Source organism: Sphingomonas sp. CFBP8993 (assembly GCF_034044895.1).
Classification (GTDB): Bacteria; Pseudomonadota; Alphaproteobacteria; order Sphingomonadales; family Sphingomonadaceae; genus Sphingomonas.
Genome location: NZ_JAXCWU010000008.1, coordinates 57,672 through 115,342, shown reverse-complemented (window position 1 = coordinate 115,342; position 57,671 = coordinate 57,672). Strand labels below are relative to the sequence as shown.

The window sequence follows — 57,671 nt, the reverse complement described above, 5'->3', positions numbered from 1 at the left end:
ATCCCGCAGGAAGCCTTTATCGCCGCGCTCCGCATGGGTGACGAGGCGTAAAGCCATCTGTTCCTCCCCTGCAAGGGGAGGGGGACCATGCGCAGCATGGTGGAGGGGTGTCCCGCTCTCGATAGGGTGATACCCCTCCGTCAGGCCTGACGGCCTGCCACCTATCCTTGCAGGGGAGGATTTTCGGTGGAGATCAACGGGATAAAATCATTCCTTGTGCGTTACAGCCGTCTGACGCCATCAGGGCGAAAAGGGGGATGTCGATGAAGGGGTTTCGGTTTGTCGCGCTGGTCGGCGCACTCGGCTTGCCGACGCCCGCAATGGCCCAGGATCGTGCCCCGCTGGTCCTTGCCGCCGCCAGCCTTCAGGAATCGATGACCGCCGCCGCCGATGCCTGGGCGAAGAAGGGGCACCCGCGCCCCGTCATCTCCTTCGCCGCATCCTCTGCGCTGGCGCGGCAGGTGCAGGCGGGCGGCAAGGCGGACCTTTTCGCCTCCGCTGACGAGGAATGGATGGACGTCCTGCAAAAGGACGGCCTGCTCGCAGACCGCACCCGCAGCGCGTTTCTGGGCAACCGCCTGGTCGTGATCGCGCCTGCGGGCAAGGGCGGGCAGGTGACGACGCGCACATTGGGCAAGGCGCTCTCCGCCGGGCCGCTCGCCATGGCCGATACCGACAGCGTCCCTGCAGGCAAATACGGCAAGGCGGCGCTCGAGAAGCTGGGCGCCTGGCCGATGGTCGCAGCGCATGTCGTGCGCGCCGAGAATGTGCGCGCGGCGCTCGCCCTCGTCGAGCGGGGGGCGGCCCCCTATGGCATCGTCTACGCCACCGACGCCAAGGCCTCGTCGCGGGTCCGGGTGGCGGGCCTATTCCCGGCCGCCAGCCATCCGCCGATCACCTATCCGCTGGCCCGGCTAAAGGCCTCGACCAATCCCGAAGGGGAGGGGTTCCGCCGCTTCCTGCTGTCGGGTGAAGGCAAGGCGATCTTCCGCCGTTACGGTTTCGCGACGCGATGAGATCGTGATCCTGTCGGCCGAGGAATGGGGGATCGTTCGCTTGTCGCTGCTGGTCGGCGGCACGGCGATGCTCGTGACCTTGCCTGTCGCCTTCGTGCTTGCCTGGGCATTGGCGCGCGGCCGGTTTCCGGGCCGGGTGCTGCTCGACGGCATCGTCCACCTGCCGCTGGTCGTGCCGCCGGTCGTCACCGGCTGGGTCTTGCTGCTGGCCTTCGGGCCGGAGGGACCGGTCGGCCGCTGGCTGGCGACGTGGTTCGGGATCAGCGTGCTGTTCCGCTGGACGGGTGCGGCGATCGCGGCGGCGGTGATGGCGCTGCCCTTGGTCGTCCGCGCCATCCGCCTGTCGATCGAGGCGGTCGATCCCCGGCTGGAACAGGCCGCCCGGACGCTGGGCGCGGGGCGGATGCGGGTGTTCGCCACCATCACCCTGCCGCTGTGCGCACCCGGCATATTGGCCGGGCTGGTGCTGGGCTTTGCGCGGTCGATCGGCGAGTTCGGTGCGACCATCACCTTCGTCTCCAACGTGCCAGGCGAGACGGCGACCCTGCCGCTCGCCATCTATTCCGCGCTCCAGCGGCCGGGCGGCGAGGATATGGTCTGGCGGTTGGCCAGCGTGTCGGTGGTGTTGTCGCTGATCGCGCTGGTCGCATCCGAATGGCTGGCGCGCCGGATGGGTCGGGGGCTGCATGTCCTTTGACGTCGATGTGGCGGTCCGGCGTGGCGACAGCCGGATCGCGGCGCGCTTCACGACGGGCCCCGGCGCGACGATCCTGTTCGGCCCGTCCGGCGTCGGCAAGACCAGCATATTGCAGATGGTTGCCGGGCTTTTAAGGCCGGAGACCGGGCATGTTCGCGTGGGCGGCGAGACGCTGTTCGACGCTGCGACCGGGACGGATCAGAAGCCCGAGGATCGCCGTCTAGGTTATGTCTTTCAGGAGCCACGCCTCTTTCCGCATATGCGGGTCGCGGCCAATCTCCGTTACGGGATGGTGCGTGGCGGTGGTGACTGGGACGGCGTCATCGCGATGCTGGGTATCGGCCATCTGCTCGATCGCTGGACACGCGGTTTGTCAGGGGGCGAGGCACGCCGGGTGGCGATCGGCCGCGCGCTGCTCAGCGACCCGCGCGTGCTGCTGCTGGACGAGCCCTTGTCGTCGCTCGATCGGGCCCGGCGTGGCGAGATCCTGGAGGCGCTGGTTGCGGTGCGTGATACGACCGGCATCCCGATCCTGATGGTCACCCACGACCCCGACGAAGCCGAACGGATCGCGACTGATATCGTCCGCTTATGACCGCGTGACTTGTTCCGGCGGGGTGCACCACAGCGCCTTGTTGATCAAATGCGGTCGGGGACAGGGGCGGTCGGGCAGGGGGATCGCTTCCCCCGCCCGCCAAAGCTTCAGACGGCGAAGCATCTCGGGCATGTCGGAATCGATCACCGGCAGGTCATTGCCGTCGCCATAGCGCGTGACGCTGCGATAGCGCAGCACGGGCGTGTAGCGACCCCCCGGTCCCGGCCGATCGACGGTGATCCAGAAGCCAAAGGGCGCGTCCCGTGTCGGTTCGGCCGAGACGATCGCGCCGCGCAGCTTGCCAGCGGTGATGAAGCGGACGTCCTGATTGTTGTTGCGGCCGGTGACGCGCCGATAGACGGCAACGAAACGCTGGCTGGCCCGGTCATAGCGCAGCGCTGCCCGGCCCACGAGCTGATCGCCATTGCCGCCATGCAAGCTCGCGACCTGCACCCATAATAGCGGGCGGTCGGGCGCTGCGCGGACGATCCGCGCCGCCTCAAGATAATGGATGGTATCGAACGCGCTGCTGGTGCCCGTCCGGTGCAGCAGGTCGTCCAGCGCGGGGCGGCAGGTCCTGCCGCCATCGGACGTGATACAAAGGTGCAGTTGGCCGGGCGCGGGATTGCCGCCCGCATCTTCGGTCGGCGGCCCCTGGTGGCTCAGCAACTGCCAGCCGGGGGGCAGTCCGAAGGCGCTAAACAGGTCCAGGGGGGCGGGTGCCGCGGCGCAGAGCCCGACCAGTGCTACCCCGGCGGCCGTCATGTATCGGGTCAGGGGCCCCAAGGACCGAATGTCGCAGGCCACCGGCATCCCCTTTCGGATAACAGACCGTCGGAAATGATGCCGGGTCTCGCGTGATCGCGCGGTGAACACCGCATGACGTTTCGTCTAAACGTGCGTGGGCGGCCTAGAACAGCGTCGTCAGCAGAACCCCGCCGACGATCGCGATCCCCGACAGGATCTGGCGCAGGCCCAGCGTCTCGCGGAACAGCCGGTGCCCCGCCATGGCGGCGATCGGCGCCTCGATGATGCCCAGGGCGCGCACCGGGGCGGCGGGCGACAGGGCCAGGGCGATGAACCAGCCTGCCGAGGCGCAGGCGCCGCACAAGCCAGCCCCCAGCGACGGGCGCCACCGGCGCACGACCTCGACCAAAGTCGCGGGGTCGCGCCAGGCCAGGATCAGGCCCAGCGCGGCGGTCTGCATCGCCTGAACGACCGCAACGCAAACCAGCGCGGCAAAGACGGGATGGGCGGGATCGAGCGCCAGGGAAGCATGGCGAAAGGCGTTGAGCGAAAAACCGAAGAACAGCCCCGAGGCCAGCCCCATCGCCGCCCCGATCAACGAGGCGCGGCGTTGATCGGCCGGGGGCCAGGACAGGGCGACCAGACCGATGGTGGTGATACCGACGCCGACCCAGGCCACGCCGCTGATCCGGTCATGATAGACGATCAGACCGAGCAGCGCCGCCAATGGCAGCGAGCTTTGCTGGAGCGCCGTGCCGACGGCAAATCCCGAGCGGCGCATGGCATCGAGCAAGGCGGCCGTCGCCAGCACCTGCGCAGTGGCCCCGACGATCGCTGAAAGCCAGAACGCCCCACTCCAGTGGAGATTGGCGCCGGGCATGACGAAACGGGCCAGCGTGACGAACAGGATCGAGAAGGGCAGGCCGAACAGGAACCGGACCAGCGTCGCACCCCATGGCCCGGACGACGACATGACGCCGCGTTGCAGGGCGTTGCGGCCGACCTGAAAGGTTGCGGCTGCGATGGTAGCGGGGATCCACAAGGGGTTCGTCATGAAGGGGCCATACCCCGTCATGCTGCATTCGCGAAGTGCACCTGCGCGGCGGATACGCCGTCAACCGGCGAGGATTTTGCTCGCCATGTCGTGATAGACGGTCACCTGCTCAAGCAGGTGCATCTCGCCCGACCAGATTTCCATATGGTGGACCATGTGCCGATCGAAATATATGCGAGCCTCATATCCGGCGGCGGCATCGCCACCCGACAGGGTCAGTCGATATCGTTCGGGTGCGATGCGGATGACACTGGCCGTCGAGACATCGGCGAGGAGCAGGGGCAGCCGGTCGGGTATCGGCACGCGCTTGCCATGGACCCGAATAGACATCGCATCGACCAGCGAACAGGCCGTCCAACCGCCGGTGCAGCGCGTCGCGCGGTTCGGCGCGTTCTCGGCGGGCGTGGCGGCCCTGGTGGTCAGGTCGATGGCGACGGTCCCGACGGTGATATGCGTTTCACCCTGCGGCGCGACCGGGTGCCTCGCAGGCGCGTCGCTGGCCTTGCCGGGGCTGCTCGCCACAAAACCGCCTGCCAGGGCCAGGCCGATCATCGTCCGTCGCATCCGACTTCCCCCGTTGGTGCGGCGGTCAGTATCGATGGGTTTCCGTGAGGCCATGCTGACGAAGGAATGACATTTGCGCCCAAACGAAAAGGGCGGCCCGTTGCCGGACCGCCCCTTCGTGCTTCGTGGCTTGCCCCCGATGGTTCGCACCATCCGAGGCCGCCCGCGTCTTAGCGCTTCGAGAACTGGAAGCTGCGACGCGCCTTGGCGCGGCCATACTTCTTACGCTCGACGGTACGGCTGTCGCGGGTCAGGAAGCCAGCGGCCTTGACCGGAGCGCGCAGAACCGGCTCGAACTTGGTCAGCGCCTGGCTGATGCCGTGCTTGACCGCACCGGCCTGGCCCGACAGACCGCCGCCCTTGACGGTGCAGATCACGTCATACTGACCTTCGCGCTCGGTGATGCCGAACACCTGGTTGATGACGAGACGCAGCGTCGGACGCGCGAAATAGACTTCCTGGTCACGACCGTTGATCGTGATCTTGCCCGAACCCGGCTTCAGCCAGACGCGAGCCACGGCGTCCTTGCGACGGCCGGTGGCATAGGCGCGGCCGAACTTGTCCAGTTCCTGCTGACGCAGCGGGGTGGTGCTGACGCGCTCGACGGGAGCGGCGGGGGCTTCGCCCTCGGCGGTCGGCTGCGCGGTGGCGACGGCGGCCTGCTGGTTCAGCGTGGCGCCCAGATCGGCGAGCGACTGGCGGTTATCGGACATTATGCGCCCACCTTGTTCTTGCGGTTCATCGACGCGATGTCGAGGACTTCGGGGTTCTGCGCGGCGTGCGGATGCTCGGTGCCGGCGAAGATACGCAGGTTGCGCATCTGCTCACGACCCAGCGGACCACGCGGGATCATACGCTCGACGGCCTTTTCCAGGACGCGCTCCGGGAAGCGGCCTTCCAGGACCTTGGCGGCGGTGATGCCCTTGATACCACCAGCGTAACCGGTGTGCTTGTAGTACACCTTCTGGCCCAGCTTGTTGCCGGTGAAGCGAACCTTGTCCGCGTTGATGACGATGACATTGTCACCGCAATCGACGTGCGGGGTGAACGACGTCTTGTGCTTACCGCGCAGGATGTTCGCGATGATGGTGGCGGCACGACCGACGACCAGACCATCGGCATCGACGATATGCCACTTCTTTTCCACTTCGTGCGGCTTGGCCGACTTGGTGGTCTTCATGAGCGCCTTCATGGGCGTGAGACCTTTCGGTTTGAAATGCAACACGCCGCCCGTTGGATCGGACAGCGCGAACGAGGGCCCAATGCTGGAATGCCCCCGAATTGTCAAGCAAAGCGCGGGTTTGCTGACGGGTACTATAATACCTTGGCGGTTTGGCGAGGGGTGCCGAGCCGGTGTGCGCAGGCGGTCGCGGCGATCAGGAGCAGCGCGGCATTGGCCTGGTGCGCGACCGCGATGTCGATCTGCACCCCCGACAATAAGGTGGCGATGCCCAGGCCGATCTGGACGACGACCAGCATGATCACCAGCCACCCCGCACGTAGGCCGCCGCCCTTGATCGTGCGCGCCGCCATCCACACCAGCAGCCCCGCCGCGGCAAAGGCGAACCAGCGGTGGATGAACTGCACCACGACGGGATTGTCGAAGACGTTGGCGATGGCAGGCGACATCATCGGCGTGCCCGCCGGGAACCAGGCATCGCCCATTAGCGGCCAGCTGGAAAAGGCATAGCCCGCGTCGAGCCCGGCGGTCAGCGCGCCGAACATCAGCTGGACGAACAGGGCCAGCACGGCCGCGCCACCGATCCAGGTCGGCCGGGCAGGGGCCGACAGGCGGTTGCGCTCCAGCGCGCTCAGGTCCAGCGCGGTCCAGACGATGCCCGCCAGGATGAACAGCGCGGTCAGGAGGTGGACGGTCAGCCGGATATGGCTGACATCGGTCCGCTCGACGAGGCCCGAGGCGACCATCCACCATCCGATCGCGCCCTGCATCCCGCCCAGCGCGAGCAGCGCGACGAGGCGCGGCTTGTAGCCGACCGGAATGGCCTTCCTCGCCCAGAACCAGATCAGCGGCAGGGCAAAGGCCATGCCGATCACCCGGCCGAGCACCCGGTGGAGATATTCCCAGAAGAAGATAGCCTTGAACCCGGCCAACGTCATGTCGCGGTTGAAGGTCCAATATTCGGGAATGCGCTTGTAGTTGGCGAACTCGGCTTGCCACTGCGCGTCGGTCAGGGGCGGTACGATGCCGGTGATCGGCTTCCATTCGGTGATCGACAAGCCGCTGTTCGTCAGGCGGGTGATCCCGCCGACCACGACCATGGCGACGATCAGCCCGGCGACGATGAACAGCCAGCGGGCAACGGCACGGGGACGGGCGGTGACCATGAAGGCAGGGCTCGGTTGCAGCATGTGCGCGAACATAGGATATCGCGCCCGCGCGCGATAGTGGACCGAATGCCCCGCCAGCCGGACCTTGCCGCAGGATGCGCCACCGCCTAGATCATTGGAATGGCCCATGCTCATACTCATCAGGAGCCCCAAGGGGCGGATCTCGCCCACGCGGCCAAGACCACGCTGGAGCGCGCGGGCGAGCAATGGACCGCCATGCGCGCCAGCGTGTTCGACGCGCTGGCCGGGTTCGACAAGCCCGCCTCTGCCTATGACATCGCCGATGTCATGTCGAAGGCGCAGGGCCGCCGGGTCGCCGCCAACAGTGTCTATCGCATCCTGGACCTGTTCGTCGGCGCCAATCTGGCGCGACGGGTGGAGAGCGCCAACGCCTATGTCGCCAATGCGCATCCCGATTGTATGCACGACTGTATCTTCCTGGTGTGCGACGGATGCGGACAGACCACGCATATCGACGACGATCGGCTGACCAACGCGGTCCGCGACGCCGCACGCGGGGCAGGGTTCAGCCCCGAACGTCCGGTGATCGAGGTTCGCGGACGTTGCGCGGTGTGCGCAAAGGCCTGATCGACATTCGGTAGCGAATTCCTCATTCCTGCCCCGCAAGGGGAGGATGGCGGTTGCGGGTCTTGCCGCACCTTCCAACCGGGGACACCCCTCCGTCAGGCCTTCGGCCTGCCACCTCTCCTTGCAGGGGAGGAATTGAATGAATGTCGATGGGGCTTGGTTGGGGCCGGGTTAGCCTCGCCCAAGCTGCGCTAGCCAGAAAGCATGGCAGGCTCGACCAATCCTCTCTCGTGGCCAGGGGAGAAGGAAAAGGCGGGGCGCAATATCAATATGTTGTATTTCGGCGTCACCTCGGGCTGCGTCGACTAGCTGTGTCATTTTCAGACATTGACACCCGTCCCGAAACAGGAAATGAAGCTGGTAACGTTACCAGAAAACAAGAATCAAGGGGATGAGGATCATGATGATGAAGGGTATGCACGCCCGGCGTTCGCGCTGCCGCGTCCTGGGCGCCGTCAGCCTGATGGTGCTGGCCGGTGGCATCGCCGCCACGCCAGCCTGGGCGCAGGTTCCGCCCAACGAGGCCGTTCAGGCCGACCCTGCCACTCCAGCCAATGGCCAGAACGTGACCGCCGCCCCCGCGACGGCGGCCGATCAGGTCGACGACGGTGCGGCGCGCGACATCATCGTGACCGGATCGCGCATCACCACCGGCGGCTTCACCGCGCCGACCCCGACGACGGTGATCGGCGAGGAACAGATCGCCGCCAACGCACAGCCCAACATCTTCACCACCGTCGCCCAGCTTCCCTCGCTCCAGGGTTCGACCGGCACCGCGACCAACACCTTCAGCACCTCGAGCGGGCAGCAGGGGCTCAGTTCGTTTTCGCTGCGCGGCGTCGGTGCGATCCGCACCCTGACGCTGCTCGACGGACAGCGCGTCGTCGGCGCGAACGTCACCGGCGTTCCCGACATCAGCCTGTTCCCGCAGCTGTTGATCAAGCGCGTCGATGTGGTGAACGGCGGTGCCTCGGCCTCCTACGGCTCGGATGCGGTCGGCGGTGTGGTCAACTTCATCACCGATACCCGGTTCAAGGGGATCAAGGGCAATGTCCAGGGCGGCCTGACCACCTATGGCGACGATGGCCAGGTGCTGGTCCAGCTGGCCGGGGGTACCAGCCTGCTGAACGACACGCTGCACGTCATCGCCAGCACCGAATATGCGCATGAGGACGGTGTCGGCGGTGGCGACTTCGGCATCGGCCTGGCGGGCGGGCGCGACTGGTTCCGCCAGTCGACGCTGATCAACCGCAACGTGCTGAACGACGGAGCGCCGCAATATCTGTTCCGCGACTTTGCCCAGTCCTATAATTACACCAAATACGGCCTGATCACCGCCGGGCCGCTCCAGGGCACCGCCTTCGACCAGTCGGGCAATCCGTTCCAGTTCCAGTACGGCTCGAACGGCGTGCCGGCACGCGACGCGGCGGGTAATGTCCGTGGCTGTCTGCCCGGCTTCTGCCAAGGCGGCGACCTGTCGGGCAATGTCGATGCCGGACGCTCGCTCCAGTCGAAGATCCAGCGGGTGAACAGCTATGGCCGGATCGGCTATGACTTCGCGCCCAATGGCGAGATCTACGGCACGATCAATATCGGCCAGGTGAAGACCAACAACCAGCCGGTCGGCGGGCAGAACCGCCCCAACCTGACCATCCAGTGCGCCAATCCGTACGTCCCCGCGCTGGTCAAGGCGGCTTGCACGACGGCTGGCATCACCAATTTCCAGTACGGCACCAGCAACGCGGCGCTGGGCAACAGTCAGGTCTATACCGATCGCCGCCAGTTCCGCTTCGTCGCGGGTGCCAAGGGGCGTGAGGCGGTGCTCGGGTCCGACTGGTCGTACGACATGTATTACGAGCACGGGACCAACTATACCGATGTCGACGTCAGCAACATCATGCTGTCGCGTCGCTTCAACCAGGCGATCAACGCGACGACGCTGAACGGCGCGATCGTCTGCGCCGATGCCACCGCGCGCGCCAACGGGTGCCAGCCGCTCAACATCTTCGGCGGCAATCCTTCCGCCGCCGCGCTCAGCTACATCATGCCGCAGGCGGGCCCGTACCAGCGGACGCGCCAGACGCAGGACGTCATCAGCCTGAACTTCTCGGGCTCGCCCTTTTCCTCCTGGGCAGGACCGGTGTCGATCGCGTTCGGCGGCGAGTTCCGCCACGAATTCTACCGTGTGCGCGCCGATCCATACGGCGCTGGCTTCGCCAACACCCCGGCCAATGCCGCCTATCCGGCGGACCCCGCGCTGCTGGATGCGGGCAACAACTGGTATGCGGGCAACTACAAGAACGGGTCGGGCGCCTACAGCGTCAAGGAAGCCTTTGTTGAGGCCAACCTGCCGATCATCAATTCGGATGCGGGCGGCCGGGCCAATATCAACGGCGCGGTGCGCGTCACCGACTACAGCACCTCGGGCACCGTCTGGGCGTGGAAGGTCGGCGGCACCTGGGACCTGCCGGTCGATGGCCTGCGCATCCGTGGCGTGACCTCGCGCGACGTTCGCGCGCCCAACCTGTCGGAACTGTTCGCCGCCCCCGTGACGACGACGCTGCCGGGCTTCTTCGACCCGTTCCGCAACGTCAACGTGCTGGCGCTTCAGAACACCATCGGCAACGTCAACCTGACGCCCGAAATCGCGCGCAACACGACGCTGGGCATCGCCTTCTCCAACTCCCAGGCGATCCCGGGCCTCAGCCTGTCGGTCGACTATTACAAGATCAAGATCACCGACGTGATCTCCAGCCTGGGCGCACAGGATATCGTCAACCTGTGCTATCTGAACGTGGCGCCGGAGACGTGCGGCGTGTTCAACCTGAACAATCCGAACGGGCCGAACTTCATCAACGTCCAGTCGTTCAACCTGGCGTCGATCCTGACCGACGGCTTCGATATCGAAGCGAGCTATCGCTGGCGCAATCCGATGGGCCTGCCGGGCAGCCTGACGCTACGTGCGCTGGCGACCAATATCCGGCGCTTCATCACCGATACCGGCCTGCCGAACACGATCCCGAACGACACGGCGGGCGTGAATATCGGCAATACGCCGAAGTGGAAGTGGCTGGCGGTGCAGACCTATGCCACCGACGACTGGTCGCTGCTGCTCCAGGAGCGCTGGTTCAGCGACGGCAAGCTGGGCAATCAGTATATCCAGTGCACGACCGGCTGCCCCGCCTCGACAGCCAACCGGCCGACGATCGACAATAATTTCATCCCCGGCGCCTTCTATTTCGACATTGGCGGCACGTATAACCTGAACAAGGCGGCCACCGCCTATTTCAAAGTCGACAATGTGTTCAATCGCGACCCGGCCCGGTCGCCCTATTTCGTGAACCCGGCGCTGTATGACGTGCTCGGCCGGGTGTTCCGGGTCGGCGTCCGGTTCAGCTTTTAAGAGGGGATGACATGAAGAAGTCGCGGATGATGGCACCCCTGTTGCTGGCGGTGCTGATGGGGACGGCGGCGGCGGATACGCCGCCTTCCACCCCAGGCTCCAACCCGATCATCCGCGACCGCTTCACCGCGGACCCCGCGCCCCTGGTCGTGGGCGACCGGCTGTACCTCTATGTCGGGCATGACGAGGCGCAGCGCGACGAGATGTTCAACATGAAGGAATGGCTGGTCTATTCCACCACCGACATGCGCCACTGGACGCCGCACGGGCCCATCATGAACGTGAAGGACTTCAAATGGGCCAAGAAGGATGCCTGGGCCAGCCAGGTCGTCCGCAAGAACGGCAAATACTGGTTCTACGCCGCGGTCGAGCATGACGACACCCATCCGGGCAAGGCGATCGCGGTCGCCGTCTCGGACAAGCCGACCGGCCCGTTCGTCGATGCCAAGGGATCGGCCCTGATCACGAACGAGATGACGCCCAAGGGCACGCATAGCTGGGAGGATATCGATCCGACCGTGCTGACCGATGACGACGGCACGACCTGGATCGCATGGGGCAACCGGCAATGCTATATCGCCAAGCTGAAGCCCAACATGATCGAGATCGACGGCCCGATCACTGAGATCACGCCGCCGCATTTCGAGGAGGGGCCCTGGCTGCACAAGCGGGGCAAGCTCTATTACCTGACCTATGCCTCGCTCGACCGGACGACGCAGCGCGACGAGCATATCTCCTATGCCACCGCGCCGTCGTTGAAGGGGCCCTGGACCTATCGCGGGCTGCTGACCGGCTCGGGCAAGTACAGCTTTACGATCCATCCCGGCATCGCCGAGTTCAAGGGCAAGTCCTACCTGTTCCTGCACAATGCGAACCTGGCGATCGGCGACCAGAGCGGCGCGATCGGACGGCGCGCGGTGACGGTCGAGCGGCTTTATTACAATCCCGACGGGACGATGAAGCCGGTGGTCCAGAGCGAGGCCGGCGTGACGGCGTCGGCACGGTAGGGGGAGGTGGGTCTTTTCGTCATTTGCTGTCCCCTCATTCCTGCCACTGGGGACCATGCGCAGCATGGTGGAGGGGTGTCCCGCTGTCGAGAGGACGACACCCCTCCGTCAGGGCTACGCTCTGCCACCTCCCCTTGCGGGAGAGGAACAGGTTTACGAGCGCGGTGGGGCGGTGGATTGGCGCTCGACCAACTGATGCTCCAGCATCGTGATACGCGGCTCGCTATCGACCTTCGACGCACCGCCACGGATTTCCTGGATCAGCCTTTGCAACGCCTCGGTCGCCAGCGCGCGGACCGGCTGGTGAATGGTGGTGAGCGGCGGCCAGAGCGTCGTCGCCGCCGTGCTGTCGTCGAAGCCCACCACGGTCAGGTCGCCCGGCACGTCCAGATGCCGCCGATGCGCGACCGAGACGATCGCGGCGGCCATGTCGTCGTTGCTGGCGAAGATGGCGGTCGGCGGCCGCTCGCCGTTCAGCAGCGCCTCGCCTGCGGTCAGGCCCGAGGCATAGCTGAAGTCGCCCTGCACGATCCGTGTCTCCAGGCCCTCGACTTCGGCGACCGCTCGGCGAAAACCCGCCAGGCGCGCGATACTGGCCGACTGGTCGGGATTGCCGTGGACGAAGCCGATGCGACGATGGCCCAGGCCTATCAGGTGACGGGTCATGTCATAGGCGGCACGGTCATTGTCGATCCAGACGCAGATCGCATCCGGGGCGACGCCGCCGACCACCGCGACGGGCAGACCCGCCCCGCGCACGATCTCGCGCAGGAAGGGGGATTCGCCGAGCGGCGGCGCCAGGAGCAGACCGGCGATGCGCTGCGCGATCAGGCCCTGGATCGCCTCGCGGGTGGGTGGTCGCCCCTGTTCGCCCTTCAGCAGGAACAGCTGCACCGCGCGGGTCGAGGCTTCCTCGAACACGCCGACCAGCAACTCGCTCATGAACGCGGCGCTGGGGTTGGAATAGATCACGCCGATGCGGATCTCGCTGGATGTCACCAGGCTGCGCGCCATCAGGTTGGGGGTGTAGTTCAGCCGGGTGATCACCGCGCGGACATGCACGCGCACCTCGTCGCGCACACCGGCATCGCCGTTGATGACGCGCGAGACGGTCATGGGCGAGACACCGGCTTCCTTGGCCACGTCGATGATGGTGACACCGCGTGGGCGCCGTCGGCTGTTCGTCACGATCGTCCTGTCCCGCGATCGGCATGGGGATCGTGCCGATGCTCGGGACATGCCGTGCCTCGGCACGGGGCGGATGGTCAATGGGGGCCGGAGTGATGCGTGGAATTGAAGGGCGGGGTGTGAAGCGGTTTCCCTATATTCGCTGGACGATCATCGCGCTGTTCGTGGTTGCGATGGTCATCAACTATCTGACGCGCAGCATCCTGGGCGTCGCCGCGCCCGCGATCATGACCGAACAGCATATCAGCTCGCAGCAATATAGCTGGATCACTGGCGCGTTTCAGTTCGGCATCATGTTCCAACCTGTGGCGGGCTATCTGCTCGACCTGATCGGGCTGAAGATCGGTTTCTCGCTGTTCGTCGCGGTCTGGTCGCTGATCACGCTGGGCCATGGTTTCGCCAATGGCTGGCTCGGCTTTGCGGGGCTTCGCGGCGCGCTGGGGCTGGTCGAGGGATCGGCACAACCTGCGGGCATGAAGGTCGTCGCCGAGTGGTTTCCGGCACGCGAGCGTGGGCTGGCGGGCGGCATCTATCAGATCGGCGCGTCGTTCGGCGCGGTGTTCGCGCCGCCGCTCGTCGCCTGGGCGGTGTTCCATCACAGCTGGCGGGCGGCGTTCTTTGTGGCGGGCGGCCTGGGGCTGCTCTGGGTCGTGGCCTGGCTGTTCTGGTATGCGCCGCCCGGCCGTCACCGTGCCTTGTCCGAGGGCGAGCATAGGCTGATCGTCGAGGGGCAGGAGGCCTCGCTCGCCAGGCAGCGCCGCCGTCCGCCGCTGGGCGAGCTGCTGCGTCGTCGCAACCTCTGGGCGATCGCGGCGGCGCGGTTCCTGGCCGATCCGGTATGGGGCATGTTGTCGCTCTGGATGCCGCTCTATCTGGTGCAGGCACGCCATTTCGACCTGACCCAGATCGCGCTGTTCGCCTGGCTGCCGTTCCTCGCCGCCGACCTCGGCTGCCTGTTCGGACCCGCCGTCGTCGCCTTTCTGCAGCGGCGCGGGATCAACCTGATCGACGCGCGGCGCGGTGCCTTTACGCTGGGTGCGGTGCTGATGACCGGGATGATGTTCGTGGGCAGCGTGAACAGCCCGGTCGCCGCCGTTGCCCTTCTCTGCCTGGGTGGTTTTGCGCATCAGACGCTGTCGGTGACCGTCATCACGCTATGCTCCGACCTGTTCCCGCAGGACCAGGTGGCGACCGCGACCGGGGTGTCGGGGACGGCAGCCAATCTGGGCGTGCTGCTCTTCACCCTGACGCTCGGCTCGCTGGTCGATCAGGTCGGCTATCAGCCATTCTTCATCCTTCTCGGCCTGCTCGATCTGGCCGGAGCTGCTCTCCTCTGGACCCTGGTGCGCAAACCCGCATGACCCCGACCAATCCCATCCTGCGGGGCTTCAACCCCGATCCCTCGATCGTGCGCGTCGGCGAGGATTACTACATCGCGACCTCGACCTTCGAATGGTATCCCGGCGTCCAGATCCACCATAGCCGCGACCTGGCGAACTGGACGCTGGTGGCCCGGCCGCTCCACCGGGCGGACCAGCTCGACATGCGGGGCAATCCCGATGGCTGCGGCGTCTGGGCGCCGGACCTCAGCTACAAGGACGGGCGCTTCCACCTGATCTTCACCGATGTGAAGCGTTACGGCCGCACGACCGTCGACGGCGCCAAGGGGGCGTCGCTGCGCGACTTCCACAATTACTGGGTGTCGTGCGACCGGATCGACGGCGAATGGTCGGATGCCATCCATCTGAACAGTAGCGGCTTTGACCCGGCGCTCTTCCATGACGAGGACGGACGCAGCTGGCTGCTCAACATGCTGTGGGACCATCGCCCGGATCGCAAGCGCTTCGCCGGGATCGTCATCCAGGAGATGGACATGACCACCGGCCGCCTGCTGGGCGAGCGGCGGCGCATCTTCGACGGCACGGCGCTGGGCTTTACCGAGGGGCCGCATCTGTACCGGCGCGACGGCTGGTATCATTTGCTGGTCGCCGAGGGGGGGACCGAGCGCGGTCATGCCGTGACGATGGCACGCTCGCGCGACCTGTTCGGCCCCTATGAGGTGCATCCCGACGGGCCGGTGCTGAGTGCGCGCGATACCCCCGACGCGCCGTTGCAGCGGACCGGCCATGGCGATCTGGTCGAGACGCCGGGGGGTGAAACCTGGATGGCCTATCTGTGCGGGCGACCGCTCCCCGCCAGCGGCCGGTGTGTGATGGGGCGCGAGACGGCGATCCAGCGCATGACCTGGGGCGCGGACGGCTGGCTGCGCTGTGCCGAGCCGACGCCGGTCGGAGTGCCGGCCGAACGGGTCGATGAACGGGATGTGTTCGACGGCCCGACCCTGCCGCCCGCCTTCCAATGGCTGCGCACGCCCCGGCCCGAACGGCTGTTCAGCCTGACCAAGCGGCCGGGTGTCCTTCGCCTGTTCGGGCGCGACACGATCGGCAGCCATTTCGACCAGGCGCTGGTCGCCCGCCGCCAGACCGCCTTCGCCTATGACGCGCGCACGCTGGTGGAGTTCGAACCCGCGCATTTCCAGCAGGCCGCCGGGCTCGTCTGCTATTACAACAGCACCAAATATCACTTCCTGCACATCACGGCGGGCGACGCGGGCGAGCGGTTGGTCCAAGTTCTGTCGGTGCTGCCGATCGGGGAGGGGCAGAGCCTGATCTCCAACCCATTGCCGCTTCCCGCCGGGCCGATCGAGCTCCGCGCGGCGGTCGATCACGAGGTGTTGCGCTTCGCCTTCCGTCGCCAGGGGGAGGGCGAGTGGACTTGGCTGCCGGACAAGTTCGACGCCAGCATCCTGTCCGACGAGGCGACGTTGCCCGGATTGCCCAACTTCACTGGCGCGTTCGTCGGCATGGCGTGTCAGGATATGAGCGGCAGCGGCCACCCGGCCGATTTCCATTACTTCCATTATGCCGAGTAAGGGGGAAGCACGGACCGGTTCGTCGGGGCGGTGCCGCCAAAGCTGGTCGAACATAATGAGCGGCGGGCTGTGCGCATCGCGATCCGGGGGATAAGATCGCCCTCGTACGCCCGAAGGGGCGGCGACGAATAGGGGAGACGGGATGATGGCAAAGCGCTGTTACGGGGTGATGGCCGCCCTGCTGGGGGTAATGGCGACGCCGCTTGCGGCACAGGCGCTGCCGCCGGGAACGCCACCATCACCCGGTCCGGTTCTGGCCTCGGCCGATCTGCGTGACGGCACCGACCTGTCGGGTCCGTGGCATTATTCGATCGACCCCTTCCGATCGGGGATCGCGGGGTTTCACGGCGGCATGCCCGATGCGGGCCAGCAGCGCTGGCGCGATGTCGATATCCGTGCCGCCATGGCGAAGGACAGCCGCGTCCTCTATGAGTTCGACCTCGCGCATTCGCCGCTGACGTCGCTGCCATCCTCCTGGCTGACCCATGCGCCCGAGCTTCGCCATTATGACGGGCTGATGTGGTATCAGCGGACCTTTGCCGTGCCCGGGGCCCGCAAGGGCCGGTATTTCCTGCGCTTCGGTGCCGCCAATTATGCGACCATCGTCTATGTGAACGGCCGGCAGGTGGGGCGGCACGAGGGCGGCTTCACCCCCTTCGCCTTCGACGTGACCGGGGTGCTGCGTGACGGTGAGAACCAGATCACGGTCGGCGTCGACAGCCAAGCGACCGAGGCGACCGTGCCGCCGCCCGTCACCGACTGGGAGAATTATGGCGGCATCACCCGGCCGGTCCGCCTGATCGCCACGCCCGATACCTATGTCGACGATGCCTGGGTCCGGCTGACCCGCGATGGTCGTATGGCGGTTGACGTGCATCTCGACGGGCCGCAGGCGGCGAACCGTGCGGTGCGGCTGCGCATCGCCGAGCTGGGTTTGGATCGTGCCGGCACCACCGATGCCAACGGGAACTGGCGCGCGACGATGGCGGCACCGCGCGCGTTCGTCCGCTGGTCGCCCGATCGGCCCAGGCTCTACGACGTCACGATCGTATCGGGCGAGGATCAGTGGCGCGACCGGATCGGCTTTCGCACGATAGAGCGGCGCGGGGCGGACATCCTGTTGAACGGCAAGCCCATTTTCCTGCGCGGCATTTCGATGCACGAGGAGGAACTGGGCGTCCAACCCACCCGTGCCATTACACCCGCGGCGGCACGGGCGTTGCTGGCCGAGATCAAGGACGGGCTGCATGGCAATTTCGTCCGGCTGGCGCATTATCCGCATTCCGACGTCACCGTACGGCTGGCCGACGAACTCGGCCTGATCGTATGGAGCGAGGTGCCCGTCTATTGGCGCGTCGCCTGGTCCAATCCCGACACGCTGGCCCGCGCCCGAACCATGCTGGCGGAGAATATCCTGCGCGACCGCAACCGCGCCGCGATCGCGATATGGAGCGTCGCGAACGAGACGCCGGTGACCGATGCCCGCAACGTCTTCCTGCGCACGCTGGTCGGCGATGTCCGGCGGCTGGATGATACCCGGCTCGTCAGCGCGGCCCTGCTGGTCGAGCGGGCGGAGGGGGCCGACCATCCCGTCATGACGCTGGCCGACCCGCTGGCCGACATGCTCGATGTCATGGCGATCAACACCTATAATGGCTGGTACTCGCAGGACCGGCTGGCCGATCTGGCGCGCAGCGAGTGGCGGGTGCCCGCCGACAAGCCGTTGATCTTTTCCGAATTCGGCGCCGATGCGCGGGCAGGCTTTCACGATCCCGCCAACAAGCAGAAATTCTCCGAGGATTATCAGGCCGATTATTACCGCGCGACGCTGGGCATGGCGGACGGTGTCCTAACCTTGCGCGGCATGTCGCCCTGGATATTGAAGGATTTCCGCTCACCGCGCCGTCAGAATCCTGACTTCCAGCAGGGATGGAACCGCAAGGGCCTGATCTCCGAGACGGGGCAGCGCAAGGAAGCCTTCGGCGTGCTCAGCGACTATTATGCCCGCAAGGGGGCGGTGCGGCGCTAGGCGGACGTCCATCATGTGCGCGGGGAGCCTGGAACCGGTCGGACAGGACCGGATAGCTCGCCGCCGCCTGCTGGTCCTGCGAAAGATGCCGTTCCATCGGCGTAGGATCACGCGCCGCCTGGTGCCAGAACGGTAGGCGGACGGGATCGGTCGGGGGCTGTTTCGACTGTAAAGCGCTGGCCTTCTCAACATGTTGGGCCCGAAATCGTCGATACGGCGTTGACCGGGCATGACCCAGGAAGATGAACATTGGATGCGCATGGCCATCGCGGTCGCCCGGTCGAAGGGATCCGATCCCTCGACCTCGCCGCTCGGCTCGGTGATCGTCCGTAACGGTCGGGTCATCGCCGCCGAGCGAAATCAGACCGAGGAACTGCCCGACGCGACCGCTCATGCCGAAATGATGGCGATCCGGCGCGGCTGCGAAGGGGAGGGGGAACTCGAACTTCGCGACGCCACGCTTTATTCGACGCTGCAACCCTGCGGCATGTGCACGATGGCTGCGATCTGGTCGAAGGTCGGCCGCGTGGTCTACGGAGCGGAGCGCGAGGACGTCCATGCGATGTATTTCGAGGCGCGCCACATCGATACCCTGTCCTTCATCGCCGACGCGTATCGCGACGACATCAGCATCGAAGGCGGCTGCCTGCGCGAGGAATGCGCCAGCCTCTACTACCCCCCGGACGCGAAGCTGCCGCGCGAAGAACAAGCCAACCTGTAGCATATTCGGGATTTAGCGCTTGCACCACGATCCCTGCTTCCCCTAAGGGCAACCGCCTGTCGGGGAGTGGCGCAGTCTGGTAGCGCGCCTGCTTTGGGAGCAGGATGTCGCAGGTTCGAATCCTGTCTCCCCGACCATCCGCTTGCAAGTCTTTGATTTCGCGTCTTAACGGCGGCGATCAGGGACGGTTGTACCCCCGACTGTACCCCTCGCTGTACCCCTTGGGGTGGCGGAATGGGCTTTTCGAACGTGGCGCTGCGGGGCAGTCGCTATTGGTGGCGCAAGAAAATGACGGTCGCTGGCGTGCGGTTAACGCTGGCGTTACCCATCGGTGCGATGAGCTTTACGGACGCGCGGGTCATCGCCTTGCGCCTCGGTTCGGCGGCGGAAACATTGCGCATGGGGTATGGCGAGCGGTCGACGGGTGTTAGCCCGGATCAACTCAAGAAGGTGTTCAGCGACGCACTGCGCTGGCAGTTGAAGCGCATTCTCGAGGACCAGGTCGCCAGCAGCACTCCCGCCGTCGATCACGCCAGCCTCAACTCCCGCTATGCCGAGGCCTGGACCTTCCTGTCCAAGCGCGGACTCGACGCGAAATGGACGCTCGACGACCTTGATCGCCTGACCGCCAACGGTTGGAACCTGTCCGACGCCAAGGTCGTCGCCGACACGGTCTTCGACCTTCAGGGTGGGAGCCCCGTCTCGGGCGAGCAGATCGGCACTTATATCGAAAATTTCGGGATCGCGCCGACGGCGGCAAATCTGGACAAGATGCGCCGTACCATCTGCGCCGCCAAGGCCGTTGCGTGTCGGAAGGCGACGGCGAACCTGTCCCTGGACGAGGATGTGCCCGCTGAATGGATCGACGACGCGCTTGCGGACGATACGCCATTCGCATGGGAAACGACGTCGGTCCCGCCACCTCAGCCGTCCAAGCCGCAACCGACCAGCCCGGTCGAGCAGGTGGCAGTCCAGCCGGTGCCGGCCAAGGCGAAGCAACGCCTCGTCGACGCCGCCGACGCCTGCATCGCAGTCCATGAACGCCAGCGCGCATGGGATGCCGTCACGATCCAGCAGGTTCGGACCGCCATTCGCCTGCTCGACTATGCTTGCGGCGGCGACGTCTTCATAGAGGATATCACGCAGGAGCATGTGACTGACTTCACTGACCTGTGCAGCACCCTGCCCAACCGCTGGGGCCGTACAACCGAGGAACGCGTGGGCGGGATTGCGGCGAGCTTGGCACGGGCCAAGACCATGCCGGAGAAGATGCGCGGCATTTCCCAAGTTACGATCAACAAGCATATCAGTTGGATCATGGCCGTCCTTCATCACGCCGCAGGTGCGAACAGGGAGAAAGGCCATCGTCCCGCCGAAGCGATCGACTTCAAGACGGCCCGGAAAGGCGTCGGCAAAAAGGCACGTCAACAGCAAAAGCGTGATCGGGAGAGGCGCGCGAACTGGACGAAGCAGGAAGTTCGCCGGCTGCTGTCGGCCCCGATCTGGACCGGGGCGGCCGGGATCGATCGCCGCCTGACGCCCGGAAGCGAGATCCTGCACGATGCTTGGTACTGGCTGCCGCTCATGCTGCCGCTCTATGGCGGTCGCAGCTCGGAGCTGGCCGGGTTGCCGCTTAGCGATGTGCATGAAGACGAACTGATTCCATATCTGCAGATCGATTTCACGGAAGACCGTGGGCTGAAGAATGTTCAGTCCATCCGCAAGCTGCCGATCCATCCGGAGCTGATCCGGCTGGGCTTCATCGAATATGTCCACGCGATCCGTGCGGCGGGCTGCACCATGCTGTTTCCAGACATGGCATCGCCGGGCAGTTCCAGCTTCGCCAGCACCTTCTACAAGAGCATCTTCAATCCGTGGAGAAAATGGGCGTTCCCCAACGGAACGCCCTGGCGGCATCAGGCGGGCGGCGCTTGGAAGGACAAGGACGTCCACAGCTTCCGCGGTACGGCCACGTCGATCCTGAAGGGCGTCGTGCCGGACAGCGTCCGCTGCGACATCTTCGGCCATGAAGGCGAGACCGAGACAGCCCGAACCTATGACGACGAGGCGGATCTATCGATCAAACTGGAGGCGCTCAAGCACCTGACGCCGCTGACCGCGCATATCCAACCGTGTAGACCGATCCGCATTCGCCCGGTGAACCGTTTGAAATTCGGGGTCCGTACGCCTGGCCGATTGGGGCGACCGAAAGTGGACAAGACGAAGTGAACCGCGTTCAGCACACGATTTTAGCGGCCGCACCGATCACCGCTTGAGATTGTTAACCTGGCTGACGTAGAGTCGGTGCGTTCGCCAGCAGGCGAACCGAGGCGTGGAAACCTCGTGATGGGTAGCCGTATGCCCGGTCGAACCAGTTTCGGCCGGGAGGCGGACGCGTATGTCCAGGGCTCTCGGGCCTAAAGTCTCTAGCTGCTGCCCCTCGGTGTGAGGGATATCCCGACTTCTTAACGCTACCTCATGATCTGCTCCTTCGCGGATCTTTGCAAGATCACCTGTCATCACTCCCGGAGTGCAACAGTCTCTTCGCGGTCGGGCGCGTGGCATGGCCGTTGGGCCTGTCGCCTGCCGCAATATGGGCATTCACGTGCAAAGGGTGGAGCTTCAACAAGCGTCACGAGGTTGTCGCCACCTCACCTTTAGGCCCGAAGTCTCCTGTCCCTCCGCCTCCCGGGAGGACGGTTTCGCCGCATTTGCGCGGACGAACCTAGTGTGAACCTGGAATTGTCTATGCGGTCGCGCGCGCCTGCATCAGGTCGCGGTGCGGCCCCACATCGGCGGCCTTCGCCATGAAATGGGTGCCGTCCCGCCATAGGCTGAACATCACGATCGCCAGTTTGCGGGCAAGCGCGACCTTGGCCTTGTTGAAGCCGACGCGCTTGCTGAGCTTCATCCCCCAGTCCTTCAGCGTGCTGAACGACTTGGTGTTCGCCAGCATGACGGTCGCCGCTCCGACCAGATGCGTGCGGGTCAGTTGGTTGCCCATCTTGCTGATCCCGCCATGCGTCAGGCTCTCACCCGACTGATAGACACGCGGGGTCAGGCCCAGATAGGCCGCGACATCGTCGACATGCCGGAACCGTGTCGGGTCCTCGATCGCGCTGTAGAAGGACAGCGCCGTGATCGTGCCGATGCCGGGGATTTCCATGAACCGCTTGCACACCGGATTGGACGCAGCGAGCAGGTCCAGTTCGCGCTCGATCCGTCCGGCCTCGATGTAAAAACGCTCGCACAGATCGAGGAGCGGGATGACACGCGGCCGCAGGTCGACGCCTTCGGTGTCGGCGATGAGGCACAACTGGTCGATGGACCGTTCGCGGAACGTCGCCGGGCTGTCGCTGCCGGGTTCGATCCGCCCGCCATAGACCCGCACCAGCCCGCGGATCATCGCCTCCGTCTCACGCCGCTGCTTGACCAGGCGGTCGCGCATGATCAGGGACGCCCTAACCTCGAAGCACAGGTTCGACTTGACGTAGACCTCGGTCAGATAGTCCCGGCCGCTGCGCGTGATCTCGGCGATGCCGCGCGCGTCGTTGGTGTCGGTCTTGTTGCGCTTCACCGACAGCACCCGGTGGACCTGCAGCGCGTCGAGCACCGCCACCTGGAAACCCTGCTCGCGCAGTTTGCCCGCCAGGTGCGGCGACAGGCCGCCCGTCTCCATGCCGATCAGCGTCACGTGCGACTTGAAGTTGCGCCGCAGATAGCGGCCGATCTCCGTCGCATGGCTCTTCATCGACACCTGGTGGACCACCGCACCATCGACATCCACCACGCACACCGCCGTGCTCTTGAACCCGATGTCCAGCCCGACCCAGAACCGCGCTGCCGCCGGATCCGCCTCCGCCCGCGCCATCGCCGCAACATAGGCCGGTGCCACGATCTTCTTCGACATGACCTGCTCCTTTCCCGTCACCGTTGACCGAAAAAGAATACGCCTCCCGCCGTCGCCTGGGCAGCAGCTAACCCACAAGCGTTCGCGCCTGTCTCATCACAGGTTTCCAACTTCCGGCTTTTTGGGCCGGCACCGCCTCGTTTCTACAGGGCGGTGCCGCCGGCTGGGGAAGCCGATCGGCACCACGCGGACGGGGGTTCGGGCGTGGGTGCACTTATTGGAAGCCGCAATAGACGGCTTACCATGATCAGGAATTCAACGGCCGCGTCGGTGGCGCTGCTACTCACCGCATGCGGTGGAGGCGGTGGCATCAACTCGTCCGGGACGGTGCCTGCGCCCGGTCCGACACCGTCGCCGACACCCACTCCACCGCCGACGGCAGCGGACAGTGCGGAGTACAAGGCTTCGGCTGGCGTCGCGGCAATGAAGGCGGCTTATGCCTATGACAAAGGCATCACCGGCAAGGGCGTCACCATCGCCGTCATCGACACCGGCATCAACGTCGACGAACCGGAGTTCAAGGGCCGCATCTCGGCGGACAGCACCTCGTTCGACCAGAAGATCGCCCGCTGCGCCACCTGCGACGCCGAGATCGTCCGCTACGACCTGAAGGACAACAACGGTCACGGCAGCGGGACCGCATCGGTCGCCTTGGCGGCCCGTGACGCCAAGGGCATTCAGGGCGTGGCGCCGGAAGCGACCCTGCTCGCGCTCAAGATCGCAGGCCCGGACATGTCGAACGTCAGTCCGACGTCCGGCCCGGTGCCCGAGGGCGGCGGTCCGAACGCGGCGCTCATCGCTCCCGCGATCACCTACGCGGTCGAGAAGGGCGCGTTCGTCATCAGCATGAGCCTGAACGGCTTCGCGGGCGGCCAGATCGCTGTTGAGCAGCGCAAGGCGATGGATCTGGTGCGCACCAGCGACCGTCTGTTCGTTAACTCCGTCTCGAACGACGTCGGCCTCGACAGTTTCGCGGGGCAGATCGCCGAGAACCTGGTCGGTATCGATCTGGCCAACAAGGACTGGTTCCTGTTCGGCATCCGCGTCGACCGGAACCTACAGGCTCCGAGCGGCAACGGCACCCCCGGCGCGCTGGCGGATCGTACCCTCGCGGTCGTCGCATCGAACATCGACGTCGTGGGCAAGGATGGTACCATCGCGGCCGTCACCGGCAACAGCTTCGCGGCACCTGCGATCGCCGGTGCGGCGGCCCTGCTCAAGCAGTACTGGCCGCAGCTCGGCGGCAAGGCGATCAGCCGAATCCTGCTCGACACGGCCACCGATCTCGGAACCCCCGGCGTCGACCAGCTCTACGGCGTGGGACTGCTCGACGTCGGGAAGGCGATGCAGGCGCAGGCGCCGGCCAGTTCCTTCGTAGCTGCGCAGACGGCGCTGGCGGAGTTCTCCTCGGTGACCATGTCGGGGCCGTTCGGCGGCGCCTCCGTGATCGGCCGTACCGTCGGCGGCATGACCGTGTTGGACCGCTACGGCCGCGACTACCGAATGACGGCGGCGACCGGCGTCCGCACGCGCGGCACCGGTCTGCTGGCCGGCGGCATGCTAGCGCCGATCGACCCGCCGTGGCTGACGTCCGCCTCCACGAGCACCGACGCCCGTCTCGGCTTCACTTCCACCGTTCCGGACTATTGGCGGCAGGCCCGCCCGAACCGACCGGCTATGGTCTCGTTCTCACCCGCCCCCGGCCAGTCGGTTACGCTGGGCGCGAACGTCGTCGTCGGCGGAAGCGGCGGCGTTGCCGGATCTCCGCTGCGCGCGGTCGTCGCGGCCCCGGTCGGTATATCCTCGGCATGGTCCGGCAACGGCTGGTCCGCCGGCTTCTCGTCCGGTTCGTCGCGCGACGGACGTGCATCGTTGCGCTCCGCCTCCTTCGCCATGCCGTCCGGTTTCGGCTTCGAACTATCCGATCTCGCCGAACGCAGTCGCGTGTTGGGCATGAGCCAGGACGTCGGTGTTGGACAGCGTGGGGCGAGGACCACCATGGCCTCGCTTACGGTGCGACGCATGGTCGTCGGCATCCCCGTCTCTGCACGCGTCACCGCCGCCACCACCAGGGTTGAGGGGGGATCGGACACGATGCGCTTCACCGGTCCGGTCATCGGCACTGCCTTCGCGGTCGAGGGTGGGCACGGCCTGTTCGGCGGCACGGCGACATTCGGCCTGTCCTCGCCGCTCCGCGTCGAACGCGCCCGCGTCATGATGCTAATGCCGGTGTCGTACGACCTCGTCTCCGGCACGCTGACGACCAGGACCGGTACCATCGATCTGACCCCGGACGCGAGGGAGCTTGACCTTGAATTCGGGTGGTCCCATGCGCTGACGCCGACCTCCTCGGTGCGGTTCGGTGTCGCCCATGCCTTCGATGCCGGACATGTCGCGGGTGCGACCGACACGGCGGGATACGTGACGCTGGTGCTGCGATGACCTGGCACCTCGCCGCACGCGCACCGCCTTCGGGCTGACGCGCCCACTCGCGCATAAGCCGAACACCATCAGGACTTGCGACGCCGGGAAGGCTTCCCGGCGATCGACGTCGCGTGTCCATCGCAGAAGGAAGACGAAAATGATCAGAACGATGACGATCGCCACGATGCTGCTGCTGGCGGTACCCGCATCCGCCAAGCCCGCACCGGCCGGCATGAGCCCGTTGCGGATGGACGTTGCCGGGGTTCGGCTGGCTATGCCGATCGGGCAGGTTCGCACTGCGCTCGCCGCCGCATCTTATAGTTGCAAGCCGTTCGGCAACGAGTCCGATTTTGCCGCGAGGGTGGCGGCCGAGGTGAAGGACCGCACCGGTGCCCGCGGCCCTGTTCCCTACACCACCGGGACGATGCAGTTCGACTGCCATGGGCCGAACGGCGAAGGCCTGACGATCCGTTTCGCGCAAGTACAGGCAGGAAGCATCGTCGACAATTTCTCGCTTCGCATCGACGGCAGGACGGTCGATCTGCCCGCGCTACGTAAGCAGCTGGCGGCGAAGTATGGACGACCGACCGTGGGTACCGAGTTGCGGGGATCCTGGTGTGACGCGGGCTACCGCTGCGGCGAGGGCATGGTCTTCAGCGAGGGGCCGACGATCATCATCGATACTTCAAACGGCGTCACCATCGACGCAACCCGTGGCACCCGCGCCAGCAAGGCAGACGATGCCGCCATCATGGCCGAGGCTGACCGGCTGGTGCCAAAGAAATCCCGTGCGGCATTCTGAGCGGAGGCGGACATGCCCTATCTGATCGGCATGATTCTCGGTGACACCCTCGCCAGGATCGGCTTCTTTCGTGCCGCGGGGGCGATCATCGTGCTGGCCGCTACCGGCTTTCTCGCCCATCGCCTGGTCGCAGCCAACTTGGATCCCGACCATGCCTATATCGCCGCTGCCGCAGCACCCCTGGTGCTATTCGGCTGGGCCTTCTGGCGTCCGGCGGCGTCGCGGCTGCGGCTGTGGATCGTCGACGGCGTCTATCTTGCCGCGCGGCTGGCGATGTGGTGGGCCGCAGCCGCATTCGCCATCGGCCTTGTTGTGGCCGAGTTTCGCGTCGACCGCTGGCTGAGCCAAGAATGGCCGCAAGCAGCGACCGCGGGGATCTTCTGGTTGGTGCAGCGGGCGCTCGGCGCACAGGTCGGCCGCTCCCACCGGATCATGGGCGAGCGCAGCGTCATCAAGGTCGACGCATGAGGGGCGCGCTGACGCTGCGGATCGCTGCGGCGCTCGTGCCGGTGCTGACGTCCACCGCCACAGTGGATGCGGCACCTCGACCCGCAGTGCTGGAGGCAACGACGAGGGCGGATTGGTGGGCGGCTGGCCTCGACGGTACCGGCTGCTACTGGTCGCCCCGCCGGGGCGGGCCAATCGTGTTCGTCGCTGCTGGGGACAAGGCGTTGACCAAGGTCAATGGACGCGTCGTCATCCTCAACCCCCGACGCGATGCGCGCGACTTGTTCCCGTTCACCCATGACGCCTGGCGATCCGGCGACCTGACCATCCGGGTCGTCGATACCGCGCGCATTAGGGCTATGGGCTACGAGACGGTCACGACCGACGCGGCGCTGATCATCACCCGCCGCGACGTCACGACCCGACTGCGCGGATCGATGATCTGCGGGTCGTAACCTCGCCGCATGGGCGCTCCGAAGGGTTAGTGGCCATGCGGCCGAAGAGCAGGAAAGCGAAGAAGAGCCCGGGCAAAAAGGAGGTAAAACAGGGCAGAAAGAGAGGCGCAAAAGCGCAAAAGGGTGGGAAGTCCACCCTTTTGCGGGATGCGGGACACATTTGCGTCCGGTCCTCCACACGGGCGAGCCCGCGTTCCGGAAGGCGTAGTGGTCGCCTATACGTTAACGACTGAGCCAGTCGAAGCGCGCTGGCTGCGACCGTCCCCAGAGGGATCGAGAAATGAGATTTGGTTGATCTGCTCTAAAACCATATTCGGAAGGCAATAAGAAAGCTGCTCTGCGATTTTGCCCGACAGGATGGGCGGATCGGTACTGAGACTATCGACAGCATTTACGAAGTGCCAGGACGGAAAAGGCGGGTCGATGCTCGACGTACAACTGACCGCCCTTTCCGCATCAGAACTGCTTCCGAACTTGTACCCCGGTGGTTGCGGCGCGTTCGCCGTTGGCGACCCGAACGCCCACATCCAGCCCGACATCCCACCCCGACGGTAGCGTCAGGCCGATGCCGGGTGCGAACATGAATTGTTCGCGCGACCACCCGGACGCGAGCAGGCTGTAATAGGACGGCCCGGCAACATCGGCATAGTCCAGCCCTTGGCGGGTGCCACCGGTGAACTCGTGCAGCCACTCGGTCCGCAACCGTCCGGTCAATACCCCGAAGGGCACGGGCCGCTGCCACGCAAGGCGAACGCCGAGCGCACCGGTTACGGATTGCAGGTCGCGATCATCGAAGCGCAGATTGTAGATGCCGGCACCTTCCTCGATGTAGCGGTTCAGGCGACCGTTCAGATATTCTGCCCGGCCATAGACCGACCAGCGCAGCGCGCCGGTAGTACGGTCGATCCCCGACGACAGCGCACCGGTCGTGAAGCTGCCCGACCGGTCCGCGGTCGCCAACGCTCCCGCACCCTCGTCAAGCCGTCGCATCGAGTAATCAAGCCAACCATGTGCGACCATGCCGTCAACGAACCAGCCCTGCAGCGGCGCCGCGCTGCCGTAGATGGTCACCACCTGGCTGTCGCTGTTAACCTGACCGGCGCCACCAGCAATCGTGCTGCGATCATGGCCAAGCCCGCCGCCGATGCCGAGGGTAATCCCCTTGGCGATGTGGAGATCGACACCTGCACTCACGCCCGAAGTCGTGGCAGTGACCTTCGACCGACCGGTGATCGCATCGCGCGTACCGATGTCGATGGTACCGCCGGACCACAGCCCGACCCGTCCACCGCATCCGGCGGGCGCGACGTCCCGACCTTCATCTCGGCGTTCGTCCTGCTCCGACGGATCGCCGGTGCGTGCGCCACGACGGTCACGTTCGGACAAGCTACGCTCGATCGGCTGCCCCGGCATGTGCGAGCTGCCCGGCATGTCCGTCGACCCCAGGCGCAGGCCATTGATCGAACGACCGCATTCGGCTCCGTGCAGAGCTTCGGCATGGCTCATGAAGTTGGCAACCTGCGCCCGTGAGAAGCGGCGTGCCGCCTCGGCCTGCGCATCGCTCATCGCGCGTACCTTGGCATCCTGCGACGGGTCGGGGCGTGCCGTGACGTTGATCGTCACCACGGCCGGTGCCGACGTACCGAACACGTTGGCGAGCGTGTACCCGACCTCGATCGTCCCGTTGAAGCGAGCCTTGGGCGTCACTTGCAGGCGGAAGGTCCGCGCCTCGGCCGTGCCGTTGGAGACGATCGTCGCGGTCGCCTGATCCGCAGGCGATACGCTGGTCACCGTGGCGGCCGTGAACGGACCACCCGCAGCGTTTGCGGTGATATCCACCGAAATGGACTGGCCATCGGTCGCGGATGCGGTGATCGCCTGGGCGGTGGGTGCCGTGCCGACCACCTGAATGGTGGCGGTTGCCGGTGCCGAAGTGCCGCCCGGTCCGACCGCGACATATTGGAAGGTGTCCGTCCCCTGGTATCCCGCTTCCGGGGTATAGACCGCAATGATCTGACCCGGCACCGATACCGAGGACATGGCGATGGCCATCGCCATCAGCGGCGATCCACCAATTCCGCGCATCGCAAGCGTCCGCGTGATCGTGACCGTGCCATGCGCGGGCTGGGTGACGATGCGGATATCATCGAACTGACCGGTGACCAGGCTCGACAGGTTGAGGCTGACACTTTTGCCGGCCTCGGTCTTGGTATTGGCCGCGACCGAAGTCGTCACCGGATCGGCAACGACCGGCGGCGGCGGCGGGTTAACGGTCAGCGTATAGGTTGCGGTGCCGGTAGCACCATGCGCGTCGGTAACCGTGACGATGACGGTGTAGCTGCCGGCGGTGGTCGGCGTACCCGACAGGGTACCGTTGGCGGCCAGCGTGACGCCGGCGGGCAGGCCCGTGGCGCTGTAGCCGTACGGCGCGGTGCCGCCGGTGCTGGTCAGCGTCGCGCTATAGGCGGTGCCGACGGTCGCCGCAGGCAACGGACCCGAGGCCGGTGCGACGACCAGCGTTGGAGCGGTCACCGTGACGGTGACGGTGGCCGCAGCACTGGTGCCGGACGCATTGGTCGCGGTGTAGGTGAAGCTGTCGCTCCCCGAATAGCCTGCCGCCGGCGTGTAGCTGATGCCGGTCCCCGAGGCGGTGGCGGTGCCGTGGCCCGGTGCCGTAGCAACTGCGACCGAGGTCGCAGCGCCACCCGACAGGGCGAGCGTCACCGTATTGGCGGTGCTGTTGGCGGCGACGATCGCGCTGACCGCGCCGGCCACCGGTGCCTGGACGGCGACCTCCAGCGTATAGGTCGCGGTGCCGGTAGCGCCATGGGCGTCAGTGACCGTGACGGTGACGGTGTAGCTGCCGGCGGTGGTCGGCGTGCCCGAGAGCGTGCCGTTGGCGGCCAACGTGACGCCGGCGGGCAGGCCCGTGGCGGTGTAGCGGTACGGCGCGGTGCCGCCGGTGCTGGTCAGCGTCGCGCTATAGGCGGTACCGACGGTCGCCGAGGGCAACGGACCCGAGGCCGGTGCTACGACCAGCGTCGGGGCGGTCACCGTGACGGTGACGGTCGCCGCAGCACTGGTGCCGGACGCATTGGTCGCGGTGTAGGTGAAGCTGTCGCTTCCCGAATAGCCCGCGGCCGGCGTGTAGCTGATGCCGGTCCCCGAGGCGGTGGCCGTGCCATGCGCCGGAGCCGTCACGACGGCGACCGAGGTCGCAGCGCCACCCGACAGGGCGAGCGTCACCGCATTGGCGCTGCTGTTGGCGGCAACGGTCGTGCTGACCGCACCGGCCACCGGTGCCTGGACGGCAACCTCCAGCGTATAGGTCGCGGTGCCGGTGGCGCTATGGGCATCGGTGATCGCGACCGTGACGGTGTAGCTGCCGGCGGTGGTCGGCGTGCCCGAGAGCGTGCCGTTGGCGGCCAGCGTGACGCCGGCGGGCAGGCCCGTGGCGGTGTAGCTGTACGGCGCAGTGCCGCCGGTGCTGGTCAGCGTCGCGGCGTACGCGGTGCCGACGGTCGCCGCAGGCAACGGTCCCGAGGCCGGTGCGACGACCAGCGTCGGGGCGGTCACCGTCACGGTGACGGTCGCAGGCGCACTGGTGCCCGAGGCATTGGTCGCGGTGTAGGTGAAGCTGTCGCTCCCCGAATAGCCCGCGGTCGGCGTGTAGCTGATGCCGGTGCCCGAGGCAGTGGCGGTGCCGTGGCTCGGCGCGGTGGCGACGGCGACCGAGGTCGCAGCGCCACCCGACAGGGCGAGCGTCACCGCATTGGCGCTGCTGTTGGCGGCGACGGTCGTGCTGACGGCACCCGCCACCGGTGCCTGGACGGCAACCTCCAGCGTATAGGTCGCGGTACCGGTGGCGCCATGGGCGTCGGTGACCGCGACGGTGACGGTGTAGCTGCCCGCCGTGGTCGGCGTACCCGAGAGTGTGCCGTTGGCGGCCAGCGTGACGCCGGCGGGCAGGCCCGTGGCGGTGTAGCTGTACGGCGCGGTGCCACCGGTGCTGGTCAGCGTCGCGCTATAGGCGGTGCCGACGGTCGCCGAGGGCAACGGACCCGAGGCCGGTGCGACGACCAGCGTCGGCGCGTTCACCATGACGGTGACGGTCGCCGCAGCACTGGTGCCCGAGGCGTTGGTGGCAGTGTAGGTGAAGCTGTCGCTCCCCGAATAGCCCGCGGCCGGCGTGTAGCTGATGCCGGTACCCGAGGCGGTGGCGGTGCCGTGGCTCGGTGCCGTAGCAACCGCGACCGAGGTCGCAGCGCCACCCGACAGGGCGAGCGTCACCGCATTGGCGGTGCTGTTGGCGGCAACGGTCGTGCTGACCGCGCCGGCCACCGGTGCCTGGACGGCAACCTCCAGCGTATAGGTTGCGGTGCCGGTGGCGCCATGGGCGTCGGTGACCGCTACGGTGACGGTGTAGCTGCCGGCGGTGGTCGGCGTGCCCGACAGGGTACCGTTGGCGGCCAGCGTGACGCCGGCGGGCAGACCCGTGGCGCGGTAGCCGTACGGCGCGGTGCCACCGGTGCTGGTCAGCGTCGCGCTATAGGCGGTGCCGACGGTCGCCGAGGGCAGCGGACCCGAGGCCGGTGCGACGACCAGCGTCGGCGCGGTCACCGTGACGGTGACGGTCGCCGCAGCACTGGTGCCGGACGCATTGGTCGCAGTGTAGGTGAAGCTGTCGCTGCCCGAATAACCGGCGGCCGGCGTGTAGCTGATGCCGGTGCCCGAGGCGGTGGCCGTGCCGTGGGCCGGCGCGGTGGCGACGGCGACCGAGGTCGCAGCCCCGCCCGACAGGGCGAGCGTCACCGCATTGGCGCTGCTGTTGGCGGCAACAGTCGTGCTGACGGCACCCGCCACCGGCGCCTGGACGGCAACCTCCAGCGTATAGGTCGCGGTGCCGGTGGCGCCGTTGGCATCGGTGATCGCGACCGTGACGGTGTAGCTGCCAGCGGTAGTCGGCGTGCCCGACAGGGTACCGTTTGCCGCCAGCGTGACGCCGGCGGGCAAACCCGTGGCGCTGTAGCTGTACGGCGCGGTGCCGCCGGTGCTGGTCAGCGTGGTGCTGTAGGCGGTACCGACGGTCGCCGGGGGCAACGGACCCGAGGCCGGTGCGACGACCAGCGTCGGCGCGGTCACCGTGACGGTGACGGTGGCCGCAGCACTGGTGCCGGACGCATTGGTCGCGGTGTAGGTGAAGCTGTCGCTCCCCGAATAGCCTGCCGCCGGCGTGTAGCTGATGCCGGTCCCCGAGGCGGTGGCGGTGCCATGGCTCGGCGCGGTGGCGACGGCGACCGAGGTCGCAGCGCCACCCGACAGGGCGAGCGTCACCGCATTGGCGGTGCTGTTGGCGTTAACGGTCGTGCTGACCGCGCCGGCCACCGGTGCCTGGACGGCAACGGTAATGGTATAGGCGCGCGTGACGGTGAAGTTCTGGGCGTCAGTCGCGGTGATCGTAAAATTGAATGCCCCCGATGTTGCGGGCGTGCCCGACAGCGTGCCGGTGCTCGACAGGGTGAGGCCGTTCGGCAACGCGCCAGCGGTCACCGCATAGTTGTACGGCGCGGTGCCGCCCGAAGTGCTGAGCGCTTGGCTGTAGGCAGTCCCCGCAGTCCCGCTCGGCAGCGTTGCCGGCGCCAGCGTCAGCGTCGGTGCACTCACCGTCACGGTGACGGTCGCGACTGCGCTGGTGCCCGAGGCGTTAGTCACAGTGTAGGTGAAGCTGTCGCTCCCCGAATAGCCTGCGGTCGGCGTGTAGCTGATGCCGGTGCTCGAGGCGGTGGCCGTGCCGTGGCTCGGCGGGGTGGCGACGGCGACCGAGGTCGCAGCCCCGCCCGACAGGGCAAGCGTCACCGCATTGGCAGTACTGTTGGCAGCGACGGTCATGCTGACCGCGCCCGCCACCGGTGCCTGGACGGCGACGGTGAGTGTGAAGGCACGAGTAGCCGTGAAATTCTGCGCGTCTGTCGCAGTGACGGTAACGTTGAACGTGCCCGCTGTAGTTGGCGTGCCTGACAGGGTACCGGTCGATGACAGGGAGACTCCGGCGGGCAGCGCGCCAGCGGTGACGGAATAGCTGTACGGTGCGGCGCCGCCCATGGTGGCGAGGGCTTGGCTATACGCGGTCCCGGCCGTCGCGCCCAGTAGCGTTGTCGGGCTCAGCGTCAGAGTCGGTGCGGTCACGGTGATGGTAACCGTTGCAGGCGCACTCGTGCCACTGGCATTGGTCGCGGTGTAGGTGAAACTGTCGCTTCCCGAATAGTTCGCGGCAGGCGTGTAGGTGATCGCGGTGCCCGAACCAGCGAGGACGCCATGGTTGGGTGGCGTGCCGATCGCGATTGAGGTCGCGGTACCACCTGAAAGATTGAGCGTCACAGCATTGGCGGGGCTGTTGGCGGCGACGGTCATGCTGACCGCGCCAGCCACCGGTGCCGGGGCGGCAACGGTAAGGCCATAGGCACGCGCGGTGGTGAAATTCTGCGCGTCGGTGGCAGTGACGGTCAGGTTGAACGTGCCCGAAACAGTTGGCGTGCCGGACAGTGTACCGGTGCTCGACAGGGTCAGCCCGGCCGGCAGCGCCCCTGCAGTGAGGGCATAATTGTACGGTGCGGTCCCGCCCGAGGTGCTGAGCGCTTGGCTGTACGCAGTCCCCGCAGTCGCACCCGGCAATGTTGCCGGTGCCAATGCCAGCGTCGGCGGGGTTACAGAAACGGTGACAGTCGCAGGCGCACTAGTGCCTGAGGAATTGGTCGCAGTGTAGGTGAAACTATCGTTACCCGAGTATCCGGCGCTCGGCGTGTAGGTGATGCTGGTGCCACTGGCCGTTGCCGTGCCATGAGTTGGCAAACTTGAGACAGTCACCGAAGAAGCCGAGCCGGAAATCGAAAGGGCTACGGTGTTGCTCGAACTGTTGGCTACCACTGTTGCGGCAACATTGTTGGCAATCGGTGCAGCTTCGGCTCTCGTCACGGTGATGGAATAAGATTTGGTAGTCAGGCCATCGGCCGCCCCGACGATAATCGTAAGCGAGTTCGAACCGACTGCGAGGTTGATCGGACCTGAGGTATTGCCCGACGCAACCAAGGAGCCATTGACGTTAATGGTGCTTCCGCTGTCTGCGGCAGTGGGCATAACCGTCAGCGATGTCGTCGCGTTGCCGACGACGGAACTGTAATTGGTCGTGCCGCTGGAGAAGGCTGGCGATAGATTGCCCGTGGAAAGCGACAGCCCCGAAAGGGTTGCGTCCGTGGAAGCGGCCGAACGACTAGTGCAGGTGAACACCAGGTTGCTGATCTGACCACGAGAGGTGCTCGCTCTTATGCTAGCCCCATAAGTCTCGAGGCTGCCAGCCGGAACAGTAATTGCGACGTTGTTCGTGGTGTTGCTGGTGGAATTCGTCGCGTTATATGTTTGGGCATTTGAAAGGTCGTATCGTGCTATGGATAAGCTGTCTGTATTCGTAGGGGGCAGCCCCTTGCCAGCGCCGCTATCTGTGAAGCGTAGCGTCAAGGAGTCACCAGTCGCAAACTCTGAGGCCCTGTATCTATTGCTGCCGTAGGAAAGAGACGAAGAACCGGAGAGCGCGTTGATAGCGCTGCAGCCATTCGACATTGCTAGAGCGGGATTGATGTTCACAAACATCAATAATGAAAGCAAGGCGGTAGGGAGCAATGACCGTTTGATTGCGCCACAAGCTTTAGCAGGATGTTTTCTACCCGAAAGGGGCGAGGATCGAACATCGGTCGCGCCGACAGTCATCGCGACGACGGATAGCGTCGGAGTGCGCCGATCATTTTTGTGTTTTGCATGGAACGCCATATCGATCAAGGTGGCTATGATTTTCATCAAAGTCTCTCGATGCATTCGCGATGGCATTCGATATTCGCCTTGTATTACGGAGACTTATAAAGTCGCCGCCGGGGGTAATTACGTTTATTTGATTGTCTAGGGGAAGCCCCAGTGGCTGCGTAATTCCAGCCGTATGTACGGCGAAGATTAGCCTGCAACGGTAAAAATTCGTTTAAATACGACTTAATATGGATGCATCATCGTTTTTGATATTGGTGTCTGTATGTCGCTTTCGTCGAATTTGGCCATGTGTGGCCCGGTGGCGGCTTTGAGCCCTTGTTCGAAGGCGGGTGTGGGAGCATCTCGATCTGCGGTGCTAGCGCCCGGTGAGGAGGTCGATTGCGTCTACGTTCATGAAGTCGGCGACCTTGGTGCCCTCAACACGCAGACACTAAGTGACGAGGCGACATCACGATGGCCACCGCCACCAATGCCCTCATCGTCAAGCGGAATGGTGCGACAGCCGATTTCTTCTCTTTGCGGACGGTGCAGGGCGTCGCACAGCCCTCGCGCGCGACCTTGATCGACGGCATGGTGATCGGCAGCCGACCCATGTGCTTTCTCCCATTGGGAAGGTCGCGTGGGTCGGCTGACGGCGGCAAGCCCCGCTCGATAGCAACGAGGGCGCTATTGTCACAAAATTTGCTCCCGATCGGATTTTCCCGGAAATGTCCTGTGCCAATGGAGAAACGGGACAACCTATGGCCGTCTGATCAACCTCCCGCTGGTGGTCGAAGCTGTTGGAAAATAGCGTGAGCAGGAAATCGCGTTGTTGGCGAGCAGACCCCGCTACGACTGCAAGCCTCTTTACATAGGGCATGTTCGAAGGGGGGCTTGTCGAACCCCGGTCCGGGCTGGGACAATGACTGCCATGGACCCGTTCGACCCCGCGCCCTATCCCGAATTCGCCCATCAGGTCGCGGCGCGTCTGGCACGCGTGGCGCGGGAAGATCGCGAAGCCGTTGCCGGGTCGCTACGCCGCTTCGGCTTCCGGGTACAGGGCGAACCCGATCGATCGTCGTCCGGCCCAACCCGGTCGCCCCGGAAAACAGCCGACACCCGTACGGCATCGCGGCGATGCGACTTTCGCTATGCCAGCCCGATTTCCTCCACGTCCCGGCAACGCGTGGACATGCGAATTCCACATCTGGCGGTGTCCCATGTCACCCGCACCGCCGTTCCCCGGTCCGTGGATGGGGCCACCCATGACCGCTACCCGGCACGCAGCACCGTTGCCGCCGAGCATTTCGATTATCTGACCGAAGGCGCCCGCACGACGTACCGGACACATTTCGACTATATCACGCGCCAGACCGGATCAATGACGGCGGCAAGTGGCATGCCGGCGATGGACATTCTCGACTTCGAAGCCGACCACCGCGAACGGAACGCCTTGGCCATCCTCTCCAACATTCCGGGCGGTCCGTCGCGACAGCGCGGGCTATTCGAAGCCGCCGAGCAATGCGAGCGGGAAGCCAAACGCGGCACGCTGGAGGTTTCGACCGAGCGAAAGGATGCATGGGCCGAACTGGCGGCCGCGGCCGACGCGCCGCTTTGGGTGAAGGAAGCGGCGCGGCTGCTCGAACAGGAACGAGCCGCCGACATCGCGAAGGCGTCAAAAGCCAAGCGTAAGCATCGCGACCGTCTGGTCACGATCGCCGACGTCGATCTTGTCGAGGCGTATGATCGTCTGTGCTGGGCCGACGAACATCTCGGGCCGGACAATCCGGCGCTGCCGGATTTCAAACAGGGGCGATCGGGTCGCGTCCAGACCCGTTTCGTCGTCGAACTGCCGCATGGTCTAGACGCTCGCCAACACCGCACGATCATGCAACGCTTCTGCGCGCGGCTGGACCGCGAAGGTTGGATGTATGTGGCCGCGATCCACTGCCCGGACCCTAAGAACGACCCGCGCAACATTCATTTGCATGTCGATGCCTATGATCGGCCGTGCAAATGGCTGGACGGCATGAGCACCGATGGCAAAGCCGGAGGTCCGGGCTGCTGGGATTTTGAGGTCCGCCTCCGCAAGCGTAACGGCAAGTGGCAGTATCCGTATCGGCAGAAAAAGATCGGAGCCTTACGCGGTGATGAGGGCCAGAACCGCCATGAAGCTGGCGAAGCCTATTTCAAGCAGATGCGCGCCGATTACGTCGCCATCGCCAACGACGTAGCCAACGGCACCGCCAAAGCGACGCGCTACGTGACCGGAACTTATCGCGACAACGGCATTCGGCAGGACCGGCTCGAGCATCTCGGCGACAGAATCGTCGCCAATGAGAAAAGCGGGCTGGTCACCAAGGCGGGCAGCCGCAATGCGCGTATCATCTTCAACGATCGGCTGCGCGACGTGCGTCATGTCGCGGCACAGGAGCTGTCGATCATTCGACGCGCGGCGGCGGTGTGGCTGGCGCAGGTCGACGACGATGCCAAAAAGATCGTCCGGCAATGGCGATACTACCAACGGATCGCCGTGCTGAAGCGTGCGCAGGCAGCGGCGGCCACGATCGTTGGCGACATGGCCATCTCGCGCGCGGTTACCGTCATCAAACACAGCAAGAGTGAGGGCCGCAAACGCGAGGCGAAGGCTTGGATAGCCGAGGATGCTGTCGTGGCAGGCGGAGCTGATCAGGCGATCTGGACCACCGATGCGATTGCTGTCGCCGCTGACATCCTCGACGATAAGGTGCGCTCGTCGCTATCGATCCCAACCCGACCGATCACTTACAAGCATCGTGGCCATGACACGCTGGCGGTCGTCATGACGAAGTATCACGATGCGACACGCGGGCGCCTGCTCAACTGGCTCGACGAGCATGGCGATGATCCGATGGCGCTCATGTTCGAGAACGATGTCGCTACGCTGGGACCCGCCGAGAATCGAAAGTCTATCAACCGTCTGTTCCGCCTGTTTATCGAGGATCTGCTCGTTCAGGAGCGGCTGCGTGCTATCCGGGCGCGGCGGCGGAGATCGGCCGATGGCGAAGTAATTGGTGTCGAACCCGCACGTACGGGGGACAGTGCCGAACAGCCTTCTTCTACATCCGTTGCGGACGAACGCATCTTGGAAGCGGTTGCTGCCACCGTGGTTCAGAAGTCCATCAAAGACGTGAACAGGGAAATCCGCGCTAAAGAAGGTCACCGTCGACAAGCGCTACTCCGGGAGGAGGCGTGGGCGAAACTGCGCCGGGAAGAGGCATCCATCAGCGTTAGCGGCAGTCGATATCAGGTTGATATGGCCGCGCTTACCGATCAGCAGCGCTTGGTACTGACTCATCCCGGTTATGATACGGAACTGCAAGCTCGGCTGGCCGAGTGGCACACCGAACGGAAGCATGGACAAGCTGGCGCGGCTGCCACGACATCGTCGTCCGGCGGGAGCACACCCAAGCTGGTTCGATCAACGCCAGATACCGCTAAGATCCCGCCGGAGCCGCCTGTTCCGCTGCGGACCGCGCGTACGCTGCGTGAAGCCCAACCTCTGAGAAAAGGCGCTACCTTGCGGGTTAGCGGTAAATCTTCACCAGCGTTTCCCTCAGGCGTTATCCGACAACGCGATCTGAGTGAAACCGCCGATGCACGATCATCAGCTGCCTCGGTGCCAGAAGAAAAAACGCCTGCATCTTTCGTTGGCCCATCCGGTAAACTTGGTCAGTTGGCCGAAACGCTCATACCCGTTGACCATGCCACCAGACCGAAAGGAAAAGCGGAACCGATGGTCCCCGATGTCAGGGGCAAGGGACCGCAAGGGCGCTGATCACGTTGCTCCACGACCTTTGCGGTGCAGCGGGAAAGTTGAGCGATCTACGCCGCCAACGGGCGCTTCGCCTTCATCACGAAGGCGAAGTGTAACCCGGCCAGCCCGGCCGGGATGATGGTTTGGAAGGTGCCTGCGGCTGTGCCGTAAAGGCGAAATGATGGTGCGGGGCCGGCGAGCAGCCCGCCGTTCCCGCGCAAAATCAAGGTCTTCTATGTACATCGTAAATCGAGAGCGCGAGCTCGCAAAGGCGCGCGCCCTGTCCGGAGCGCTGGCCATCGCCGAGCGCGCCGGTTGGCGGATCGATCGGTCGGTGCCGATCATACCGGCGCCTTTTCGCAATTACCTACACATCGCCGCCGCCGAACTGCTGCTGGTGCCGTCGATCGAGCCGTCACGAGGGGATCTCGACACCGTCGAGCGCGGCACCCGCATTGCCCGGTGCGATGCGCTGGTGGTGAAAGCGTCGAGCGCCGGACATCGAACCGTTTATTGTGCGGTCGGCGAGTGGCAGCGCCATGGCACCGTCTGGCATCATGCCCGCCGGCTCTGGCTTTCGCGTACCTCTAAGCCATGGCTGGTGCCTGACCCGGCGGAGCCGGACGAAAGCGGGGCGCTCTTCCGCCTTTCCCCTGGTCGCCTGCGCCCAATGATGCTGGCACGGATGTCCGCCGCTGACGGAGGCTGCGATCTGAAACCTGGGCTGGAACGTGCCGATACTTTCCTTGCCGCCGTCTGGGGGGATCGCTGATGAGCAAGCCGCTGCCCTGGATCAGTCCGTCCGACGCCGACGACATGCTCTACGATGACCCGATGGGGTCGATGCCGGATTTTGGCTACGCACTGCTGCGCAAGAGTGCGAAGGGAAAGCAGAACCGCGTCGCCGATCTGGCCCGCGCCAAGCTGCAACCTAGCAAGCCTGCGGATAAGGATTGGCTGGCGGATGGCCTATGGCCGATCACCTGCGCATCACACCGCATCTTCACGGCGCCCGGTATCGCGGTCGAACCCGGCGCGCTGGAAAGCATCTTCCACGACTACGACGCCAAAACGAAAGCGCACCAAAAGCTGCTGGCTGTCGTACTCACCATGCGGTTCCCACATAGCTGGCAACCCGCCGACATCCTGTCGCTGGTCGGCAAGTACACACTGGAAAAGCTCGCGCTGCACCGCCGACTGACCAGCATGACTGTCGTGCATATGCCAGGTGACGAACTGTCCGCTCGCCGGCCTCACGCCCATGTCGTCTGCATGGCGCGCGTCCATCGCTCTTCTGGCTGGGGCGAGGTGCACCCCGATCTTGTCGCCAAAACCGCGCAGACGCGGTTCCAGCATGAGTGGGAAGCCTTTTACGACGTCTGGGTGCCGCGCTACCGCGACGGCTGACAATGACGGGCGGGATCCGCAGCGGTCCCGCCCGCCTGCCGGGGGCAAGAGACGAAGGAAGGAGGATGGTCCCCGATCCGGGGATGAAAATGGAGAAGACAATAATGACGACCGACAAGACCGCGATCATCCGCCGCCACACCGAGGCAGTCGCCCAGATGCTGGTCGGCAGCCGCACGATGAAGCCCGGCGCGGCGATCCTCGCCGGCGAAATGGGCGGAGCCGAAGGGCGGCTGCGGATGGGCGCCATCGCGCACAGCAGCGGCAACGATCTGGTGTATCTGGATTTTGCCGATGGCGAAGACGGCTATCACCTGACCGACATCGCGCTGTGCGCGGTACGCGACGGCATCTGCCACCTGCAGACCGACTGCCGCCTGTATCTGAGCCGCAATGGATCGCGGGCGATCATCCTGCCTCAGCCCGGCATCCGCAAGGCGTACCGGCTGGCGCCGGGCGAGCTGATCCAACTGGCCCACCAGCCGGCCGACCGCGACGACGGCATCGCCCGCGCCGAGGCGCGGCTCGCTAAGCTGGTCGCTCGCGGTGCGGCCTTCGCCGATCACGCCGCCGTCCGGACCCGGCCGCTGGCAGCCTGATCCAAACCGGCTGACACGGTCGGTCGATCATCGCGTCGGCCGATCGTGACGGCTCAACATCCCGGTGACAGAACCTCTCTACCTATAAAGCGGACGACCTCACGAATTCGGACAGCGGCCAATAAATATTTCACGCTTCTGTCCGAGAATGCCGAGCCGTCCGCTTTATAGAGTAAGGGAGGCCGTCATCTCAGCCGTCACACCGACAGCAACACCGGTTCAGCCGCCCGCCGATGTCTATTCGACTGCCGAGGTCAACGCGATGCTGGAAGCAATGACGACAACCGACCATCAGCGTCTGCTGCGGCGGTCGCGCTATCTGGCGCAGGGACATTACATACTTTCCGGTGACCTGCGGCAGGAGGCGTTCGTCCGGGCGCTCGACGGTCGTCGCCAATGTCGGCGCGGCTACGACATCGTGAACTTCCTGATCGGGATAATGCGCAGCCTGACCTCGCAGGATCGCGAAGCCGAACGCGACGGCCTGCACCCGGTCCCGCTCGACCTCGAAGACGATACGCTGGCGATGGCCTCGCTGGCGCCTAGTCCGGAGCAGGTCGGGCATGACGCGCTGCATTACCGGCGGACCCTCGCCGCGATCCAGCAGTCGATCGGGAGCGACCCGCAACTGGTCACGCTGCTGGATGCGGTACTCGACGGCGAGAAGGGCATCGCCTTGCAGAACCGGCTGGGGCTCGATGCCAAGAGCCTCGCATCGTTGCGCAAGCAATTGCAGCGCAAGCTGGCGGCTGCCGCCAAGGACAGGAGCATACCATGACCACCGACGCGGACGAATTGATGCAGCTGCGACTGCTGGACGACTTCCTCGACGGTGAGGACGTTGAGCCTGATCTGGCCGACCTGCAGGCGGAGATCGCCCAGGCACAGCTGGCGGTAAAGAAGGCGAACCTGCGCGCGATCCGGGCCAAACTCGATGCCGGTGCCGAGGCTCGGGTCGTCTCGATCGATCGAGCGCGTCTCCGGGCGCAATTGCGGCAAGCCATGTCGGACGATGTTGACCTGCGCATGACGCTCGCTGCTCGCGGCAACGATGGCCACGACATCGACGACCTGATCGACGACCTGGTCGAACTTGACCACGAAACAGGCGACCGCCCTGCGTGACGGACGCGGTTGATCCGCCTGCCGAGCGTCTGCTGCATGACCTCGGCATCACCGAACCGGGCGAGATCGATGTCGAGGTCATCGCCTGTGCCGTCGGCGTGACGGTGCGCTATCGTCGTCTTGGCGTTGGCGATGCGCGGATCGTCGGTCTGGGCGACAGGGCGATTATCACGGTCGACAACCGGGCCAGCCGCGTCCGTCAGCGTTTCTCCGTCGCGCATGAACTCGGTCATTGGCATCATCATCGCGGCCGGCGGCTGATCTGCCATGGCGCCGCCGACCAACAAGACGGAGTGGCAGGCTGCGAGCGCGAGGCGGACGGGTATGCTGCCGACCTGCTCATGCCCCGCTTCATGCTGGAACCATTGGTCGCTGGCGTCCCTATGTCATTCGATCTCGTCTATCAAACTGCCGCCGCGTTCGGCGTCAGCGCGATGGCTGCTGCCTTACGACTGGCCGATGTTCATCCTGCGGTATTCGCCCTTGTCGTCGAGGAAGCGGACGGGCGTAGATGGTTCAGACGATCAGCAAGCCTGAACCCTCGTTGGTTTGTCCGGTCTGCGGCATCAGGCGTTAGCGTGACGGCTGATCGCTATGGATTGTCTCGCGCGAATGCCACGTTCGCTGCACCAGCACAGCGATGGTTTTTAGGCCAAGGCGCGAAAGACGCGCAAGCATTCCAAACTATCGACGTGATGGTATGCGGTCGAGCCATACATCTTATCGTGGTGGCATAGTATCAGGGTAAGCTACAGGACATACTGATAGGAAGTTGACCGGCATTCAATGGTGGCGGGCAGCCCGGTAGCTTTCGGGCACCGATTGCGCAAAGCAGACGTTCGTTCAGTCAGCGGATAGGGGCCTCAGACAGTTGCGGATGGCGAAAAGCGGAGCGATCGGTTTCCAGCGAAAAACAAGCACCTGGTCCGCACCTTCATATGTAAAACAGATCGCGTTGATTATGACGATCTTCGGTTCGGTGCCCAATTCATCCAGTCCCTGAGTCGGCTTACCCGACGAGATGTAATGTCATCCGACGCTCACTTCACTGAACTAGGTGTTTGATCCCACGGTTTGATGGTGCGATCCTTTCGTTGGAATGGAAGGAAGCCGCATGGGACAAGTTCGTCATGGGTGCGCCACGACCACGCACGCCGTCCGAGCAGCAATACAGCGATCGCAGGCTTCGCTCGCGACGTTGAGCCGGGAGCTGGGGATCAACCCCAAGACGGTGGCGAAGTGGCGTAAGAGGGTGACGGTCGAGGACCTGAAGACCGGGCCGAAGGCCCCTTATTCAACGACCCTGTCCGAGGCGGAGGAGGCGATGGTTGTGGCGTTCCGGCGCCACACCCTGCTGCCGCTCGACGACTGCCTCTACGCGCTGCAGCCATCGATCCCGCACCTGACCCGGTCAGCGCTGCACCGTTGCCTTCAGCGGCACGGCATCTCACGGCTACCGGATGTCGAGGGCGACAAGCCCAAGCGTCAGCGCTTCAAGCGTTATCCGATTGGTTTCTTCCACATCGATATCGCCGAAGTGCAGACCGCCGAAGGCAAGCTCTACCTGTTCGTCGGCATAGACCGCACGAGCAAGTTCGCGGTCACCCAACTGGTCGACAAGGCTGACAGGCGCACAGCGTGGGAGTTCCTCGAGCACCTGCTGAAAGCCGTACCCTACCGCATCCACACGATCTTGACCGACAACGGCATTCAGTTCGCCGAGCAGCCCCGTAACCGGAACACCGCCTGGTCCCGCCAGATGCGCTTCGACATGATCTGCGAGGCCAACAACATCGAGCACCGGCTCACCAAACCGAACCATCCGTGGACCAACGGACAAGTCGAGCGGATGAACCGGACCATCAAGGAGGCGACCGTCAAACGTTTCCACTACGACAGCCATGAACAGCTTCGCACGCACCTCACCGACTTCATGGCCGCATACAACTTCGCCCGTCGGCTCAAGACCCTCAGCGGGCTCACACCCTATGAATACGTCGCCAAGATCTGGGAGTCAGAGCCAGACCGGTTCATCGTCAACCCGACTCACCAGATGCGGGGACTGAACAGCTAGGGGCTGCTCATGCCTCTTCACAATACGTAGGGATATGCCTGCCTCACGCTAGCGCTTCCAAGGATGTAGAACGTGTTGTGCGGACAGCAAGCGGTGAGCTCCTACAGGAGTACGGCATTCGCAATTGCCTATTTTCGATGAGTTTCGCTTTTCTAAATCAGTCGCGCGGCATCTGCTTGCTGTATCAGCACTGTGAAGGCGGTGGCATAATATGCGGGAGTATAGGATAAGATTGACGCGTTTCTCCCTCTCACCTGTGGCGTCGTTCGTCGGTCAGGGCGAAACATGCCCGACAACCCTGCGGGTATCGGCAGGATATAAAGATGGTGTTTGACGGACCGCAACGGCCCCGACAGGATTGCCTCGACAAAGCGAGAGCGACGGGCAAGTCGCAAAGACAAAATGCGGCATCCTCTGGAGAGGAAGCGGATGATCGGTATTATGCCATTGCGACGGCGTTCGGCATGTTGGTCTCGAAGTAAAGGTTCGGCGGGATCGGTCTGCGCTCGTTCTGCTACCAGGTCGATCTCGATCACGTGCCGCGTATCCCTTCTTCTTGATGACTTCTTGCGCCGTAAGCGCCGCCGGTGCCTGTCGACCCTTGGAGCGATGCTGGACCAAGGGCGCGGGGCCATTCGGCACCGCGCCATCCTACATCTCAACGATCATGATGGAGAGCGAAATGACATCCCTGCTCGACGCCGCGCATCTCAACGGCCGGTTCTTCGACGGACACTGGACCGAGGGCGGCCAAGGCTATGACGTCCTCGAACCGGCGACTGGCGCTGTTTTAGCGCGGGCCGCCTCGGTCGATGCCGCCACGGTCACTAAAACGGCGACGGCGGCTCGCGCCGCGCAGCAGGGCTGGGCCGCGGCCACGGCGGATGTCCGGGCGGGCATCTTCGTCCAGGCAGCCGCGCTGGCGCGGGCGCATGCCGAGGAGATCGTGACCTGGACCATGCGGGAAAGCGGCTCGGTGCGCGCCAAGGCGGAGTTCGAGCTGGCGATCACGATCAAGGCGATCGAGCTGGCGGCGGCGATGCCGCATCAGGCGCAGGGGCTCGTCCTGCCCAGCGAGCCGGGGCGGTTGAGCTTGGCGCGCCGTCGTCCGCTAGGCGTGGTCGGGGTGATCGCGCCGTTCAACTTTCCGCTCTATCTGGCGATGCGCGCGGTGGCGCCCGCGCTGGCGGTGGGCAATGCGGTGATGCTCAAGCCCGACCCGCGCACGGCGATCTGCGGCGGGCTGGTGATCGCGCGTCTGTTCGAGCTGGCCGGGCTGCCCGCCGGTGTCCTGTCGGTGCTGCCCGGCGGCGGCGAGGCGGGCGCGGCACTCTGCGCGGACCCGAATGTTGCGATGATCCAGTTCACCGGGTCGACCGGGGCGGGCCGAAAGGTCGGCGAGGCAGCGAGCCGTCACCTCAAGAAGGTCTCGCTGGAACTGGGTGGCAAGAACACGCTGATCGTGCTGGACGATGCCGATCTCGACGTCGCGACGCGCAACGCCGCCTGGGGAGCGTGGCTGCATCAGGGGCAGATCTGCATGACGGCGGGCCGCATCCTGGTGCACCGTGCGATCTTCGACGCCTTTGCTACCCGACTGGCCGAGAAGGCGAAGGCGCTGCCGGTGGGCGATCCGATGTCGGGTATGGTCGCGATCGGCCCGCTGATCAGCCAGTCGCAGCTCGACCATGCGGTCGACATCGTTGAACGCAGCGTCGCCGCAGGCGCGCGCCTTCTGGCGGGCGGCAAGGCCGAGGGACTGTGCCTCGCCCCGACCGTGCTGGAAGGGGTAAAGCCGGGCATGGCGGCGTTCGAGGAGGAGATTTTCGGCCCGGTCGCGGTGCTGGTGCCGTTCGACACGGAGGACGAGGCGGTCGCGCTCGCCAACGACACCGAGTATGGCCTGTCCGCAGCGGTGATCTCGAAGGATGTCGGCCGGGCCATGGCGCTGGGCGAACGGCTGCGCGCGGGACTGCTCCACATCAACGACCAGACGGTGAACGACGAGGTGGTCAACCCCTTCGGCGGGGTGGGCGCTTCCGGCAACGGGTCCGCGATCGGCGGTCCGGCCAATTGGGAGGAGTTCACCCATTGGCAGTGGGTGACGGTGAAGGGCGCCGCGCCCGCCTATCCTTTCTGACCGCCCACCCAACCACATATTATGATGCAGGAGACGATAATGACCGAGATGCGCAGCATCACCACCGCCGTGGTTCGCGACCAAGGCGCCCCCTTTGCGATCGAGGAAGCGAAGATCGCGTCACCGCAAGGGGGCGAGGTGCTCGTGCGGATCGTGGCGGTGGGGGTGTGCCATACCGACATCATCGTGCGCGACCAATATTACCCCGTCCCGCTGCCCGCCGTCCTAGGCCATGAAGGCGCGGGCGTGGTCGAGGCGGTGGGGCCGGGCGTGACCGCCGTCGAGCCGGGCGACCATGTCGTGCTCAGCTTCGCGTCGTGCGGCGTCTGCGGTCCGTGCCTGACCGGTCACCCGGCGCATTGCGGCGACTTCTTCGCGCTGAATTTCGGTGGCGGGCGCAAGGACGGCTCGACGGCGACGTGCGATGCCCATGGCGGGGCGCTGCACGATCACTTCTTCGGCCAGTCCTCCTTTGGCAGTTTCGCGATGGCGCATGAGCGCAACATCGTGAAGGTCGCCAAGGACGCGCCGCTGGAACTGCTCGGGCCGCTCGGTTGCGGTATCCAGACCGGTGCGGGGGCCGTGCTGCGCGCGCTGGAAGTGCCGTCGGGGGCGAGCTTTGCCGCGTTCGGTTCGGGCGCGGTCGGACTCAGCGCGATCATGGCGGCGCGCGTTGCGGGCGCGACCACGATCATCGCGGTCGACGTGACGCCCAGCCGACTCGACCTCGCGAAGGAGCTCGGCGCCACGCATGTCGTCAACAGCCGCGAAACCGATGCGGTGGAAGCGATCCGCGAGATCACCGGCGGCGGCGCGGACTTCACGCTGGAGAGCAGCGGTCGGCCAGAGGTGCTGCGCCAGGCGATCGACGCGCTGACCATCATGGGGACCTGCGGCATCGTCGGCGCGCCAAAGCTGGGCACCGAAGCGAGCTTCGACGTGAACATGGTCATGGTGCCGGGCAAGCGCATCATGGGCATCGTCGAGGGCGATGTCGTGCCGCAGGTCTTCATCCCCGAGCTGATCGCGCTCCACGCCCAGGGGCGGTTCCCCTTCGACCGGCTGGTGAAATTCTACGATTTCGCCGATATCAACCAGGCGGTCGCGGACAGCGAGAGCGGCGTGACGATCAAGCCCATTCTGCGGCTGCCCGCCTGATGGCGAAGCGGGCGGGCGACGCCATGCCCCCGCCCGTCCCGGGCGTCAGACCTGCTCGATCATCAGGGCAATGCCTTGGCCCACGCCGATGCACATGAAGGCCAGCGCATAGCGTCCTTGCGTCCGGTGCAGTTCCTCGACGGCGGTCATGACGATCCGCGCGCCCGACATGCCCAGCGGATGCCCCAGCGCGATGGCCCCGCCATTGCGGTTTACGCGGGGATCGTCCTGCGCCAGCCCCAGGTCGCGCAGGGTCGCGATCGCCTGGCTGGCAAAGGCCTCGTTGAGTTCGATCACGTCCAGATCGTCGATCGCGACGCCGGTCAGGCGGCACAGCTTGCGCGCCGCTTCGATGGGACCGGCGCCCATGATGCGCGGCGCGATCCCGGCGGCGGCCATGCCCAGGATGCGTGCGCGGGGCGTCAGGCCGTGTCGCCCCGCCGCCGCTTCGGACGCAACGATCATCGCGGCCGCCCCGTCATTCAGGCCGGAGGCGTTGCCCGCCGTCACGGTGCCATCGGCGCGGACGACCGGTTTCAACTTGGCGAGCGCCTCAAGGCTGGTCGCGCGCGGATGTTCGTCCTGCGTGACGATGCGCGGCTCGCCCTTTTTCTGGAGGATGGTAACGGGGACGATCTCGGCCGCCATCCGGCCGCTGGCGATGGCGGCGGCTGCCTTTTGCTGGCTGGCCAGCGCGAACCGGTCCTGATCCTCGCGCGAGATGCGCCATTGATCGGCAACGTTCTCGCCCGTCTGCGGCATCGTGTCGACGCCATAGGCCGCCTTCATCGCCGGGTTGACGAAGCGCCAGCCGAGCGTCGTGTCCTCGATCCGCTGCGCGCGGTCGAAGGCGGAGGCGGCCTTGCCCATGACATAAGGCGCGCGGGTCATGCTCTCGATGCCGCCCGCGATGATCAGCTCGGCATCCCCTGAGCGGATCGCCTGCGCCGCGCAGCCGACCGCGTTGAGGCCGGAGCCGCACAGGCGGTTGACCGTCGTTCCGGGCACCGCCTCGGGCAGTCCCGCCAGCAATACGGCCATGCGCGCGACGTTGCGATTGTCCTCGCCCGCCTGGTTGGCGCAGCCGAGGATGCTGTCGTCGACCGCGCTCCAATCGACGCCCGGGTTACGCTTGACCAAGGCGCGGATCGGCACGGCGGCGAGGTCGTCGGCGCGGATATCGGCCAGCGCGCCGTTCAGCCGCCCGATCGGGGTCCGAACGGCGTCGCAGATGAAAGCGGCGGTCATGAGGTCAACTCCGATGGTTCAGGATAGCGTCGGCCAGCGCATCGGGGGCTTCGAGCGGCGCGAGATGGGCGGCGGGAAGAGCGACATGACGCGCGCCGGGAATGGCCGAGACCAGATAGTCGCCATGGCCGGCATAGGGCGTCGAGCTGTCGCGCTCGCCCGAGATCACCAGGGTCGGACAGGCGATTTCACCCAGCCGGTCGGACAGCGCCATGTCGCGGATCGCGGCGGCACATCCGGCATAGCCCTTGGCCGGCATGGTGAGAAGCCCGCGACGGATCGTTGCGGCATGGCCGGGTCGCTCGGCGATGAAGGCGGGGGAGAGGAACCGCGACATGGCCAAATCGACGATCCCCGCCATGCCGTCGCGGCGCACTGTATCGACGCGTGTGGTCCATGCGGCACGGTCCATCGTGGCGGAGGTGCAGATCGGTATCAGGCCCGTCACCCGCTCCGGCATATCCAGCGCCATCTGCATCGCGATCATGCCGCCCAGCGACACGCCAGCGACCTGGGCGCTATCCCATCCGGCCGCGTCCATCACCGCCGCGACGTCACGGGCCAGCCCGGCCAAGCTATAGTCGCCCGGCGGCGCGTCCGACGCGCCGTGCCCTCGCGTGTCGATCCTCAGCAAGGCGACGTGTTCACGTAGCAGCGGCAGGACCGGGCTCCACAGGTCCATGTCGGTGCCGATCGAATTGAGCAGCACGAGGCGTGGCCGATCCGTTTCGCCCTCGACCTTCCAATAGATAGCGGCCCCGTCGGATGTGACGAACGGCATCAGGCGACGCCTTCCAGCATATCTGCCGCGAACGGTGCCCCGGTCTTGGCGCGCACCTCGTCCAGCGTGACTCCGGGGGCCAGTTCTACCAGCCGCAGCCCCGGCTTGTCGCATGCCATGACGCACAAATCGGTGACGATCAGGTCGACACAGGACTTGCCGGTCAGCGGCAGGGTGCATTCGGGCAGGATCTTCGGGCTGCCGGTCTTGCTGGCATGGTCCATCACGACGACGATGCGCTGGACGCCCGCGACCAGGTCCATCGCGCCGCCCATGCCCTTCACCATCTTGCCCGGAATCGTCCAGTTGGCGATGTCGCCGCCCGCCGAGACCTCCATCGCACCCAGCACCGCCATGTCGATATGGCCGCCCCGGATCATCGCGAAGCTGTCCGCGCTGGAGAAGAAGCTGGAGGTTGGCAGCGTCGTCACCGTCTGCTTACCCGCATTGATCAGGTCCGGGTCGGCCTCGCCCTCATAGGGAAAGGGGCCGATGCCCAGCAGGCCGTTTTCGGACTGCAGCGTCACGTCGATCTCGGCGGGAACATGGTTGGCCACCAGCGTCGGGATGCCGATGCCGAGGTTGACGTAGAAACCGTCCTGCAGCTCGCGGGCGGCGCGGGCCGCCATCTCGTCACGGGTCCAGCTCATGCGACATTCTCCCGCGCGCGGGTCGTCAGTTTCTCGATGCGCTTCTCGTTGATCGTGCTCAGTACGATGCGATCGACGTAGATGCCCGGCGTATGGATGGCGTCGGGGTCGAGCGCGCCCGCCTCGACGATCTCCTCGACCTCGACCACCGTCACCTTGCCAGCGGTTGCCATATTCGGGTTGAAGTTCCGCGCGGTCTTGCGGAACATCAAATTGCCCGCCGGATCGGCCTTCCACGCCTTGATGATCGACAGGTCGGCGCGCAGCCAGGTTTCGCGGACATAATCCTGCCCCTCGAAGGTCTCGACCGGCTTGCCTTCGGCGACGACGGTGCCGACGCCGGTCTTCGTATAGAAGGCCGGGATGCCCGCGCCGCCTGCGCGGATGCGCTCGGCGAGCGTGCCTTGCGGATTGAGTTCAAGCTCCAGCTCGCCCGACAGATATTGCTGCTCGAACAGCTTGTTCTCGCCGACATAGGACGAGATCATCTTGGCGACCTGACGGCTCTCCAGCAGCATCCACAGGCCGAAGCCATCCGCCCCCGCATTGTTGGAAATGACGGTCAGTCCCTTCACCCCGTTCGCGCGCACTTCCGGGATCAGGCTTTCGGGATTGCCCGACAGGCCGAACCCGCCCGACATGATCGTCATGCCGTCGAACAACAGCCCGTCCAGTGCGGCGGCGGGCGAGGGGTAAATCTTGCTCTTCATATCGCTCCAGTCAGCCCAGATCGCCACCGGCCACGGGCAGGACCGAGCCGGTGATGTAGGAAGCCTCGTCCGAGGCCAGGAAGAGGATCGGCGCGATCTGCTCGTCCAGCGTGGCATAGCGCCCCAGGAAGGTGGAGCTGGTGACCTGCTCCACCGCCTCGGCCATCCATGCCTGTTCGCGGGCGTCGTCGCCATTCGGGTTGCGCGGCACGATGCGCGGCGGCGCCTGCGTGCCGCCGGGTGCGGTCGCGACGACGCGGATGCCCGCCTCGCCATATTCCATCGCGAGGGCTTGGGTGAGGGCGTTGATCCCGCCCTTGGCCGCCGAATACGGAACGCGCCTGATGCCGCGCGTCGCGTTGGACGACACGTTGACGATCGTGCCGCCGCCCTGGCCCAGCATGATCGGCAGGACCGCGTGACAGCCCCACAACGTCGGAATCAGCGAACGGCGGATTTCCGCCTCGATCTGCTCCGGCTCGAAGGCGGCGAACGGACGCATGCGGATCGCGCCGCCGACATTGTTGACGAGGATGTCGACCCGGCCAAAGGCGGTAACCGCCGCTGCCATCGCGGCGGCCGCTCCGTCATGGGTTTCGAGGTCGCACACGAAAAACGCCGCCCGCTCGCCCGCTTCCTGGGCCACGTCGGAAACGAAGTCGGCGCGGTCGACCAGCAGGACGGCGGCACCCTCGGCCGCGGCGCGCAGCGCCACGCCGCGGCCGATGCCCTGGGCGGCCCCGGTCACCACCATCACCTTGTCGCGAAAGCGTCCGGCGAATGTCATGCTGCCACCGCAACCGGCGCTTCGCTCGGCGCGAACTTCTCATAGTGGAAATGCCGGGGCTCGACGCCCTTGTCGCGCAGGAAGATCCGCACCGCCTCGACCATGGGCGGCGGCCCACACAGATAGATATCGCAATCGCCCGCGTTCAGGTGCGTATCGGTCAGATGATCGGTGACATAGCCTTTCAGCGGATGCGCGCTCTCGGGATCGGCGACGCACGCGGTCCAGCTCAGCGAGGGGAGGCGGGTTGCCAGCGCCTCGATCCGTGGGACCTCGACCATGTCGCCGTCCCGGGTCACGCCGTAGATCAAGTGGAGCGACTGGTCCGTCCCGGTATCGGCCAGCACCTCCAGCATCGACAGGATCGGGGCCAAGCCGGTGCCGCCCGCCAGCAGGATCGTCGGCCGCTCCACCGCCCGCAGGAAGAAGCTGCCTTGTGGGCCGACGAAGCTCATGCGTGCGCCGGGCTTGGCGACAGATGTCAGCCATCCGCTCATCAGCCCGCCGGGCATGTTACGGATCAGGAAGCTGGCCTCCGCCGCGCCGGGTTTGGAACTGAAGGAATAGGCGCGGTGCTGGTCGGTGCCCGGTACCGCCAGATTGACATATTGGCCGGGCAGGAAGCCGAGCGCAGCCGGATCGTCCAAGCGCAGCGTAAGGAGGATCGTGCTGTCAGACACCAGGTCCACCGCCGCCACCGCGCCCTCATGCACGGCGGGCTTCACCTTGCAGGCGGTGGAGGGGACGGGCACCGCGACGACGCAATCGGACGAGACGCGCATCTGGCAAGTCAGGACCAGCCCTTCCTCCGCCTCGTCGGCGGTCAGCGCCTCGTCGATATAGTCGTCGCCGAGATCATAGACACCCTGTTCGCAGCGACATTTGCAGCTGCCGCACACGCCGTCGGAACAGTCCATCGGCAGGTTGATCCTCTGGCGGAACGCGGCGTCCAGCACCGTCTCACCCGGGGCGCAGGTGATGAAGCGCGTCGCGCCATCCTCGAAGTTCAATGCGATACGGTAGCCCATGATATCCTCTCCGGGCGCCGGGCATCAGACGTGATAAACGTCGATCACCTGGCGGATATAGTCGTTCTTCAGGACGACCTTCTTGTTGGTGATGAGCGGCTGCGCGCCGGTCGTGTCGATCGTGTAGAACGACGTGCCGAAGAAGCTCAGCGTCTCGTTGTAGCGGTGGCTCAGCGTGTGCCAGTTGAACCGCACCTGCATCTGCCTGTCCGCCTCGCCGAGGATCTCGACGTTCGAGACGGTGTGATTGGTGCGCGGCTCGGGCATGCTCGCCCCCGAACGCTCGGTCTTGATCCGGAAGACCCGGTCTTCCAGCCCGTTGCGATCGGGATAGTAGATGAGCGAGATCTCGCGCTGCGGGTCCTCCACCAGCCTGTCGTCATCGTCCCAGGCGGGCATCCAGAAGACCGCGTGCGGGGCGTAGCAGTCCAGCCACTCGTCCCATTGCCGATCGTCGAGCAGCCGCGCCTCGCGGTAGAGGAAGGCGAGAAGGCGGTCGTAGGTCAGGCTCATGCCGCCACCTCCAGCCGGTCGACCGGGCGCAGCCGGGCACCACCATTCCCGCCGCCGTCGCGGTCGATCGCGGCGATCAGCGACTGCGCCCAGTATTCATGCTGGCGGACGAACAGGCCCTCGTCCTCGCTGCGCTCGCCGCTGAGCAGAGGTTCGATGCCTAGGGCACGGCCATTCTCGTCCGGTCCGGCGATCCAGCGCGTCGCCCCGCGACTCAGGTCGTTCCACATGTCGCCCGTGCCTTCATAGGCCTTCTGACAGGATCGGAACTCCTCCAGGTCGTCAGGGGTGCCCATGCCGCTGACGTTGAAAAAATCCTCATACTGCCGGATGCGCAAGGCGCGGTCGGCGTCGCTCTCGCTCTTGGGCGCGAAGCAATAGATCGTCACTTCAGTGCGATCGACTGAGATCGGGCGCACGACCCGGATCTGGGTCGAGAACTGGTCCATCAGATAGACATTAGGATAGAGGCATAGATTGCGCGTCTGCCCGACGATCAGCGCCGCGCGCTCCTCGCCGACCCGCGTCGCGAGCGCCTCGCGATGCGCGTAGATCGGGCGGACCTCGGGGTTGAGCAGCTTCGTCCAGAGCAGGATATGGCCGTGGTCGAACGCATAGACGCCGCCGACGCTCTTGGACCAGCCATCGACATCGACCGCCTTGATCGAGTCCTCCGCGCGGCGGTTGGCGGTCGCCGCATAATTCCAGTGGACCGCACTGACATGATAGCCGTCAGCACCGTTTTCGATCTGCAGCTTCCAGTTGCCATCATAGACATAGGTCGAACTGCCGCGCAGCACTTCCAGCCCGTCGGGTGCCTGGTCGACCATCTGGTCGATCACGATACGGGTCGAGCCGAGCCAGTCCTCGAGCGGCAGTACGTCGGCGTTCAGGCTGCCGAACAGGAAGCCGCGATAATTCTCGAACCGGGCGACGCGGGTCAGGTCGTGCGACCCCTCGGTGTTGAACCCGGCGGGATAATCGCCGGTCTTGCCGTCCTTGACCTTCAGCAGCTTGCCCGCATTGCTGAAGGTCCAGCCGTGGAACTGGCAGGTGAAGCTGCCCTTGTTACCGTGCTTGCGACGGCACAGCATCGCGCCGCGATGCGCGCAGGCGTTGATGACAGCGTTCAGCGTCCCGGTCTTGTCGCGGGTGATGATGATCGGTTGGCGACCGATATGGGTGGTGAGATAATCGTTATTCTCCGGGATCTGGCTTTCATGTGCCAGATAGACCCAGTTGCCCTCGAAGATGTGCTGCATCTCCAGCTCGAACAGCGCGGGGTCGGTGAACACGTCGCGGCGGCACCGGAAAGCCCCGGTGGCGGGATTGTCGACGACGGCGGTGGCAAGGCGTTCGCGAAGGTCGGTCATGACAATATCCTTCCAGGGGATCAGGCGACGGCGAGACGGGCGCGGTGCGAGAAAGCTTCCTCCTCGGCATCGTCGGCGCGCTGGAGCTGGAAATCGAAAGCGATGTGCGCGGTGTCGCCCTGGCGATTCGGCACCGGCAGCAATCCCTCGCGGGTCCCGAACGCGAAGTCGTCGGCGGCAAAGGGGTCGTCGCCGAAATTGATCTGCGTCGTTAGCTGGCGATAGCCGGGTGCCTCGATGAAGAAATGGACATGGGCCGGGCGGTTGCCGTGGCGGCCGAGCACCTGCATCAACCGGTCGGAGGCACCGCCGGGCGGCACGCTATAGCCGTTGGGCATCTTGGAATGAAACGCATAGCGCCCATCGTCGCCCAGCCTGATGCGGCGGCGGTTGTTGAACGGCGTCTGCTCGCCGGTGGGGTCGAAATGCGAGTAGAAGCCCTTGGAATTGGCGTGCCAGACATGGAGGATGGCGTTCGTGACCGGCTCGCCGTCCGGCCCCGTGACCCGTCCGGCCATGTAGAGCGTGTCGGTATCGTCGGGATCGTCGGTCAGGTTGGCGTCATTGTCGACCAGCGGCGCGCCCTCGACATAGAGCGGCCCCTCAATGGTGCGGGGCGTGCCGCCGGTCTTGCCCGCCTCGGCGTCCTTGGCGTCCATATAGAGGTCGAGGAAATGTTCGAGGCCGACGCCCGGCATCAGCAGCCCGAACTCGCCCGCGCCGTTCTGGAGGAAGTTGACCGCGCCCCAGACTTCGTTCTCGTCTATGTCGTGCTTGACGATCAGCACCATCAGCGATTCCACCAGGTCGCGCAGGATCGCCTTTACGCGCGGATCGCCCTTGTCCGAGGCCGTGCCCGCGACCCGGTCGAGCAGATCCTGGATGGCGGGGGTCTTCACGAAGCTGATATCCATCACACTCTCCTATATTCTGTCTGTCCGGCCGCTCGTCGGCGGTCGTGCGGTTCCGATCGTCAGCGGTCGTCGTCGTGGAGGGACGAGGGGTGACGGCACAGCGCCGTCACGCGGATCGTCATGAAGGGGTAGAGCGGCAGGCTCATCAGGATGTCGTGCAACTCGGCATTGGAGCCGACATCGAAGATGCTGACATTGGCGTATTGGCCTACCACCCGCCAGATGTGGCGCCAGGTGCCCGCGCGTTGCAGCTCCTGGAAACGGGCCTTCTCGGCGGCCTTGAGCCGTGCCGCTTCCTCGGCATCGAAGCCGAGCGGAATGTCGACATCCATTTCGACGTGAAACAACATGGTTCAGCCTCTTCCCGCGACGACATGAAGGGTAGGGGAGCGGCGGTCGCGTCGGTGGAACGCGACGCGGTCCTCGTCCAGCGCGATGCCCAGGCCGGGGCCGGTCGGCACGCTCAGGTGGAAATCGGCATAGCGCAGAGGCTCGGCCAATATGTCTTCGGTCAGCAGGAGTGGGCCGAACAACTCGGTTCCCCAGGCCAGCGAAGGCAGGGTCGCGCAGAGATGCGCCGACGCCGCGGTGCCGACCCCGCCCTCCAGCATCGTGCCTCCATAGAGCCCGACGCCACCCGCCTGCGCGATCGTGGCCACGGCATGGGCCGGGAGCAGGCCGCCGGACTGGGCGATCTTGACCGCGAAGACCCGCGCCCCGCCGCACGTCGCAATGGCGAAGGCGTCGGCGGGCCCGTGCAGTGCCTCGTCCGCCATCAACGGGACGACATGTTTGGCGGACAGCCGGGCCATGGCGGCATGATCGTGCCGCGCGACCGGCTGTTCGACCAGATCGACGCCCGCCTCCTCCAGCAGCTTCATGCCGAGATCGGCCTGCGCCTCGCTCCAGTTCTGGTTGACGTCGACGCGCACGCTGCCCCGGTCGCCGACCGCGCGCTTGATCGCCGCGACATGGGCGACATCGGCGCGCACGTCGCGCTTGCCGATCTTGAGCTTGAAGATGTTATGCCGCCGTTCGGCCAGGACCCGTTCGGCCTCCTCGATGTCGAGCGCGGTATCGCCACTGGCCAGCGTCCAGGCGACCGGCAACCGGTCGCGGATCGCGCCACCGCCGATCAGCGTGGAGACGGGCACGCCCAGCCGCTTGCCGGCTAGGTCCAGCAGGGCGGTTTCGACCGCGCATTTGGCGAGGTGATTGCCGAAGACGCTCTTGCCGATCTTGGCCATCGCGGCCCCGACCAGTGCCGGGTCGCAGGTTTCGAGGACGGGGGCGATATAGGTGTCGATGGCGAGCTTGATGCCCTCCGGGCTTTCCTCGCCATAGCTGAGGCCGCCGATGGTCGTGCCCTCGCCGATCCCCTCGACGCCGTCGGAGTCGCGCAGCCGGACCAGCACGATCGACTGGTGATGCATGGTGGCCATCGCGAGCACATGCGGCCGGATCGTCGGGATGTCGACGATATAGGTATCGATCTCGACGATCGTGGCCATAACCTCTTCCTATCCAGTTTTATCCGAATTTCCCTGGAAACTAGGCTTGGCGATCTAGACGCGCAAAGATCATTATGGTCTTCTGGTGATACTTGGAGAGTATGACCCTATGGACCTGCGTCAGCTCCGTTACTTCGTCACCGTCGCCGCCGAGCGGAATTTCAACCGCGCGGCGGAACGGTTGCACATGGCGCAGCCGCCGCTCAGCCGGTCGATCCAGCAACTGGAGGCGGAGGTCGGCGCGACCCTGATCGACCGGGCCAGCCGACCGCTCGCGCTGACCCCGATGGGGCAGCTGTTCCACGATCAGGCGGTGCAGGTGCTGCGGCGCGTGGATGACATGCGGACGATGATGGATGCCGCGATCGCGACCGACCGGCGACGGTTCACCATGGGCTTCGTCGCCTCGACCATCTATGCGCGCCTGCCCGCGCTGATCCGCGAGTTCCGCGCCGAGATGCCCGATGTCGAGCTGACACTGGTCGAAAGCTCTACGCTGGACCAGATCGCGGCGTTGAAGGAGGGGCGGATCGATATCGGTTTCGGCCGTATCCGCTTCGACGATCCGGCGGTGCGGCGCACCGTGCTCCGGCGGGAGTCGCTCGTTGCGGCGGTCCCGATGGGAAGCCATTTGGGGCAGGACGGCGCGCCGGTATCCCTGTCGGCCCTAGCGCGCGAAAAGCTGGTTCTCTATCCCAGCGCATCGCGTCCCAGCTATGCCGATCAGGTCCTGTCGCTGTTCCACGATAATGGCCTGAGCCCGAACCAGATCGTCGAAGCGCGCGAGTTGCAGATCGCGATCGGTCTGGTTGCCGCCGAAGAGGGGGTGGCGGTGATCCCGGAGTCGGTGCGCAAGGCGCGGACCGAGGATGTGCGCTATCTCGATCTCGTCGAACCCGCGCATTCGCCGATCATCATGAGCCACCGGGTCGGCGACGCCTCGCCCGAGTTGCGCGCCGTTCTGCGGATCATCGCCCGCAAATATACCGAATGGGGCTATGGCGTGCCCGAAGCGCTGCTGGCGGACCATGAATAACACTCGGCTGCCACCGAACCGACGGCTCTGGAGAGGATGACAGGATGGACATACGGCAGCTGCGCTATTTCGTGACCGTTGCGCAGGAAGGCAATTTCACCC

General features: G+C 65.5%; 49 protein-coding genes and 1 tRNA gene (2 of these 50 cut by a window edge). 29 read left to right on the top strand and 21 right to left on the bottom strand.

Translation table 11 applies throughout. The features are described from left to right. From lepA to SOM26_RS16260, 4 genes are all read left to right on the top strand, one after another. A protein-coding gene (gene lepA / locus SOM26_RS16275; protein WP_320453761.1) for a translation elongation factor 4 crosses the window boundary here: on the top strand, nt 1–51 show its end. It extends 1,761 nt beyond the left edge of the window; only the last 51 of its 1,812 coding nucleotides appear in the window; its start codon lies off the left edge, out of view; it ends in the stop codon at nt 49–51. A gap of 212 nt (nt 52–263) precedes the next feature. Continuing rightward, the gene (gene modA, locus SOM26_RS16270; RefSeq protein ID WP_320453760.1) at nt 264–1,016 is read left to right on the top strand and encodes a molybdate ABC transporter substrate-binding protein; all 753 of its coding nucleotides are present in this window, start codon (nt 264–266) and stop codon (nt 1,014–1,016) included. A 7-nt stretch (nt 1,017–1,023) separates the two neighbouring features. Then, nucleotides 1,024–1,713, top strand: a complete 690-nt coding sequence (modB, locus tag SOM26_RS16265) for a molybdate ABC transporter permease subunit (protein WP_320453789.1) — start codon at nt 1,024–1,026, stop codon at nt 1,711–1,713. Then, on the top strand, nt 1,703–2,308 hold the full coding sequence (locus SOM26_RS16260; RefSeq protein ID WP_320453759.1) for an ATP-binding cassette domain-containing protein: 606 nt from the start codon (nt 1,703–1,705) through the stop codon (nt 2,306–2,308). The genes modB and SOM26_RS16260 overlap by 11 nt, the downstream gene beginning before the upstream one ends. Here SOM26_RS16260 and SOM26_RS16255 read toward each other — a convergent pair. From SOM26_RS16255 to SOM26_RS16230, 6 genes are all read right to left on the bottom strand, one after another. Continuing rightward, entirely contained in the window at nt 2,303–3,094 is a 792-nt protein-coding gene (locus SOM26_RS16255; protein WP_320453758.1) for a hypothetical protein, read from the bottom strand. The genes SOM26_RS16260 and SOM26_RS16255 overlap by 6 nt on opposite strands. A 124-nt stretch (nt 3,095–3,218) precedes the next feature. Then, nucleotides 3,219–4,097: a DMT family transporter gene (locus tag SOM26_RS16250; protein WP_320453757.1), complete on the bottom strand. Its 879-nt coding sequence runs from the start codon at nt 4,095–4,097 to the stop codon at nt 3,219–3,221. 72 nt (nt 4,098–4,169) lie between these two features. Beyond that, a complete protein-coding gene (locus SOM26_RS16245; protein ID WP_320453756.1) occupies nt 4,170–4,661 on the bottom strand; it encodes a hypothetical protein in 492 nt (163 codons plus the stop codon). A 182-nt stretch (nt 4,662–4,843) separates the two neighbouring features. Next, nucleotides 4,844–5,386 carry a 30S ribosomal protein S9 gene (rpsI, locus tag SOM26_RS16240; RefSeq protein WP_320453755.1) on the bottom strand — a complete coding sequence of 181 codons (543 nt, stop codon included), beginning with the start codon at nt 5,384–5,386 and terminating at the stop codon, nt 4,844–4,846. Further along, nucleotides 5,386–5,865 (bottom strand): 50S ribosomal protein L13, encoded by a 480-nt coding sequence (gene rplM, locus SOM26_RS16235; protein ID WP_320453754.1) that lies wholly within the window; start codon nt 5,863–5,865, stop codon nt 5,386–5,388. The genes rpsI and rplM overlap by 1 nt, the downstream gene beginning before the upstream one ends. A 122-nt stretch (nt 5,866–5,987) precedes the next feature. Continuing rightward, nucleotides 5,988–7,043, bottom strand: coding sequence for a COX15/CtaA family protein (locus SOM26_RS16230; RefSeq protein WP_414712082.1), 1,056 nt, complete (start codon nt 7,041–7,043; stop codon nt 5,988–5,990). A 99-nt stretch (nt 7,044–7,142) separates the two neighbouring features. Here SOM26_RS16230 and SOM26_RS16225 point away from each other — a divergent pair, with 99 nt between their 5' ends. The 3 genes from SOM26_RS16225 (at nt 7,143) to SOM26_RS16215 (ending at nt 12,020) form a co-directional block, all read left to right on the top strand. Continuing rightward, nucleotides 7,143–7,610 (top strand): Fur family transcriptional regulator, encoded by a 468-nt coding sequence (locus SOM26_RS16225; RefSeq protein ID WP_320453753.1) that lies wholly within the window; start codon nt 7,143–7,145, stop codon nt 7,608–7,610. 406 nt (nt 7,611–8,016) lie between these two features. Then, a complete protein-coding gene (locus SOM26_RS16220) occupies nt 8,017–11,013 on the top strand; it encodes a TonB-dependent receptor domain-containing protein (RefSeq protein ID WP_414712081.1) in 2,997 nt (998 codons plus the stop codon). 11 nt (nt 11,014–11,024) lie between these two features. Next, the gene (locus SOM26_RS16215) at nt 11,025–12,020 is read left to right on the top strand and encodes a glycoside hydrolase family 43 protein (protein ID WP_320453751.1); all 996 of its coding nucleotides are present in this window, start codon (nt 11,025–11,027) and stop codon (nt 12,018–12,020) included. A gap of 153 nt (nt 12,021–12,173) precedes the next feature. Here the strand turns inward: SOM26_RS16215 and SOM26_RS16210 are convergent, their stop codons facing one another. Further along, the gene (locus tag SOM26_RS16210) at nt 12,174–13,208 is read right to left on the bottom strand and encodes a LacI family DNA-binding transcriptional regulator (protein ID WP_320453750.1); all 1,035 of its coding nucleotides are present in this window, start codon (nt 13,206–13,208) and stop codon (nt 12,174–12,176) included. A gap of 95 nt (nt 13,209–13,303) precedes the next feature. Here SOM26_RS16210 and SOM26_RS16205 point away from each other — a divergent pair, with 95 nt between their 5' ends. The 6 genes from SOM26_RS16205 (at nt 13,304) to SOM26_RS16180 (ending at nt 21,119) form a co-directional block, all read left to right on the top strand. Further along, nucleotides 13,304–14,569: an MFS transporter gene (locus SOM26_RS16205; RefSeq protein ID WP_320453787.1), complete on the top strand. Its 1,266-nt coding sequence runs from the start codon at nt 13,304–13,306 to the stop codon at nt 14,567–14,569. After that, a complete protein-coding gene (locus tag SOM26_RS16200) occupies nt 14,566–16,140 on the top strand; it encodes a glycoside hydrolase family 43 protein (RefSeq protein WP_320453749.1) in 1,575 nt (524 codons plus the stop codon). The genes SOM26_RS16205 and SOM26_RS16200 overlap by 4 nt, the downstream gene beginning before the upstream one ends. 142 nt (nt 16,141–16,282) lie before the next feature. After that, nucleotides 16,283–18,169, top strand: coding sequence for a glycoside hydrolase family 2 protein (locus tag SOM26_RS16195; protein ID WP_320453748.1), 1,887 nt, complete (start codon nt 16,283–16,285; stop codon nt 18,167–18,169). Nucleotides 18,170–18,398: 229 nt separating this feature from the next. Continuing rightward, nucleotides 18,399–18,890, top strand: coding sequence for a nucleoside deaminase (locus tag SOM26_RS16190; protein ID WP_320453747.1), 492 nt, complete (start codon nt 18,399–18,401; stop codon nt 18,888–18,890). A 60-nt stretch (nt 18,891–18,950) separates the two neighbouring features. Continuing rightward, nucleotides 18,951–19,027, top strand: a tRNA-Pro gene (locus tag SOM26_RS16185). Nucleotides 19,028–19,139: 112 nt separating this feature from the next. Continuing rightward, nucleotides 19,140–21,119: a site-specific integrase gene (locus SOM26_RS16180; protein WP_320453746.1), complete on the top strand. Its 1,980-nt coding sequence runs from the start codon at nt 19,140–19,142 to the stop codon at nt 21,117–21,119. Nucleotides 21,120–21,636: 517 nt separating this feature from the next. Here the strand turns inward: SOM26_RS16180 and SOM26_RS16175 are convergent. Next, a complete protein-coding gene (locus SOM26_RS16175; protein WP_320453745.1) occupies nt 21,637–22,800 on the bottom strand; it encodes an IS110 family RNA-guided transposase in 1,164 nt (387 codons plus the stop codon). Nucleotides 22,801–23,223: 423 nt separating this feature from the next. Between SOM26_RS16175 and SOM26_RS16170 the strand changes: the two genes are divergently transcribed. The 4 genes from SOM26_RS16170 (at nt 23,224) to SOM26_RS16155 (ending at nt 26,928) form a co-directional block, all read left to right on the top strand. Next, on the top strand, nt 23,224–25,242 hold the full coding sequence (locus SOM26_RS16170; protein ID WP_320453744.1) for a S8 family serine peptidase: 2,019 nt from the start codon (nt 23,224–23,226) through the stop codon (nt 25,240–25,242). A 151-nt stretch (nt 25,243–25,393) separates the two neighbouring features. Continuing rightward, on the top strand, nt 25,394–26,026 hold the full coding sequence (locus tag SOM26_RS16165) for a hypothetical protein (protein ID WP_320453743.1): 633 nt from the start codon (nt 25,394–25,396) through the stop codon (nt 26,024–26,026). 12 nt (nt 26,027–26,038) lie between these two features. Next, nucleotides 26,039–26,494 carry a hypothetical protein gene (locus SOM26_RS16160; protein WP_320453742.1) on the top strand — a complete coding sequence of 152 codons (456 nt, stop codon included), beginning with the start codon at nt 26,039–26,041 and terminating at the stop codon, nt 26,492–26,494. Next, nucleotides 26,491–26,928: a hypothetical protein gene (locus tag SOM26_RS16155; RefSeq protein WP_320453741.1), complete on the top strand. Its 438-nt coding sequence runs from the start codon at nt 26,491–26,493 to the stop codon at nt 26,926–26,928. The genes SOM26_RS16160 and SOM26_RS16155 overlap by 4 nt, the downstream gene beginning before the upstream one ends. 456 nt (nt 26,929–27,384) lie before the next feature. Here the strand turns inward: SOM26_RS16155 and SOM26_RS16150 are convergent, their stop codons facing one another. After that, nucleotides 27,385–34,542: an Ig-like domain-containing protein gene (locus SOM26_RS16150; protein WP_414712080.1), complete on the bottom strand. Its 7,158-nt coding sequence runs from the start codon at nt 34,540–34,542 to the stop codon at nt 27,385–27,387. 1,108 nt (nt 34,543–35,650) lie between these two features. Here SOM26_RS16150 and SOM26_RS16145 point away from each other — a divergent pair. The 8 genes from SOM26_RS16145 (at nt 35,651) to SOM26_RS16110 (ending at nt 43,720) form a co-directional block, all read left to right on the top strand. Beyond that, entirely contained in the window at nt 35,651–38,536 is a 2,886-nt protein-coding gene (locus SOM26_RS16145) for a MobA/MobL family protein (RefSeq protein ID WP_320453739.1), read from the top strand. 214 nt (nt 38,537–38,750) lie between these two features. Then, entirely contained in the window at nt 38,751–39,287 is a 537-nt protein-coding gene (locus tag SOM26_RS16140; protein WP_320453738.1) for a hypothetical protein, read from the top strand. After that, a complete protein-coding gene (locus SOM26_RS16135; RefSeq protein WP_320453737.1) occupies nt 39,287–39,922 on the top strand; it encodes a hypothetical protein in 636 nt (211 codons plus the stop codon). The genes SOM26_RS16140 and SOM26_RS16135 overlap by 1 nt, the downstream gene beginning before the upstream one ends. 65 nt (nt 39,923–39,987) lie before the next feature. Next, nucleotides 39,988–40,521, top strand: coding sequence for a hypothetical protein (locus tag SOM26_RS16130; protein WP_320453736.1), 534 nt, complete (start codon nt 39,988–39,990; stop codon nt 40,519–40,521). 274 nt (nt 40,522–40,795) lie between these two features. Further along, nucleotides 40,796–41,299, top strand: a complete 504-nt coding sequence (locus SOM26_RS16125; protein ID WP_320453735.1) for a hypothetical protein — start codon at nt 40,796–40,798, stop codon at nt 41,297–41,299. Beyond that, nucleotides 41,296–41,646 carry an HlyD family secretion protein gene (locus tag SOM26_RS16120; RefSeq protein ID WP_320453734.1) on the top strand — a complete coding sequence of 117 codons (351 nt, stop codon included), beginning with the start codon at nt 41,296–41,298 and terminating at the stop codon, nt 41,644–41,646. Before SOM26_RS16125 ends, SOM26_RS16120 begins: the two co-directional genes overlap by 4 nt. Next, nucleotides 41,643–42,383, top strand: a complete 741-nt coding sequence (locus SOM26_RS16115; RefSeq protein WP_320453733.1) for an ImmA/IrrE family metallo-endopeptidase — start codon at nt 41,643–41,645, stop codon at nt 42,381–42,383. The genes SOM26_RS16120 and SOM26_RS16115 overlap by 4 nt, the downstream gene beginning before the upstream one ends. Before the next feature lie 377 nt (nt 42,384–42,760). Further along, the gene (locus SOM26_RS16110) at nt 42,761–43,720 is read left to right on the top strand and encodes an IS481 family transposase (RefSeq protein ID WP_320453732.1); all 960 of its coding nucleotides are present in this window, start codon (nt 42,761–42,763) and stop codon (nt 43,718–43,720) included. Nucleotides 43,721–43,872: 152 nt separating this feature from the next. On the opposite strand, the gene SOM26_RS16105 is transcribed toward SOM26_RS16110, so the two are convergent. Then, nucleotides 43,873–44,256, bottom strand: a complete 384-nt coding sequence (locus tag SOM26_RS16105) for a hypothetical protein (RefSeq protein ID WP_320453731.1) — start codon at nt 44,254–44,256, stop codon at nt 43,873–43,875. Between the two features lie 146 nt (nt 44,257–44,402). Here SOM26_RS16105 and SOM26_RS16100 point away from each other — a divergent pair, with 146 nt between their 5' ends. Beyond that, nucleotides 44,403–45,860 (top strand): benzaldehyde dehydrogenase, encoded by a 1,458-nt coding sequence (locus tag SOM26_RS16100; RefSeq protein ID WP_320453730.1) that lies wholly within the window; start codon nt 44,403–44,405, stop codon nt 45,858–45,860. 39 nt (nt 45,861–45,899) lie between these two features. Then, nucleotides 45,900–47,018, top strand: coding sequence for an NAD(P)-dependent alcohol dehydrogenase (locus SOM26_RS16095; RefSeq protein WP_153007073.1), 1,119 nt, complete (start codon nt 45,900–45,902; stop codon nt 47,016–47,018). 45 nt (nt 47,019–47,063) lie between these two features. Here SOM26_RS16095 and pcaF read toward each other — a convergent pair whose 3' ends face one another. Genes pcaF through SOM26_RS16040 form a run of 11 tightly spaced genes read right to left on the bottom strand, consistent with a single transcriptional unit; the run spans nt 47,064 to nt 56,533 of the window. After that, nucleotides 47,064–48,266: a 3-oxoadipyl-CoA thiolase gene (gene pcaF / locus SOM26_RS16090; protein WP_320453729.1), complete on the bottom strand. Its 1,203-nt coding sequence runs from the start codon at nt 48,264–48,266 to the stop codon at nt 47,064–47,066. 4 nt (nt 48,267–48,270) lie between these two features. After that, nucleotides 48,271–49,047, bottom strand: a complete 777-nt coding sequence (pcaD, locus tag SOM26_RS16085; RefSeq protein WP_320453728.1) for a 3-oxoadipate enol-lactonase — start codon at nt 49,045–49,047, stop codon at nt 48,271–48,273. Beyond that, nucleotides 49,047–49,697: a 3-oxoacid CoA-transferase subunit B gene (locus SOM26_RS16080; protein ID WP_320453727.1), complete on the bottom strand. Its 651-nt coding sequence runs from the start codon at nt 49,695–49,697 to the stop codon at nt 49,047–49,049. The genes pcaD and SOM26_RS16080 overlap by 1 nt, the downstream gene beginning before the upstream one ends. Further along, entirely contained in the window at nt 49,694–50,407 is a 714-nt protein-coding gene (locus tag SOM26_RS16075; RefSeq protein WP_320453726.1) for a CoA transferase subunit A, read from the bottom strand. The genes SOM26_RS16080 and SOM26_RS16075 overlap by 4 nt, the downstream gene beginning before the upstream one ends. A gap of 10 nt (nt 50,408–50,417) precedes the next feature. Further along, nucleotides 50,418–51,194, bottom strand: coding sequence for a benzoate diol dehydrogenase BenD (gene benD, locus SOM26_RS16070; protein ID WP_320453725.1), 777 nt, complete (start codon nt 51,192–51,194; stop codon nt 50,418–50,420). After that, on the bottom strand, nt 51,191–52,222 hold the full coding sequence (gene benC / locus SOM26_RS16065; RefSeq protein WP_320453724.1) for a benzoate 1,2-dioxygenase electron transfer component BenC: 1,032 nt from the start codon (nt 52,220–52,222) through the stop codon (nt 51,191–51,193). Before benC ends, benD begins: the two co-directional genes overlap by 4 nt. A gap of 24 nt (nt 52,223–52,246) precedes the next feature. Beyond that, nucleotides 52,247–52,735, bottom strand: a complete 489-nt coding sequence (benB, locus tag SOM26_RS16060; RefSeq protein WP_320453723.1) for a benzoate 1,2-dioxygenase small subunit — start codon at nt 52,733–52,735, stop codon at nt 52,247–52,249. Continuing rightward, complete coding sequence (locus SOM26_RS16055; RefSeq protein WP_320453722.1) at nt 52,732–54,108, bottom strand: Rieske 2Fe-2S domain-containing protein; 1,377 nt, start codon at nt 54,106–54,108, stop codon at nt 52,732–52,734. The genes benB and SOM26_RS16055 overlap by 4 nt, the downstream gene beginning before the upstream one ends. Before the next feature lie 20 nt (nt 54,109–54,128). Beyond that, nucleotides 54,129–55,022 (bottom strand): dioxygenase family protein, encoded by an 894-nt coding sequence (locus SOM26_RS16050; protein WP_061779860.1) that lies wholly within the window; start codon nt 55,020–55,022, stop codon nt 54,129–54,131. Nucleotides 55,023–55,081: 59 nt separating this feature from the next. After that, nucleotides 55,082–55,372, bottom strand: coding sequence for a muconolactone Delta-isomerase (gene catC / locus SOM26_RS16045; RefSeq protein ID WP_058752200.1), 291 nt, complete (start codon nt 55,370–55,372; stop codon nt 55,082–55,084). A gap of 3 nt (nt 55,373–55,375) precedes the next feature. Beyond that, nucleotides 55,376–56,533: a muconate/chloromuconate family cycloisomerase gene (locus SOM26_RS16040; protein ID WP_320453721.1), complete on the bottom strand. Its 1,158-nt coding sequence runs from the start codon at nt 56,531–56,533 to the stop codon at nt 55,376–55,378. 109 nt (nt 56,534–56,642) lie between these two features. On the opposite strand from SOM26_RS16040, the gene SOM26_RS16035 reads away from it, so the two are divergent. Further along, nucleotides 56,643–57,569 carry a LysR family transcriptional regulator gene (locus SOM26_RS16035; RefSeq protein ID WP_294240193.1) on the top strand — a complete coding sequence of 309 codons (927 nt, stop codon included), beginning with the start codon at nt 56,643–56,645 and terminating at the stop codon, nt 57,567–57,569. Between the two features lie 44 nt (nt 57,570–57,613). Further along, a protein-coding gene (locus tag SOM26_RS16030) for a LysR family transcriptional regulator (RefSeq protein ID WP_320453720.1) crosses the window boundary here: on the top strand, nt 57,614–57,671 show its 5' end (the start). It continues 881 nt past the right edge of the window; only the first 58 of its 939 coding nucleotides appear in the window; its start codon is at nt 57,614–57,616; its stop codon lies off the right edge, out of view.

Excerpts from the sequence above, each read along its gene's own strand:
- SOM26_RS16195 (WP_320453748.1), top strand. The coding sequence starts at position 16,283 with ATGATGGCAAAGCGCTGTTACGGGGTGATGGCCGCCCTGCTGGGGGTA.
- pcaD (WP_320453728.1), bottom strand. The coding sequence starts at position 49,047 with ATGCCGTTCGTCACATCCGACGGGGCCGCTATCTATTGGAAGGTCGAG.
- SOM26_RS16145 (WP_320453739.1), top strand. The coding sequence starts at position 35,651 with ATGGACCCGTTCGACCCCGCGCCCTATCCCGAATTCGCCCATCAGGTC.
- SOM26_RS16245 (WP_320453756.1), bottom strand. The coding sequence starts at position 4,661 with ATGATCGGCCTGGCCCTGGCAGGCGGTTTTGTGGCGAGCAGCCCCGGC.
- SOM26_RS16230 (WP_414712082.1), bottom strand. The coding sequence starts at position 7,043 with ATGCTGCAACCGAGCCCTGCCTTCATGGTCACCGCCCGTCCCCGTGCC.
- SOM26_RS16050 (WP_061779860.1), bottom strand. The coding sequence starts at position 55,022 with ATGGATATCAGCTTCGTGAAGACCCCCGCCATCCAGGATCTGCTCGAC.
- SOM26_RS16225 (WP_320453753.1), top strand. The coding sequence starts at position 7,143 with ATGGCCCATGCTCATACTCATCAGGAGCCCCAAGGGGCGGATCTCGCC.
- modA (WP_320453760.1), top strand. The coding sequence starts at position 264 with ATGAAGGGGTTTCGGTTTGTCGCGCTGGTCGGCGCACTCGGCTTGCCG.
- SOM26_RS16130 (WP_320453736.1), top strand. The coding sequence starts at position 39,988 with ATGGTCCCCGATCCGGGGATGAAAATGGAGAAGACAATAATGACGACC.
- SOM26_RS16120 (WP_320453734.1), top strand. The coding sequence starts at position 41,296 with ATGACCACCGACGCGGACGAATTGATGCAGCTGCGACTGCTGGACGAC.
- SOM26_RS16160 (WP_320453742.1), top strand. The coding sequence starts at position 26,039 with ATGCCCTATCTGATCGGCATGATTCTCGGTGACACCCTCGCCAGGATC.
- SOM26_RS16215 (WP_320453751.1), top strand. The coding sequence starts at position 11,025 with ATGAAGAAGTCGCGGATGATGGCACCCCTGTTGCTGGCGGTGCTGATG.
- SOM26_RS16125 (WP_320453735.1), top strand. The coding sequence starts at position 40,796 with ATGACGACAACCGACCATCAGCGTCTGCTGCGGCGGTCGCGCTATCTG.
- SOM26_RS16260 (WP_320453759.1), top strand. The coding sequence starts at position 1,703 with ATGTCCTTTGACGTCGATGTGGCGGTCCGGCGTGGCGACAGCCGGATC.
- SOM26_RS16170 (WP_320453744.1), top strand. The coding sequence starts at position 23,224 with ATGAAGGCGGCTTATGCCTATGACAAAGGCATCACCGGCAAGGGCGTC.
- SOM26_RS16035 (WP_294240193.1), top strand. The coding sequence starts at position 56,643 with ATGGACCTGCGTCAGCTCCGTTACTTCGTCACCGTCGCCGCCGAGCGG.
- SOM26_RS16080 (WP_320453727.1), bottom strand. The coding sequence starts at position 49,697 with ATGAGCTGGACCCGTGACGAGATGGCGGCCCGCGCCGCCCGCGAGCTG.
- SOM26_RS16075 (WP_320453726.1), bottom strand. The coding sequence starts at position 50,407 with ATGAAGAGCAAGATTTACCCCTCGCCCGCCGCCGCACTGGACGGGCTG.
- SOM26_RS16140 (WP_320453738.1), top strand. The coding sequence starts at position 38,751 with ATGTACATCGTAAATCGAGAGCGCGAGCTCGCAAAGGCGCGCGCCCTG.
- catC (WP_058752200.1), bottom strand. The coding sequence starts at position 55,372 with ATGTTGTTTCACGTCGAAATGGATGTCGACATTCCGCTCGGCTTCGAT.
- SOM26_RS16150 (WP_414712080.1), bottom strand. The coding sequence starts at position 34,542 with ATGTCGAATGGCTGCAGCGCTATCAACGCGCTCTCCGGTTCTTCGTCT.
- SOM26_RS16155 (WP_320453741.1), top strand. The coding sequence starts at position 26,491 with ATGAGGGGCGCGCTGACGCTGCGGATCGCTGCGGCGCTCGTGCCGGTG.
- SOM26_RS16175 (WP_320453745.1), bottom strand. The coding sequence starts at position 22,800 with ATGTCGAAGAAGATCGTGGCACCGGCCTATGTTGCGGCGATGGCGCGG.
- SOM26_RS16135 (WP_320453737.1), top strand. The coding sequence starts at position 39,287 with ATGAGCAAGCCGCTGCCCTGGATCAGTCCGTCCGACGCCGACGACATG.
- SOM26_RS16165 (WP_320453743.1), top strand. The coding sequence starts at position 25,394 with ATGACGATCGCCACGATGCTGCTGCTGGCGGTACCCGCATCCGCCAAG.
- rplM (WP_320453754.1), bottom strand. The coding sequence starts at position 5,865 with ATGAAGGCGCTCATGAAGACCACCAAGTCGGCCAAGCCGCACGAAGTG.
- pcaF (WP_320453729.1), bottom strand. The coding sequence starts at position 48,266 with ATGACCGCCGCTTTCATCTGCGACGCCGTTCGGACCCCGATCGGGCGG.
- rpsI (WP_320453755.1), bottom strand. The coding sequence starts at position 5,386 with ATGTCCGATAACCGCCAGTCGCTCGCCGATCTGGGCGCCACGCTGAAC.
- SOM26_RS16100 (WP_320453730.1), top strand. The coding sequence starts at position 44,403 with ATGACATCCCTGCTCGACGCCGCGCATCTCAACGGCCGGTTCTTCGAC.
- SOM26_RS16040 (WP_320453721.1), bottom strand. The coding sequence starts at position 56,533 with ATGGCCACGATCGTCGAGATCGATACCTATATCGTCGACATCCCGACG.
- benD (WP_320453725.1), bottom strand. The coding sequence starts at position 51,194 with ATGACATTCGCCGGACGCTTTCGCGACAAGGTGATGGTGGTGACCGGG.
- SOM26_RS16095 (WP_153007073.1), top strand. The coding sequence starts at position 45,900 with ATGACCGAGATGCGCAGCATCACCACCGCCGTGGTTCGCGACCAAGGC.
- SOM26_RS16200 (WP_320453749.1), top strand. The coding sequence starts at position 14,566 with ATGACCCCGACCAATCCCATCCTGCGGGGCTTCAACCCCGATCCCTCG.
- benB (WP_320453723.1), bottom strand. The coding sequence starts at position 52,735 with ATGAGCCTGACCTACGACCGCCTTCTCGCCTTCCTCTACCGCGAGGCG.
- SOM26_RS16220 (WP_414712081.1), top strand. The coding sequence starts at position 8,017 with ATGAAGGGTATGCACGCCCGGCGTTCGCGCTGCCGCGTCCTGGGCGCC.
- SOM26_RS16110 (WP_320453732.1), top strand. The coding sequence starts at position 42,761 with ATGGGACAAGTTCGTCATGGGTGCGCCACGACCACGCACGCCGTCCGA.
- SOM26_RS16205 (WP_320453787.1), top strand. The coding sequence starts at position 13,304 with ATGCGTGGAATTGAAGGGCGGGGTGTGAAGCGGTTTCCCTATATTCGC.
- benC (WP_320453724.1), bottom strand. The coding sequence starts at position 52,222 with ATGGGCTACCGTATCGCATTGAACTTCGAGGATGGCGCGACGCGCTTC.
- SOM26_RS16190 (WP_320453747.1), top strand. The coding sequence starts at position 18,399 with ATGACCCAGGAAGATGAACATTGGATGCGCATGGCCATCGCGGTCGCC.
- SOM26_RS16055 (WP_320453722.1), bottom strand. The coding sequence starts at position 54,108 with ATGACCGACCTTCGCGAACGCCTTGCCACCGCCGTCGTCGACAATCCC.